The organism is Lactobacillus sp. wkB10 (genome assembly GCF_000760615.1).
In the GTDB taxonomy this organism is placed as follows: domain Bacteria; phylum Bacillota; class Bacilli; order Lactobacillales; family Lactobacillaceae; genus Lactobacillus; species Lactobacillus huangpiensis.
This window is the reverse complement of the sequence record NZ_JRJB01000010.1, coordinates 1-57,671: the sequence shown is the minus strand read 5'-3', so window position 1 is coordinate 57,671 and position 57,671 is coordinate 1. Positions and strand designations below refer to the sequence as shown.

Genomic DNA, 57,671 nt, shown 5'->3' with positions numbered 1-57,671 from the left:
GGTTGCTACTTTCTGTTTCTGCTCAGCTGCTAATGAAGTGTTTACAGGAGAAAGTTTTATGCCCCAGCTAAATTTCACATCACTTGCTTTGACGAAACTGTTAGCTGCTATTATTTTTTCACTGGTGGTTAGAGTGATTGGACCATATTTTTTGTCAGTCGCTGGAGCCTTTAGTTGTGTGCCATCATTGTTGATAAGGGCTTTTCTGTCTAAATTGTTACTCAGAAGGTGATAATACAACTCCGCTTTGTTTGTAGCCGCATTCCAAATATAGAATAAGCCGTCAACATTAAAATCAGACTGCTTTGCAGTATTAAAACTAATCCCAACGGATTTTCCTGTGGCGTCATAGAGCTTAACGTTTGCAGTAGTCTTTGCAGTAACAAAACTATAGGTTAAATCAGAGTAGTCGGTCGTTGGTAAGTAATTTCTCAGGTTGATACAGTTTTCATCTATGTATTCATCATGATGATTATGCAGGCGGAAAATATAGCCTTCAAAATCTTCTGCCCAAGGTTCAACAGCTAAGTCAACTTTTATTTTCTGACCCTTTTTTAAAATATGTTTGGTTTTCATTTCGTTTAAAGTCTGAGTAGCTGTCTTTTTGAGAACGATGGCCGTTGTAACCCCATTGTAAGTTAGAGGATAACCATCTAAACTTGCAACATTATAGGCTTTGACATAGCGATTTTTACCAATGGCATAATAATTTTTCCCTTTGATTTTTGTGAGTGGAAGATAGAAAAAGTGCTCATCGTTATCTGATTTAAAGTATTTACTATAATAGTATTTTGGTCTTGACTTAACTTGTTTAACTTTGCCCTGATACTTAACAATAGCGCGCTTAGGTAAAGTATAACCACTCTTGTTACCGGCTTTAGTATATACAGCTGATTTCTGTAATAAAACCAATTTGCCCTTTTTGCTGTTCTTACCATTGACTTCTTTAATATCCGCCGTACTAATGTAGCAGCCATCACCAATATTATAGAATTTTTGTCCATTAATTATTTTGGTGCCGTAATATTGCATAACATCTGCATTGAATCCTGGAATGTACTTATAGCCACTGGCATCATCTTCAGCATAAGGCAGATATTTGTTCTTGTTTTTAATTTTATGACCATATTTATTATAAAGATGGGCATCATAGATTAACGTGATTTTACCCTTTGCGGTCTTTTTACTGCTTTTGGCAGCTGCAACTGTATGTATTTGATTGCAATTTGCTAAAAAAGGTGTGACGACCAATGCCAAAGCCGTAATCGCCAAACAGATTTTTTTGGTAAGTTTCATGATTTACCTCCTTACTAATTCTTTCTACTAAATTTATTATAACCTAATATAGGTGCAGCAATACATGTCTTACAGTAAAAGAATAACAGTCTGGCAAAGTTTAACTTAAGTTTTAAATCATTAATAAGTTTTAAGCAAAAAACCCGTATAATTAGGGTAAGAGAAAAGAGGTATCAAGATGAAGCTTCCAAATTTAATCAAGTTTGAAAAAACTGGGATAGGTATTGCAACAATGGCATTAGGTTTAGTCGTAACGGTGCAAACAAACGTAAATGTTGCTGCTGCAACAGAAACTCCTGCTGTTGTCCCAATTAGTGCGACAGGTTTGCCATCTGATGCCGGTCTGTGGACTGGCACTGATGGCAGCTGCACATGGCAATACGACGTTATTAGTAGAACTCTGCGGATTAGTGGCGCGCAAAAGAGCAGTCAATTATCCAGCACACCATTTTTAAAGCAGTTTAAATGGTCTGGCAATATTGAGCATATTGTGTTTGAAACACCAGTTCAAATGGCTCCGAATTCGGCAGAAAAGTTTTCCGGTCTTGAGTATTTGGAGGATATTACAGGTCTCGACAAAGTTGATACTAGTCAAGTGACAAATATGGCTTTGCTTTTTACTAATGACAAAGCTCTAACTAAAGCTGATGTGAGTCACTTTGATACCAGCCAAGTGACTAGCATGGAACGAATGTTTGACAACACAGCATTAACAGAAGTAGATTTGAGCAGTTTTAATACAAGCAAAGTCACAAATATGAGCGGTATGTTTAGAAACAGCCCGATGAAACATCTTAATTTGAAAAGTTTTGCTACCAGCCAAGTGATCGATATGGCAGATATGTTTGCGGATAGCGATGTGGCAGAGCTTGATCTGGCTAATTTTGATACCGATAATGTCACTAACATGTCTGGTATGTTTGCTGGAATAAAAGTTCCTGAACTAAATCTTGAGCACTTTAACACTAGTAAAGTTAATAATATGTCAGGTATGTTTTCCGGTACCCAAAATCTGTCAAGTCTTGATTTGAGTAATTTTGATACTAGTCAAGTGACAGATATGGCGGAAATGTTTAGGGGTAGTAATGTTACTCACTTAAATTTGGCTAATTGGAACACCAAAAACGTCACTAGTATGAAAAATATGTTCCAAGGGTGTTCTGACTTAACTAAACTTGACTTAAGCGGCTTTAATACCGGTAATGTTACAGATATGTCTGGTATGTTTGCAAAATTCGCCCATTTGGATCAGCTAAACTTCAGTCACTTTGATACGAGTAAAGTTAAAGATATGAAAGAAATGTTCGCAGACAATCCAGCTGTTACTAGTTTGGATTTAAGCAGTTTTGATACCAGCAACGTTACTAATATGATCTCGCTGTTTTCTGGAGACAGCTCTTTGGCTAAGCTCAATTTAACGGGCTGGAATACCAAGAACGTACGCTGGATGAATTCAATGTTCAGTGGTGACAGCAGTCTAAAAGACATTGACTTGAGATACTTTAATACTGCCCAAGTTACTGATATGCTTAGGATGTTTAAAGGTGCAAAAAGTCTTGAACAGCTTGACCTGCATACTTGGGATACACGTCAGGTTACCAGGGTCAGCCAAATGTTTATGGACTGTGATAATCTTGTTTTTGTTGATTTGCGTGGCTGGCGGTTACCAAAAATGTATGATTCAACGGAAATGTTTACTAATGATCAGAAGCTAGCTGGAGTTGATTTAAGCCATTTTAATATTCATAATAGTCAGATTTTGAAAAATGCTGGTAATCCTAAAGGATTTGTTGTCAAGCTCGGTCATTACCGCTTACGTAAGAGTTCAGGAGTAGGCCAAGGCTTTAAACATATCCAAGCTGTTGGCAAAGGCACAATTGCCAAGCCTCGGGGCAAGAAGTATACTGAAAAGCAATTGCTAAAACTGTATAACCATTCGGCTAAAAAGAGTCCTAAAGAAACTTATGTTATGTATAATGGCAAAAAGCCCCAGCTGCCTAAAGGATTCAATCTCAAATAGATAAGACAAAAAAGGCTAGTTCGTTTTAAGTACGAATTAGCCTTTTGTATTAGTCTAAAAAATTTAATCGCCCTGAGGAACAGACATAGTTGTCAGTTGCTCTTTAGCAGTTTTAACATACCAGACAGCTTCATCAACTTGGGCGATAGTTGCCTTATCAGATCTTATTATGGCAGAGGCATTACTTAAGGAGCTATCATAATTATTCATTAGATCCGTATCATATTTAGCATTTTGATCTAAATCTTTGCCCTCATTAAAAAGTGCCAGTAATTCTTGCTTGTCAGCAGTCGTTGCAACTCTTTGATCATTTTTTGCCTGCTCAACCGTATTAAGTGCTTTCAGCTTTAACCCGCTGACGTATTTAACATCGCTAACTTTGATAAAGTTATTGCCATAGTTTAATTTTGGATTATTACTGTGGGTTACTGAGTCTTGATCTGATACCGGATCTGGTTGACTGTCATCAATTACATTAGTGTCGCTGTAATTTAGACAGTGATAAAACAGTTCCGCCTTGTTTTTCTCAGGAATCCACAAGTACATTAAGCCATCAACCGTCAGATTACTATGTGTCGGCTTCATGATATGCTTACCAGTTGCCTTGCCAGAAGTATCATAAAGTTCAACGCTGTTGCCTGCTAATGGGGTGACATAAGTGTAGACTAAGTCGCTATAGTCAATGATAGGCAGGTTCCTTTTCAGTTTAACTTCGTATTCTGAAACATATTCATCTGGGTGATCGTGCAATCTGTATATATAACCCTCAAAGCCATCAATTTCGTATGGAATAACAGTTAAATCAAGTTTAATCTTTTGTCCTTTTTTCAGTTTCCGCTTTGCAGCAGAATAATTTACCGTTGTGCTGGAGGTGTTCCTAAGGACAGTCGCTGACGAAACACCATTGTAGCGAGCAATGTGACCATTAATGTAGCCGACATTAGCTGCCTTAATGTAGCGATTATGTCCTAAAGAGTAATAATATTTCCCTTTAATTTTATGAGTAGGTATATATCTGGGCTTGAAGTATCTGTCTAAATCATTAAGATAATAAAAGTATTTGGGTGTTTTGGTAGCAGTCTTAGCTTTTCCTTGATACTTGACAATTGCATCAGTTCTTAATTTCTTACCAGTTGCTTTGCCAGTCTTGGTGTAAATCAATGAATTGTGACTTAATACTAGTTTGCCTTTTTTAATATCATGGCCTTTTACTTCTAAAATATCGGCATTTTTAACGTAATAGTTATGACCAAGGTTGTAAAATTTTTGCCCGTTAATTTTTTTAGTGCCGTAGTAGGAATAACTGGTTCTGCCATCGCTGTATTCATCAATTTCCATGTCAGTAATCACGTAGCCCTTGGAATCAGCGCTAAAACCTTCAGGAACGGTAAAGCCGTGAGAAATATTCAATTTTATTTTATGACCTGCTTGAGTATAAACATAATCATTTTTAAGCAGCGTAACTTCTCCTTTGGCTTTCTGAGTAGCTTCTACTGTTTGGGAATTGGTGATATTTGGCAATAATGGACCAGCAGTTAGTAATAAGGCTGTTAGTCCAATATAAATTTTCTTAAAACGTTTCATATTATGACCTCACAAATTATGACCTTACAAAGATGAGCTTATAATTTAATGTTATCGTAACCTAAAATGAAACTCAAATTTATTTTATCTGGTGAATTTAATGGATTTGCCTGGCTTTCATTATTTTTAGCAACTAGGAAAATTATATTTTGCAATATTTGGGGTTTGAAACGGCTTATAATTAAGTTAATGAAAAGGAGGTCATGATAATGAATCACAACCATTCAAAACAAATTTTAGGTTTAGTTAAAAAAGTTGGTGTTAGCAGCAGTCTTGCTTTTTGTGGACTGAACTTAATGGCAACTGCTGTTAAGCCGGTTTCTGCTGCAACTAATAAACCTGCTGCTAGCGACCAAGTGAATAATGATATTCAAGAAATACCAGGTATTTGGTCGGGCAAAGATGGTGACTGCAACTGGAATTATGATATTGTTACCAGAACTCTGACAATTAAAGGAACTCAGAAAAATAGCACTCTTTCGAGTCGCCCGTTTAATGAAGAATGGAGTTGGGGGAAAAATATTACCCATATTGTTTTTGCCTCCCCCGTAAAACTTCCTGCAGATTCAAAATATAAGTTTAGCGAGCTAAATAATTTGAGAGACATTAAGGGACTGGACTTAGTTGACACCAGTGAAGTCATTGACATGAGTGGCTTGTTTGATATGGATCAGGCTCTGACTGAGCTTGATTTAAGTCACTTTCAAACTGATAAAGTAACTGATATGAATAGAATGTTTGAGTCCACAGGACTTTCAACGCTAGATTTGAGCAGTTTTAATACTAGCAATGTCACTAACATGAATTATATGTTTAGTAATTGCACTGCTGAAAACATTAACTTGACCAGTTTTAATACTAGTAATGTCACTAAAATGGATTATATGTTTAATGGTTGCACTGCCAAAAGCATTAACTTGAGTAGTTTTAACACCAGTCGCGTTACTGAAATGAGTAATATGTTTAGTCTAACCAAACTTCAAAATCTTAATTTTGCTGACCTTGATACAAGTAATGTGACTGATATGTCAGGAATGTTTGAGCGGGCTGATATTTCTAATTTAGATTTTGCCAAACTCAATACTAGTAAAGTTACAGACATGGAAAACATGTTCTCAGGAACAACTGGGGTAAAGACCCTGGACCTTAGTTCATTAGATACCAGTAATGTTATTAAGATGTCAAATATGTTTGCTTCAAGCAAAATAACAAAATTAGTTTTAGACAATTGGGACACCAATAAGGTAACAGATATGTCGTATATGTTTGTTGAATGTCCTAATTTAACGGATGTTGACTTGAGCAAATTGCATACGGCAAATGTCACAAACATGTCATACATGTTCGAAGGCTTTTCACAGTTAGAGCAATTAAATCTAGCCAAACTTGATACTCATAATGTTAAAAACATGAGAGGAATGTTTGCGAAAAATCCTAATCTAAAGAGTATAAATTTGAATCATTTAGATACGTCAAATGCAACTAATATGCGGGAAATGTTTGCGAAAAATCCTAATTTAAAAAGCATAAATTTGAATCATTTAGATACATCAAATGTAACCAATATGCGGGAAATGTTTGCGGAAGATCCTACTATAGAAAGTCTAGATTTAAGTCATTTAAATACTGCCAAAGTTACCACCATGTGGGGGATGTTTACTGGAGATTATTCTTTAACCAATTTGAACTTGGATGGCTGGAACACTGAGAATGTTAAAGACATGACTTATATGTTTGCTGATAATAAGAGTTTGGTTAGCATAGATCTTTCGCATTTCAGAATGACTAATGTTACTAGTACAACTGGGATGTTTAATGATTGTACTAATCTGATGTATGTGAATTTAAGTGGCTGGCATTTACCGAAACTAAAATCTTCAACAATAATGTTTGAAAACGATAAAAAATTAGTTGGAGTTGATTTAAGCAATTTTAACATTCATAACAGTCAAATTTTGCTCAACGCCGGTAATCCCAAAGGCTTTGTTGTCAAGCTCGGGCATTACCGCTTACGTAAAAGTTCGGGAGTAGGCAAGGGCTTTAAACATATCCAAGCAGTGGGTAAAGGGACAATTAGAAAGCCGAAAGGCAAGAAATATACAGAAAAACAATTGCTAAAACTGTATAACCATTCGGCTAAAAAGAGTCCCAAAGAAACTTATGTTATGTATAATGGCAAAAAACCCCGGCTGCCTAAAGGGTTCAAGCTTAAATAGATAAGACAAAAAAGGCTAGTTCGTTTTAAGTACGAATTAGCCTTTTTGTTTTATTAGTTAGGGCACTGAAAATTATTTTAATTTGCCTTCATTAATAAGTTTATCTTCACAGGTTACCCTCACGTTTTGCCAGTTTCTTGTTATGTTCTTTATAACTCTTATCGGATAAGTCAGCGTTAAACTTGTAACCCCGTTTCTTCAAAGCTTTAATATCTTTTTTTACATAAGGTATATTGTATTTATTTGGACCCTTTTTATAATAGCTATAATCATTTAAATAATCCTCATATGCTATTACATCACTCCAACCATAATGTTTCTTAACCTTATTCTTCTTAGGAGGATTTACAGGTTGTGGCTTCAAATCACCCGATGGTTTAGTAGTAGGAACATTTTCCAATTTAATTTGTCTGTTTAACCACTTAATTTCAGCGTTAAGATAATTCTTGAAAGTCTTGGCATACTTAGTCTTATAATTTTTAAAATGCTTCAAGATCTTCTTGTATAGGGCTAATTTTTTAGTCTTATTCGTTAACTTTTGCCCCTTCTTGACGTTCTTATTGAAATAATTATTTGCTTTCTGATGGCGTTTTGACCAGGTCTTCTTAGTCTTGTGGATATTGGTCTTAGGCTCGGGATCATTATCTTGGATAGGTTGGGAAATTGGTTCAGCTACAGGAGTTTCAGTTTTATCTGTTGCACTTGTATCTGGATTATTTGTATTAGTGTTGGTATTAGTATTTGTTTCGTTAGTTGCAGCTACATCTGCTAAAACAGCTGAAGTTTGACTAATAACTGGCGCTAAAACGGTAATACCCGCAACAGCTGCAACAATAATATTTTTATGTAATTTCACTTTGATTTACTCCTTTAAATTTGATTTCAATATCCTTTATCGCTAGGCTTGTCGCAACTTTTTATCAGTTGATAGCTGTTTTTTAATAATTAGTAGCTAATGAACCAGCATTAAACTGATAGTATCGTTTTTGCCATGCTCTACATATTGTCTATTATATTTGCTTGGACTATTTTTGTAAAACTAATATTGCTCCGGCCAGTAGCCATTTAATCACCGGGAGGGGTAGACATAGTTGTCAGCTGCTTTTTAGCGGTTTTAACGTACCAGACAGCTTCATCTACTTGCGTGACAGTTGCCTTATCAGACCTTAAAATAGCAGAAGCGTTTCTTAAGGCACAATCATAATTAGACATGAGATTATCATAAGAGCTATTTTGTGCTATATCTTTTCCTTCGTTAAAAAGTGTGAGCAGTTCCTGCTTGTCAGCTCCTGTCGCAATCTTTTGCCCATTTTCAGCCTGCTCAATCGTATTCAGTGCTTTTAGCTTTAACCCGCTGACGTATTTCACATCATTCACCTTAATAAAGCTATTGCCATAGATTAATGCTTGCTTTTTTGCAGGGTAAGTTGGTTCTGAATTTGGCACCGAGTTTGGTTGGTTGGCATCAATCACACTAGCGTCACTGTAATTTAAACAATGATAAAACAGTTCCGCCTTATTTTCCTCAGGTACCCAGAGATACATTAAGCCATCAACTGTTAGATTACTGTATTGCGGCTTTATAATACGTTTACCAATTGTCTTGCCAGATGTGTCATAAAGTTCAACGCTGTTGTCTGTCACTGGCGTAACGTAAGTATAAACTAAGTCGCGATAGTCAATGATAGGCAAATTCTTTTTCAATTTAACATTGTCCTCATCAACGTATTCATCCGGATAGTCATGCAGTCTGTAAAGATAACCCTCAAAGCCGTCATTTTGGTAAGGAATAACAGTTAAATCAAGTTTAATCTTCTGTCCTTTTTTCAGTTTACGTTTAACGGCAGAATAATTTACCGTTATGCTGGATGTGTTCTTAAGAACAGTCGCTGACGAAACGCCGTTGTAGCGAGCAATGTGACCGTTAATGTAGCCGACGTTAGCTGCTTTAATATAACTATTATGTCCTAAAGAGTAAAAATATTTTCCTTTTATTTTGTGGGTAGGTACGTATTTGGGCTGGAAGTACCTTGCGACATCATTAAGGTAGTAAAAATATTTGGGTGTTTTAGTAGCAGACTTAGCTTTTCCTTGGTACTTAACAACTGTATTAGTTCTTAGTTTCTTTCCCATTGTTTTGCCAGTCTTGGTGTAAATCAGTGCATCGTGTTTGATGGTCAATTTACCTTGTGTGATATTGCGCCCATTGACTTTTAAAACATTAGCACTATTAATGTAATAGTTATGTCCCAAGTGGTAAAATTTTTGTCCGTTAATTTTTTTAGTGCCGTAGTAGGGATAACTGGTTCTACTGTCATCATCATAAACTATCATTTCTGTAATCAAATAGCCTTTGGGATCAGCACTAAAGCCGTTAGGAATGTTATAGCTATGTGTACCCCGATTTTGCTTCAATTTTATTTTATGGCCTGACGGGTTGTAAACATAATCACTCTCAAGCAGTGTGACTTTTCCTTTGGCTTTCTGAGCTGCTTCTACGGTTTGGGAGTTAGCAGTATATGGCAAAAATAGAGTGGTGGATAAAGCCAAGGCTGTTAAGCCAATGCCAACTTTCTTGAAAAATTTCATTTTATGACCTCACAAAAAACGCTTATGTTAATATCATTGTACCCTAAACTGATGTCTAAAATTGTTTTATTATATAAATTACCTAAACTTTTGCGTGGCTTTCAATATTTTTGAAAAGTAAACTGCAATTTTTTGAACTATTTTAGGTGTAAAACAGCATATAATGAACTTAAAAAGTAGTCTTAGTTTGAAGTGAATCTTAATATCATTAGATTCTACCTGCAAAATAATTTTAAGATATATTAGTCCAGTTTTTATTTTGCATTAGACTTTATAAATTTTGGACTAAAAAGTAATGTTATTGGGACCATTAGTAAAATGAAGTTTTTAGTGAGAGGTAGCATGGATCAAGATTGGAAAATAGATAAAATTAACACTACTAATGTTGCTAAAGCTTTTGCAAAGGAGCTTGAAGAAGGGCAACCTAAAACTTTTTTTCTTAATGGTACTTGGGGAAGCGGAAAAACCGAGTACTTGAAAGAAGTTGAGAATGTAAGTAATAACAATTTTAAATTTGTTTATTTGGAATTATGGAAACCTAAAAATAAAGCTTCACTTGCTCAAAATATATTCGAAGCTATTCATCCAAGATTCTATTGGCTAAAGATAATTCTATATATTGCACTGCTCTTTATAACAGTTGTAGCTAGTACATACTTATCAACAATTACTATTATTCAAAGGCAACTTAGTAATCATGAAAAAAGTTGGTTAGTAGTTGTAGCGTGCTTAATCACAACTTTAATTACATATTATCAAAATAAATTTTTTGATATGGATAGGTTATTATTGTGGATAGATAAAAGAAACTTGCAACGTAAAAAGCACCCCAGGATTTTGATAGTTGATGATTTTGACAGACTACATAAGGATGTACAAAACGAACTTTACTTGTTCTTCAACCAACTTAACGGAAAGACAAGAATCATTTTTGTAGGTGATTTTGATAAAATAAGTAAAAATGAAGATAACTATTTAAGTAAGATAATTGATCGTCAAATCGGATTACCTGTGCAATTACAATCGGAGAATATTACAAAATTAATTAATACGAAAATTAGAAATAATCTACAAAACTATAAAAATCCTGACAAAAAGTCTTATCTTTATAAATATACTAGGGATTTTGAATTTAATGATATAGCCGAAATTTTTATTAATGAAAGAAAAAATGCCAGAGATGCTAATAAATATTTGAATTATGTACAGAATCAATTAATAGGTAGGAATAAACTTGATAAGGTTTACTTAACGCAAGAATTGCTTATTATTTATTTGTATTTGTTTCACCGAAATTATTATAATGATTTGTTAAATAATCATTCAGTTGTGCAAGCAGGAAAAAGTAAAACAGAAATTGAAAATTTAATTAATAGAATTTTATTCACAAATAACTCGTTACGAATAAGTTTTAAAAAGAACCCTACTTCTTATTTTATTGATGACCTAGCAACAAATCATAGTATGGCAGAATTAATTGAAACTTCAAAGAATAAAGAGGAACTAAAATCTATATTTTATATAAAAAATAAGAAAGATTATCTAGAATTTTATTATTTTATCACTAAGGATGTAGCAAAAAAAGACTATTCATTTATGGCAGAAGTAGCTATTGAAGTAGTGGGGTCTTCAGAATATGAGATGCCAAATGACTTAATCAGATTTGTATTACAAAAATATGCTAGTCAGCTTTATGATGGAAGAAAAACGAAGATAAACAGCCAATTGTCAGAGCAAGAAAAATTAAAATATAAAGCAAGTGCTGATGAATATGTTATTTCTAAATTTGAAAAGATTCAAAAAGAAGCAGATCATGTAGTTACTAATGGTAAAAAACTTCATATCTATAGAGAATTGGTAGATTTATTTAATTTAGAGCAATTTTCATATGATGATTATGCGCAAAAATATTTCAAACAAATAATAATAAGTTCGGAAAAAGAGAAAGATTTTGGAAGAAAACCGTATGATGCAGAAACATTGCTTTATGTACTAAACTTTAATTATGATCATATAAATTTTTCTAAATTTTATACAAAAATTTCACCTACGGTTGAATCTCAAGTAGAAATTATTGAGAATTTATGTGATACAGAATATTTATACTTTTGGAATATTTATTTGATGTACCCACGCGAGTTTCTTCCAGTTGTGTCAGATGGTAACTTATTATATTTTGATCAACTGCGCTTTTCATATAAAGGAGAAACCTATGCTAATCATGTTCTTGCTCGATGCAGAACTATTAGATTAGCTATGCGTTAACCAAATTATTAACATAAAAATAGAGTTAAACCACTCTTGTTTAAGTGGACTAACTCTATTTTTTAATTTAACTCCATTCGGCGAAGTTTAAAGTACTTAATTGAATTTTGGTTGTGTCAAGTAACCAAATTGCCTGTTTTACTTGTGCAATCGTTGCTTTTGGAGATTGTAAAATAGAAGAAGCAATCATCAAAGCGTTATTATAATTACTTACTGCACTTTGTTGCTCACACTTAACATTCTTGTTATTCTTATTTTCCTCAAATTTTCTTTGCAATTCTTGCTTATCCTTATCTGTTGCTACTTTCTGATCGTTCTCAGCGTCTTTAGCAGTATTGAGAGGGGTAAGCTTAATTCCACTGGCGAAAGTAACATCACTAGCTTTGACAAAGCTGTTAGTATAATGGATCTTATCTTCTGTCGATTCAATTAGTTTATTGTTTTTGTCAAACTCTGGTTTTTTAAGGTCAGTACCATCGTTATTAACAAAATAGTTTCTGTCTATTCTGTAGGTTAAATAGTGATAAAACAGTTCTGCTTTCTTTTCACTAGGTACCCATAAGTAATAAAGACCATCAACGGTCAAGGGGTTTTGCTTACGGTTCCTGTAACTGATACCTGTTGGAGTACCGTCAAAATTATAGAATTTAGTATTTGTCGTAGTATTAGGCCTTACATAGGTGAATGTAAGTTCATCGTAACTTGATGTTGGCAAATAGTTTCTCAATTTAATGTAACTTTGACCAACATATTCGTTAGGATAATCGTGCAGGCGATAGATATAGCCTTCAAAGTCTTCTGCCCAAGGCTGGACCGCTAAATCAACTTTAATTTTTTGACCCTTTTTTAGAACGTGCTTAGTAGAATCATTGGTTAATGTTTGAGTTGTCGTCTTTTTGAGAACAGTGGCATAGGTAACGCCATTATACATAAGAGGATACCCATCTATACTGTCAACGTTATTTGCTCTAATATAACGATTTTTCCCTATTGCATAACAGTCTTTACCATTAACTGTTTCTGTCGGCAAATAATAAAAGGTTGCCTTTTGCTCAGAAACGTTAAATTTTGCAAAATAATATTTTTGCTTGGATTGAGATTGAGATTGCTTAACCTGACCCTGATAGTTAACGACTGATTTAACTGGTAGAGTCTTGCCTTTTAGCTTACCGGTTTTAGTATAGATTGCAGATCTGTGATTCAAAACCAGCTTACCGGTCTTAGAGCTTTTGCCGTTAACGTTATTGACATCACCGTCATTAATATATTCTCCTTGACCAATTTTATAGTATTTTTGCCCATTAATCATTATTGTGCCGTAATAATCTAAGGAGTCGATATCAAAAGAAGAAACATAACAGAATCCATTCACATCTGCTTCAATTTTAGATAGATCTCCGTTTTTTCTTGCTTTAAGTCTTTGACCATATTGATTATATACGGGTGCGTCATTGACTAAAGTAATTCTGTTTTTAGCTAGTTTTTGTGTTTTTGGCGCAGCTTGCACTGTTTGAATATGATTTAGACTTGGCAGCAGCGGACTAATTGTCAACATTGTTGCGGCTAAGCCAAGACCAATTTTCTTAAAAAATTCCATATCTTCACCTCATTATGTGTAACTTAATACCTAATATAATTATAACGCAAACTAGTTAGTAAAATCAGAGCAAACAGATGTTCATTTGTTTTTGCTAGCGTACAAATACTTGTATAATTAGGTTAGTAAGTGTCTAGAAGTAAACAAAGAAGATGTAATGATGAAGCAAGAATCATTATTTGCAAATAATGGGCAAAATGAACCATTGGCTAACCGTGTACGTCCCCAAAATCTAGATCAGTTTGTAGGACAAGAACAGTTGCTGGGACCGGGAAAAATTTTGCGAGAAATCATTGATAATGACCAGGTTTCCTCAATGATTTTTTGGGGGCCACCGGGAGTCGGCAAAACGACTTTGGCTGAAATAATTGCCCGGCAGAGTCAAGCGAGCTTTTTTAATTTTAGTGCGGTTGACAGCAGCATTACTAAAATTCGTAAAATTATGAAGCAGGCTGAAGCAGAACACGAAGTGGGGCAAAAAACGCTGGTATTTGTAGATGAAATCCATCGCTTTAATAAAGCACAACAAGATGCTTTTTTACCCTATGTTGAACGTGGCAGTATCACGTTAATTGGCGCCACGACCGAAAATCCTTCCTTTGAAGTTAATTCGGCACTGCTTTCACGCTGCAAGGTTTTTGTCTTAAAACCGCTTGAAGTCAAAGATATTATCAAGTTATTGCAAAATGCTTTGCGCAACCCTAACGGTTTTGGCAAATTTACCGTCAAAATCAGTGAGCAGGAGGTTAAAGCCATTGCCAAATTTGCCAACGGTGATGCCAGAACTGCTTTAAACACGCTGGAGATGGCGGTTTTAAATGGCAACAAAAGTGGTAATACGATCGCCGTGACTATGGATAGTCTGGGGCAATTAATCACACAAAAGTCAGTCTTGTATGATAAAGACGGGGAAGAACACTACAATATTATCTCAGCTTTGCATAAATCAATGCGTAACAGCGATGTAAACGCGGCAATTTATTGGCTGTCGCGCATGCTTGAAGGTGGAGAAGATCCGCTTTATATTGCACGAAGACTAGTGCGCTTTGCCAGTGAAGATATTGGCTTGGCTGATACTAATGCACTGAATGTAGCGGTCAACGTCTTTCAGGCTTGCCAATTTATAGGGATGCCGGAATGTGATGTGCATTTGACGGAAGCTGTGATTTATCTGTCACTTGCTCCGAAATCAAACGCAGTTTATAAGGCTAGACTAGCTGCTGAAGAAGATGTTAAGAAGACTATTGATGAACCAGTACCTTTGCAGATTCGCAATGCCCCAACTAAGTTAATGAAAGATTTGGGCTATGGTAAAGGTTACCAGCTGGCGCATTATGCTAAAGACAAGTTAACGACAATGAAAACTATGCCACCAAGTTTAGAGGGACATGAATATTATTTGCCAACCTCGCAGGGTCATGAAGACCGCTTTAAAAAGAGGCTGGAGCAGATTAAAGAATGGCACAAAGAACACGATAAATAGCGCGCAGCTTTTAAAGTCTAACTTCATTAGTTTTAATTACCGGGATACTAAAAGAATAATATAATAGATCGATTAGCTGGATGATGAATTAAGCGGACACTGCTATTTGAGCATCAACTAAAAAGCAGGCAAACCACAAATTAAGTGGTTTGCCTGTTTTCGTGTTCTTTCTTTTCTGTGGCAATATTTATTTAAATTCATTATTTGACAAAAAGCATGTTGCCCGAAGCCCACATAATGTAAAAAAACAGAATAACACAAATTATTAGAGCTAATAGCCAACCTAAAACCAAACTTATAATAAAGGTAATATGTTTGTGTTGAAAAAATGTTGTCAATACTTCCGCCAAAGCTGATAGTAGAAGACCTAAGGCGCCAACGCTTAAATCAACAGATTTGAAAAACGGTAAGATTAAAACTAATAAGAATGCGCCTAATACAATAAACCATAAATATTTATAGCCATGATCTATTAGCAGTTGTTCTTTCATCGTAGTCTGGTTTTTGATCATTATTAATAGCTCCAATCATGATATTGCCAAGATTTATTATGCACAAAGCAATATTAAATTTTTCACAGATATCAACTTTTCTATGTCTCTCTGAATTTTTTTCAGATACAAAAAAGCAGTTTTAATTTAACTTAAAATCTCAGTTATATTTATGATAATAATAACTTATAGGTTAGTACATAACTGTTAAGATGTAAAGTGAGTAATTAAAAATAAATTAAATTAAATTTAGTGCTAAATATCATGAAATAAGTGCAGCATTTTTTATGATTTAACTGCAATTACTGATTAGACTGTTGATTAACATTATATTTCATTTATAATTATAAATTATATAATAATTAAAAAATCAAAAAGAAAGGTTATAGGAAATGAGATGAAAATGAAATTAGCAAGAGCCGCCTTACTATTGTTGTGTACATTTGGAATGGCGCTTTTTTTCTCCAATAAGCTGAATTTTAACTTAATATGGTCAATTAGTGCGTTCATCATGACAATAATTGCTACAGCTTGGTTTGAAGTAAAAGAAGATACATTTATTGACCAAGTCGAAAATGATTTAATTTACTGTTTGGCATTACAAGGCGTACCTATTAGTTTTGAAACTTTATATTTGTTAAATATGACAGATGAGCAAGAAGACCACCCGTTATTGATACTCTTTATTATTGTCTTTAATTTAATCTGTGTGTTCTTATTTGACTACTTAATTAATCGAGTTAAATTTTACAAAGTTGAAGATAAAAATGATTAGAATTTAACATAATTTGAGTACTAAGCTATTAAAATGCTTGGTACTTTTTTTCTAGCATAAAGTTCGTCAGACTATTTGATATATACTGGTTTATCATTTTTACAGCAATACTAAATTTTTATAGAAGTTAATATTCCTGAATCTACTTGACATCCTTATCAATATAAGTGTTGGACATAGGAAATAATGAATTGATTACGCAACTGATTATACTGTTACATTAAAACAAATAGTTTTCTGTCCCTGAATCGAGATTTAAAGAAGTGAAAGCCTGAAAAATTATAATTTTGACTTTTATTAGTGAGTTATTAAATCCAATTTTCTAAATTTTGTAATACTTTTTGTACTTGAGGATTGTCTACCTCTTTTAAAAAATCGTGATCTAAGTAATAAAGCGGGTAAAAAACATTATTTGGGGAGAGGTCTTTTAATGATTTGCTGTACTTAAAGGGAACTTCTTTGTCTGATATACTGGCAGCGGAAAAGATAGGAGGAAATTTTTTTAACTCCGCTTTAGTAATTGAATATCTGCTAACTTCGTTTTCTTTGATATCATAAGCTTTTTGCAACTCGCCTTTTTCTACTAAATATAAGTATAGGGGATATCTGGACAAAGCCGAGTCATCATGAATAAAGTTAGTTATATTTATTGAGAGAATTAAATCTTTTGAAATAGGTTTATCTGTTAGTTTTTTACTCCGATTGCTATCTTTGAGATCATAATAGCCATAAAAATTAATAATCTTAGTGGGGTTTTTAATAGTGCTTAGTTTGATAATCTGGTTAACTAACCAGAACATAATGAAGCCCCCAGCTGAACGACCACATAACATGTAATTGAAATTTTGTGGCTTAATTATAGTTTGATATAATTCTAAGAATGATTGTAAAGAAGTTTCTAAAATTGTATTTAAGGATGAATTTGGAGCTAATGGGTAATCTAGAGTAATAACTTCAACCCCCTTTTTTAAGAAAGTACTAGTTAAAGCGTATGGAATATCGTTTCGTGTTCCATATATTAAACCACCTCCGTGAAAATAAATTAAGATGTTAGAAACTGGGGTTTCAGGCATCCATATAGTGTATTGCATTGAATTTGATAATTTTTGAATATTAGGTTTCATTATTTTTCTCCATACTAAGTAAATAAGTTGAAATTTGATAATTGATCAAGTCGATCTGATTTTCAAAATCAATGTGTAATAAATTTTGAATCTTTTTTATCCTATAACGCACTGTTTTTTCATGTACAAATAGTATTTCAGATGCTTTTTTGTAATTTTTGTTGCTATCAAAAAACACTTTTAGCGTTCTAAATAAATCATTATTTTTCTTCTTTAAATCTATCAGGTTTTGCGGGATAAATTTATTTAAAGCATTAGGATTTTTAACTGATAAAAAGTATCTAAATATTCCTAAGTGTTCTATTGAAAAAGCGTGACCAATGAAAATTTTTGAATTGAAACTCAAGGCTTTTAAGCATTCATCTAAAATAGTTTGCATGTTGCGTCTTGTTTTGACTGAGCTAATAACAACTGAAAGATTTGCGTGAAGGTTAAAATATTTAGACAATTTCTTTTCAATTATTTCTGAGTTTAGCTGATTGGAGAGGGCTTCAATATTAAAAAGTATGATTATATAATCACGATGTTCAGAATAAATACTATATCTTTCACAATTTTGAAGTATTGTTCTGATATTATAAAGCTCTATTTTGCTCAAATCTGAAGTAAAAAAAGCACAGGCTTGATAATATTTATAATGGTTTAAATTAACTTCGTCTAATAAAGTTTCGAGTTCTCTGTCGTCTAAAACAGGATATTGCAATATAGTGTCTGCAATATTGTTAAAATGAGCATATTCTTTTTGCTTTAGGGCATACTCTGTTTGTAATTTATTTTGAATAATATCAATAAAATTTTCGAAAATCATTGTGTCTGATTCACTTAATTTTTGAGAATCATGAATTACTAACAATGAATTATTTTCAGTTGTATTGTTATTTGTAAATTCAATTTTTGTAGCATTATATGTTTGATAATTATCAAATGATTCAAGTCTAAATAAATAATATTTATTTTTGACAAATTCAGAATCTTCTTCCGTATAAGGTCTCCCTTCATCAATCACTACATTTTTAGGCATGTCTTTGCTTCTATAATAGGTCGAGTTTGATGCTAAATATAACAAGCAGGGATAGTGAGTTATATTATTAAACTCTCTTAGTAGAACTTCGTAAGAGACAAAACTATCAGCTAAAGGTATCAACCTCTGTCTTGTTTTGTAGTAGTTTTCCAAAACTAGTGATTGATTATTTAAAATTGGTTGATATATCGCTAATAAAATTTTTTCATAATTTAACTCAGTACCAACTTTGATTAACGGAATTCTATATTTATAGCACAAGTTTATAAACCAACGTGGTACCAATTTAATAAGTCTATCAACTTTTACTATAATGCCGCTAATTCCGATCTTCACCATCTTTTTAAAAAAAGTATTCACTTCGTCATATGACAATTTCTGTAAAGCATAAAAAGATGTTAAAATCATTTGATTTTTACGTGACCATTTTTCTATGTCTAAAGCTTCTAATACCATTACTGAATTAATCTCAGTATTTTTTTTCAAATTTGGTGTTAGAAGCTTGCTTTCTTTAAAAATGGGTAATTCTAACAGATCGTATAGTTTCATACTAAATCTCCTTAAATTATTTTTCTTTATCCATTTGGATAAAAAAAGACTAAATAGTTTTACTTTTTTACCATTGTAAGCGCTTATTAGCTTACATACAATGTGAATTGTAAAACTTAATAAATAAATTGGAGGTATGAAAATGCTTAAGACGGTGATCTTAAAAGATAACTATCAAGATTCAATTAATCTTATGTTATTGACAAATAAGATTAATGATTTGTCTGAAGTTCAGATGAGTCAAATAATGATGGGTACAGAAGCCAACAAGGATATTTTAAATAATACTAATTTATTGACTGAAGAAGCTGAAGCTGCATCACCTAATGACTTAATGATAGTTGTTAGAAGTGATGATGATAAAGTTATGGATAAGGTTTTACCAGCAGTCCATTCATTTCTTGAAGATCTTTCTACTAAAAAAGATGATTCAGGTAATGAAATTGAATCAGTAGATAATTGGGATGATGCTCTAAAGGCAATGCCTGATGCAAATTTAGCCCTATTTAGTATTCCTGGAGAATATGGTGCTCCGGAAATGGAAAAGGCTTTAAGACATGATTTAAATGTGTTCTCTTTCACAGATAATGTCTCTATAGAAGATGAAGTCAAACTAAAAAAGCTGGCTCATAAAAAGGGACTTTTAATGATGGGTCCCGATTGTGGCACAGGAATTATTTCAAGTATTCCATTAGCATTTACTAATGTTGTATCACCAGGCAATATTGGTATTGTCGGAGCATCAGGTACTGGAATTCAAGAAGTAACTACTATTATAGACAGACTGGGCAATGGTGTTATCCACGCTATTGGTACTGGTGGACGCGATTTGAGCGACAAAGTAGATGCAATTACTGTTAAGGATGCTATTGCAGCTTTAGAAGATCACGAACCTACAGACGTTATTTGTGTCATATCTAAGCCACCTGCAAAGGAAGTTAGAGATGAAGTTATGGAAATCCTTGAAAGCTGTAATAAACCGGTTGTTGCAGACTTTCTAGGTGAAAGACCTACCCATTATGAGGGTAATGTGTACTTAGCACATACATTGGAAGAGACAGCAAAAATAGCAGTTGACTTAGCAGCAGGTCAAAAAGTTAAAGAGAATTATTTTGAAAAAGTTGAATTACCAGCTAATGTAAAAACTTTATCAAAAGATAAAACTATTAAGGGATTATATTCTGGCGGTACTTTAGCTAATGAAGCCGGCATGTTAATTTCTGAAGCACTTGACTTAGGTCATTTGACTAAAGAAGAAGGTTATATTCTAAAAACAGATGGATATGATGTCATTGACTTGGGAGATGATGTTTATACCCAAGGTAAGCCACACCCAATGATTGATCCTGAGGTTCGCATTAATAAGATGCGCGAATATTGTCAAGATCCACATACAGGTGTTATTTTGCTTGATGTTGTTTTGGGTTATGGTGCAAGTGATGACATGGCAGGTGCTTTAATTCCTGTAATTGATGAAGAAAAAGCCAAGGCTCAGAAAGAAGGCAGACCACTTTACTTTGTGGCTACAGTTGTAGGAACTAATAAAGATCCACAAAACTATGACGAAACAGTTGAACGCTTAAAAAATCATGGAGTTTTGGTTCAAAAGAGTAATGCAAAAGCTGTTCAATTAGCTTTGAAATTAAAGGGAATACAGATATCTGAACCAGATAAGAAAGTCGTACCTTATACTGGTAAAAAGGTTGCTTTACCAAAAGTTAATGATAATGTAAAAGAATTATTAACCACAAAACCAAGAGTAATTAATGTAGGTATTAGTAGTTTTAATGAATCAATCGTCAAATATGGTGGCAAAACTGTTCAATTTAATTGGAAACCACGTGCTAATGGCAATAAGCGAATGATCAGGTTGCTCGATGCCTTAGAAAAATATGATGATGAAATTGATAGAGATAATGATAAAGTAATCCAAAGATTTAAGGATGCCAAGCCTTTCTTAGTTGACGTGGTTCCAGCTAAAACAGTTATCCCAGAATTGAATACAGAAAATAAAACGCTGTTACATGCAGGCCCACCAATTACCTATAAGGAAATGACAGGTCCAATGCAAGGTTCATGTGTTGGTGCGGCTATATTTGAAGGCTGGGCAGAAAATGAATCTGAGGCTCGAAAGTTACTGGAAAATGGAGAAGTAAAATTAATGCCTTGTCATTCTGTTCATGCAGTAGGACCAATGGGAGGCATTACCTCAGGTAATATGCCTGTAGTTATTGTTGAAAACAGATTGGATAATACAAGAGCATATTGTACCTTGAACGAAGGTATTGGGAAGGTATTAAGATTTGGTGCATATTCTCAAGAGGTTATTGATCGTTTAGTTTGGATGAGGGATGTTCTAGGCCCAGTTTTATCAAAAGCTTTGAAGAAAACTGATGATGGTCTTAACTTAAATGTCTTAATTGCTCGCTCAATTACAATGGGTGATGAATTTCATCAAAGGAATATTGCTGCTTCGGCCAACTTCTTGTGTGCAATGGCACCACTTATTACTGAATTGGATATTAGTAAAAAAGACAGGTATGACGTAATTAAGTTTTTGGCAGATACTGACCAGTTTTTCCTTAACATTATGATGGCTACTGGTAAGTCAATTGCTGATGCCGCCAGAAAGTACCAAAAAGGAACTATCGTAACTGCCATGGCTAGAAATGGACGTGACTTTGGTATCAGAATTGCCGGTATGGGAGACCAATGGTTTAAGGCACCTGTAAATACTCCTAAAGGTCTTTACTTTGCAGGATTTTCTGAAGATGATGCGAATCCGGATATTGGTGACTCTTCAATTACGGAAACTGTTGGTGTCGGTGGCATGGCTATGGTAGCAGCTCCTGGTGTAACCAGATTTGTGGGCGCTGGCGGTTTTGAAGACGCATTAAGAATTTCTAACTCAATGGAAAAAATTAACACAACTCATAATCCTAATTGGACCATCCCAACTTGGGATTTTAAGGGTACAAATTTAGGTATTGATATTAGAAAAGTTGTGGAAACTGGGATTGAACCAATTATTAATACCGGTATTGCACATAAAAAGCCAGGCGTCGGTCAAATTGGTGCTGGTACGGTTAAAGCTCCGTTGACTTGCTTTGAAAAAGCTCTGGAAGCTTATGCTAAAACTCTAGGTATTACAGTTGACTGATTCATGTGTTGATCAAATTAGTAGTTATATCTATCCTGTTGACAAATTTGGTCAAATTGGCAGAGTACATTCAATTTTTGCACATTCACTTAATATTCAAGTTGGTTTGCGACTAATAAATATAAGTTGCTTTGATAATTACCTGTCTTGTTTTGGCATAAATATTTCTGAAAAAAATTTAAAGTCAGTTATCCAAAGTGTAACCGAAAACAATATAGTTAAATTTTTGGATAATAATATAGTTTTTTACACGCAAGACGGGATTAAAAGAATCGATGTTAAAAACTTTAATATAGTCGAATTAAAAATTAAGCCTCTAAATTATTTTCCAGAAAAAGGATTAAAGAAAACTTTAGAAGTCTTAAACAATTGCAAAGTCGATCAAAGAATAGGTATTCCTAATAATACTTTATTAAAAAAATTCTCTGATGAAATGATTACATTCAAGAATTTTAATGCAGAGCAAATTGTTACTTGGCTACTTGGTAGAGGAAAGGGATTAACGCCAAGTGGTGATGATATTCTTTGTGGATATATTTTTGTGCTATTGCTTGTCGATAAAGCAAATACTTATTTATCTAGTTTGGTTAAACAAATAAGAAATAATTTAAAGCTTACTACAGACGTTAGTAAAGCTTATCTAATCTGTGCAACGCAAGGGTATGTTAATTCCAAAGTTTATCAATTATATAAATCCTTTAAAAACCATAATTTTAAAGATATAGACAGTGAGCTAAATTCCATTCTTGAAATTGGTCATACATCGGGCAAAGATTTGAGTTATGGAATTAAACTAGGAATTTTAGCTAGTTTAAACACTCCTTAGTCTATGAAAGGAGCGAATAATGAAAAAAGATGAAGAGGGCGTAAAAGTTTCCAAAAATTATTGGATAAGAGTTGTCATTATATTTTTCCTAGGCTGGATATTGATGTATGGTACACGAACCATTTTCAATCCTATTATGGGCATCGTTGGCAAGCAATTTGGTTTAAACAATACGCAATTAGGATTAGCAAATAGTATTTTCTTTTTAACTTATGCCATTTTCCAGGTACCATTTGGTGCTTTGGATGATAAGTATGGAAGAAAATTAGTGATTACAATAGGTTTTATTGTATTAGCTGTAATGAGTTGGCTATCAGGAATTGCTGCAAGTTTTACTTTGTTTTTAATTATTAGAGCCCTTGCGGGTGTGGGACAAGCCTCTTATTATGGTCCGCAGTACGCTTTGTCATCAGAAGCTATTCCACAAGATAAACTTACTTTAGGTACCGCTATTATCAATTCTGGGATGGCCTTTGGTACTTCTGGCGGATACTTGCTTTCAAGCTATTTAGTTTTACAAAACCATCAAAGTTGGAAAGTACCATTCTTTGTGGTAGCAATTCCAACATTTATCCTGGCGATAGTGTTCTTTACATGTTTAAAGGAAAAAGTTTATAGACCTAAAGAAAATGAAAAGCAGGAGAAACAACCAGAAGAAAAAGTTTCCCTTAAAAAAATTTTTACAGATAAGAATCTAGTCGCAGCCTTTATTCTTTGCTTCTGCAGTATTTACGCTAACTTTGTGATTATTACTTGGCTACCATCTTTCTTAATTTCCAATAGAGGATTTCAAGGTGGCAGTGTAGGCTTTATTTCTTCCTTGGTACCTTGGGCTTCAATACCAGGAGCATTAATTTTTGCAAAATTAGCTGATAAAACTGGTAGCACTAAGAAATGGATATATATTTTAGTTCCACTTTCAATCATTTCAGTATTTGCAATTGCCTTCGTTTCTAATAAAACTTTGCTGATTGCAGTGTTGATCTTATACGGCTTGACGGGTAAATTAGCGATTGATCCTATCATAGTGGCTTATGTAACTAAAAAGGCACCTTATGGTTCTTTGTCAACTACATTAAGTGCCTACAATTTTATAGGTATGTCTGGCTCTATTTTGGCACCATATATTACTGGCTGGTTAGCAGATGTAACAGGACAAATGGAAATTGGCTTTTACTTAGGTTGTGGTTTGCTAATAATTGGCTTGATTGTCTTTGCTGTAATGGCAACTGACTCAGAGAAAGGGGAGACAGCTGTATAATGGCAACTAGTGTAATCGCCCTTGGTGGAAATGCGATCTTAGAAAAGGATCCCACAGACATTGGGCAAAAAGAAACGGTTAATAGAGCTACACGTTATATTGTTGAATATATTATGGCTGGAAATAAGGTAGCGATTTGTCACGGTAATGGACCTCAAGTAGGTAATTTGTTACTACAACAAAGTGCTGCTAATTCAAAAAAGAATCCAGCATTCAAGCTAGATACTTGTGGAGCAATGACTGAAGGTAGTATTGGCTACTGGATTCAACAGGGCTTGGACAATGCGTCTCAAGAGCTGGGTGAAAATGTTAAGTCCCTGACTGTTATTACTCAATCTGAAGTTGATAAAAATGATCCTTCATTTAAATCTCCGAGCAAGCCTATAGGTCCTTTTTATACTAAAGAAGAAGTGGTTGAGCTTCAAAGAAACAGTAATGATACATTTATTGAAGACGCGGGTCGTGGCTATAGAAAAGTTGTACCTTCTCCTAAGCCAGTAAAAATAGTTGAAGGGGATATTATTAAGGATACTGTTAACGCTGGCATTGTACCAATCGTTGCCGGTGGTGGCGGTATACCAGTTATTATAGAAGAAAATAAAATTAAAGGCGTAGAGGCTGTTATTGATAAAGATTTTGGCTCTGAAAAAGTTGCAGAAGGAATCTCAGCTGATAATTTAATAATTTTAACAGCCGTAGATAATGTTTACATCAATTTTGGAAAAAAAGATCAAAAAGCTTTGAATCATATTACAGTTTCTGAAGCTGAAATATATATAAAACAGGGACAATTTGCGAAAGGAAGTATGTTACCTAAGATTCAAGCAGCTATTTTGTTTGTTAAAAATCACCCAGATAGAAAAGCAATTATAACTTCAATTTCTAATTTACCAAATATTTCAGAAAATGTTGGAACCTTAATTACTGACAAATAAGGAAACGTAGGTGCTACCATGAGAAAAAAAGTAAAGTTGTCAATGGTTAATCAGATTTTGATAGCCGTTATTCTTGGTGTTATATTTGGGTTTGCATTACCTAGTTTTTCAGTTCAATTAAAGATAATTGGTGATATTTTTTTAAAATTAATGCAGATGTCCATACCAATTTTGGTACTGGGTCAAATAATTCAAGCAGTAGGAGGTATTAAACCTAATGAATTGAGCAAATTAGGAATTAAAACTATTGTCATTTTTGCAATCTCCTCATTACTTGCTGCTGCTTTCGGTGTATTAGTTGGAATATTATTTAAACCTGGAATTGGTGTGCAACTCACCAAGGTTGCTGAAAAAGCAATACATGTTAAGTCCGTTTCGTTAAGTGAAACAATTTTAAGCTTTTTTACTAGCAACATCTTCGAATCTTTATCTAATGGAACAATTATTCAGATTATTATTTTTGCGATATTTTTTGGTATTGGATTAAGCAAATTTATGGAGAAAAAGCCTAAATCAAAATTGCTTGACTTAATAATCGACTTTAATGATGTCATTATTCAATTAGTAACCTGTGTAATGTTCTTTGCACCAATAGGCATCTTTGCACTGATTGCTTCTACCATTAGCAATTTGGGTATTAAAATAATTTTGCCGCTGATAAAATACTTATTCTCCTATGGGTTTGCAACATTCGCTTATTTGTTAATTTGGATTGTAATTATATCTCTATATCTTAAAGTTAACCCAATTAAATTAATCAGCAATATGTCAGAAATGTCACTTATGGCCTTAGCTACTACTTCTTCGGCAATTACTTTACCGATTGAAATGAATGAAGCTAAAAACAAACTGGGCTTAAAAGACAGAATTACTAACTTGGTTTTACCATTAGGCATGTCATTAAATTCTAATGGTTCTGCCATGCATATGGCCATAACGGTGATTACAATTGCGCAATTATATAATATTAACTTTACTTTAGATAAGGTGTTTTATCTTATTGTAATATCAACATTTGTGTCACTTGCTAATGCTGTTGTTCCAGGAGCAGGTTTGGTTTCACTAGCAATAATTGTTCCTCAAATGGGATTACCAGTTGAAAGTATAGCAATTTTTGCAGGAGTCGAATGGTTCGTAGGGATGCTCAGAACTATTTTAAATGTTAATTCTGACGTTTATTCTGCACTAATGGTTGGAAAGTCAGCTGATGCCATTGATTATGAAGTATTTAATAAATAGGTGTAAGAAAGAAGTGATTTACTAAGTAAAAATACTGTCTATTCTTCTACAAATTCTCACTTATTCTAACTAAGGACTGAGTCCGAAATAATATCGGTCTCAGTCCTTTTAATTATTACTGTTTTCTCAGCTGGCTATTCCAATAGTTTTTTTAGTTTAGAGTAGTAAAAGTTACGAGCTTTTATTTGATAAAAATTGTGTCAGTCTTGTAAATATAATTTGCAATTTACAAAGCAGAGACATTAATAATATACTTAAATAAAGTAGTAGTGTATGCATAATAATAATCGATTGTATGAATATAGGCAAAAAATGAGTAGCACACCAGTAATAGAAAACGTAGAAATTAACGGCACTAAACTTTATTTTTCAATTAGTTCAAAACAAGGCCGGAAACCAATCATTTTATATTTACACGGTGGACCAGGAGATGCCTGCATCCCCTTGACCAAAAAATTTAATAGCGAACTAGAAGATCATTTTATCTTTGTCAATCTGGAACAAAGGGGCAGTGGACTATCGTATTACAAATTCTCGCCTGAAGAAAACTTGTCTATTGACACCATCTTGGCAGATATTCATCAGTTTGTGCTTTATTTATTAAAACGGTTAAAACAGGATAAATTGATTATCATGGGTCATTCTTGGGGTACGGTTTTAGGACTCTATTTTATTCAAATGTATCCAGACCTGGTTACGCAATATATCGGAATTGGTCAAGTGGTTAATATGAAAAGGAATATTGACTTACAAAAAGCTTTTTTACGAACAAAAATGAAAAATACTGCCAAACTTGATCAACTTGATTTTGTACATGAACCAACTAAAGCCAGCCTCAAATTAACTAAAATGATTGTGGCTTATGGCGGTTCAATCTATGGCGCTAAAAACTACCGTAAATTAATTTGGCCGTTTATATCGGCTAAAGATTATTCTTTTAAAGACTTAATTCATCGTTTGCAAGGCTCGAAGCAGTCAATTCAATATTTTTGGGAAGAACTCATGGACGTTAATTTTGAAAATATTCTGCATTTTGCCATTCCCATCACTTTTTGTGAAGGCAGACATGACTATCATGTGTCCTCACAATTTACTGCAGAATATGCTGCTAAAATTACTAGTCCGTGCAAATTGATTTGGTTTGACCGTTCTGGTCATTTCCCGCAGTGGGAGGAGCCAACTAAATTTAATCAGGAAATTATTGGACTTTTAGAGCCACAAGCAAACTAAAAAACTGGCTAATCACGTTATGCATCACGTAGATTTACCAGTTTTTTGTATTCAATTAGACCTTATTAATTATTCTGAAAATTACTCAAAAACTTGACGGTTTTTTCATTTTGCGGGTGATTGAATAATTGATCTGGCGTGCCTTGTTCAGTAATTACGCCATCGCTAATGAAAAACATTTGGTCGGAAATCTCCTTCGCAAACGCCATTTCGTGGGTTACGATAATCATCGTTAAACCAGTAGTAGCCAGATTCTTCATGACGCTTAAAACTTCACCGACCATTTCTGGATCCAAAGCACTAGTAGGCTCATCAAATAACAGAATTTCAGGATCCATGCAGATAGCGCGGGCAATCGCAACCCGTTGTTGTTGTCCACCTGAAAGTTGGTTGGGACGAGCATTAACGTATTGCTCCATACCTACTTTTTTCAGATTAGCAAGTGCAATTTTACGAGCCTCGTCTTTTGACCGTTTTAATACTAACTCTTGACCTACCATACAATTAGCTAAAACATTCTTGTTTTCAAACAAGTCAAATTGTTGGAAAACCATGCCGACTTTAGCACGATAAATATTGCGATCGTAGTTTGGTGCCAAAACATTTTTGCCGTGAAAATCAACTTCACCAGCAGTTGGTTCCTCAAGCAAATTGATGCAGCGCAAAGTTGTTGATTTACCGCCACCTGACGGGCCAATAATGGTGGCAATTTCACCTTTATTAATGTCAAAAGAGATATCTTTCAAAACCTGGTGTTCACCGAATGTTTTCTTGATGTGCTTTAAACTTAAAATAGTTTCGTTTGTTTCAGTCATTAGTTCTTAGCCTCCATGTCTTTAGGTGTGCCCACTTGAACTTGGTTTGCCATTAAGTTGTAATTCTTACTTCCTTGGAGGTGTTTTTCAATTAAGTTGAAAATTCTCGTGATGGTAAAGGTCAAGATGAGGTAGATAGCAGAAATTGTCAGGTAAGTTGGGAAGAACTTGAATGTCTGACTAGCAACAGTTGAACCAACGAAGAACAACTCTGATACGGAGATGATGCTCAAAACTGAAGTATCCTTGATATTAACGATAAATTCGTTAGTAATTGAAGGTAGGCAATTCTTGATCGCTTGTGGCAAAATAATGTGCCACATTCTTTGATTATGAGTCATTCCTAGCGCACTGGCTGCCTCAAACTGACCTTCAGGTGTAGAAATAATTCCTCCCCGAATGATTTCGGCTAAATATGCTCCAGTATTGATGGAAACAATGATTAGTGCGGCAACGGTTCTGTCAATGTTCAGGTGCCAGAATTGGGCAATACCATAGTAGATCACAGCAGCTTGAACCATCATTGGCGTACCCCGGAAGACCTCAATGTAGACCGAAAGCAGCCAGTTGACAAACTTAAGCAGCCATCTTTTACCACCGGTTGTTGGTGTAGGAATAGTTCTCACAATGCCCACTGCCAGGCCGATAAAGAAACCTGCAACAGTACCAACTGAGGCTAAAAGCAGCGTCATACCAATACCGTTTAAAATCATGCCGCCATATTGGCGCCACATTGATACTAACCATGGTTCTGCCTTAGCCTTTTTGCCTTTTTTATCATTATCAGTTTTAGGCTGCTCCTTAACAGCTTCAGTCATTAACCTAACCCTTTTTGCTTGAGGAATAGTAGCTAAAATTTGGTTGACACTCTTTAGCAGCGCCTTGTTAGGCTTGGCAATTCCGATTGAGGTAACAGATTCTTCCTTAGTAGCGTGGAAACCAGCCATTTTGCTGACAGGAATTGACTTAATGTCAGGGTCAACCATCTTAAAGGAAGTTGATTCAGTATCTTCGGCAACATAGCCGTCAATGGTGCCAGAGATTAAACTTTGTCGCATAGCCGCAAAATCGCGCATAGCAGGTTGTCTCTTAGCACCTTTTAACTGCTTGATTAAATCATAGTGGAAAGTACCTTGCTGCGCTGTTAATTTGGCACCCTTAAAGTCGGTCAGCTTTTTAGCATTAGCATATCTGCTGTTAATCTTGGTAATTACCACAAAAGTACTGTTTCTATATGGCTTAGAGAAATTAATGGCTTTTTCACGTTCAGCTGTTGGACTCATCCCAGCGATAATCAAATCAGCTTTGCCACTGGTCAAAGCGGGGAGTAAACCATCCCATTCAGTCTTAACAACTTCTACTTTTCTATGTAATTTTTGACCAATAATTTTGGCAATTTTAACGTCATAACCATTGGCGTATTCTTTTGAACCCTCAATTGGCACAGCACCATTGGCATTATTAGTCTGTGTCCAATTGTACGGCTGATAATTAGCTTCCATGGCAACTTTTAGCGTACCATCGTCCTTTTTGGCGTTAACTTCATTCAGACTAAAATTAGCCCCAATGCCCAAACAGGTGAATAAGGCAACTAAGGTAGCCAGCCACTTAAATCTTGACTTCATTTTGAAAACCTCCACAAAATATGTTTCAAATAAAGCCAATACAATAAAAGCGTAAACAAAAACCTCGCTGTTAGTCAAAAACAACGAGGTTATAATCTATTTTTTAAACAAATCATATAGCGCTCCCTGGAGATGAACCAGGACAGTCTGCAAAATATTCTCTTGCAGCCCAACAAAAAGATTGAAACGAACAATATTTTTGTTTCGGCAGTAATTCTTACGCTAATCTTCAAAGTGTTCGCTCACTCAGATTAGTTTCGTAACAACCGCGACCTCTATTGCATTGGAAATTATTTAACTTAGAAAAATAATAGGCTATTAAGAGTGACTTGTCAATAATTTTATTTAAAAAATATTTTATAATTATCTCATTTATTATCTTTTACTATTTTAAAAGGCCACTGGGATCCTGCTCTCACTGCCAGCCATTATCCTTTTGATAGGCACTTTTTTTCATTCTGGAAACATACGGATTACCTGCTACATAGTAACGTAATTTTTTATTGGCCCATTCTAATTCGGATTGACTAACGCCAATTCTGGCACTGGTTTTAATTTCCTTAGCCCACTTTTTATGATTATCATCTAAATCAATTTTAAATGGGGAATCAGACAAGAAGTGTAAATTCCACTTTTTACTGTGAATACCAAAAGCCTGCATCATTTTCGCAGGACCATTAGTTAAAAGCACCCTATTTTTGCCGGCACGATTTTTAATCATCTGCTCTATGCATCAGACTGGTTCGATGGCTCTAATTAAAACTCCTTGCGGCTCATTATATTCTTGTGTTGCGACATCGAAAAAGAAATACTGTCTTTGGGCGTAAATGTAGATAGTTCCACCTTTACGATAAAGACCCTCATTAGCAGGACTGCGATGACCGCTATAAGAATGTGCTGCCCGGTCTTTAACGCCTAAGTAAGCTTCAGCCTCTACAATATAGCCCCCCATTATATTCTGGCCATCATTATATGTTAATGGTCTGCCAATCAAATCTTTAGTAATGGCAGCAGTTGATTTATTAGAGAAATAAGTTGAATAATTCATTTTTTCTTCCGTGTAGTAAACTTAAACTAAAAGGAGATATTACAATGACAAAGATAAAATTAGTACGCATTTACGAACATGAGCAGCCTGCTGGCTACCGCATTTTAGTTGATCGTCTGTGGCCACGAGGCAAAAGCAAAAAAGATGCTAATTTGGATGAGTGGGTCAAAGAAATTGGTCCCAGCACCGAATTGCGTAAGTGGTTCAATCACGATGATACTAAATATCCTGAGTTTAGGCAAAAGTACATTGCTGAATTAGAACATAATCCTGTGACTGTTAGTTTTGTCACCCGAGTGAAAGACGAACTTGCAAAACAAGATGTTCTTTTTCTTTATGGTGCAAAGAATAAAGAGCACAACCAGGCAGTTGTGCTCAAAGAATACGTTGAACAAAGATTATAGTTTCCGTCTTTTCTTTTTTGCTCGTATAAAATGAAAAGCAATAGTTAAGAGAAGAATACCGAACACAATAAAGGCAAAAGTTGTATTAGGCAGTTCGTAATGTAACGGTGGTAAAGACAATAAAAGTTTAAGAGCAATGATAGCAATTAAAACGTAAGCCATCGGTTGCAGTTCAGGAATAATGTCCATCAATTTGATTATGATTTCGGCAACACCGCGCATACATAAGATACCAATCATGCCACCAATTAATACTACTACCGGATTATTGGAAACTGCTAGGGCAGCTAAAACTGAATCAATTGAAAATACGATATCCATTGCTTCAATTGAAATAACGGTCCGCCAGAAAAGTGACAAAAAATGTTTGCCCTTTTTGGAAGCATGGTTGGGACTTTTTTCAGTTGTAATTTTTGTGTTGGCTGCTCTTTTTTGGGGATGCTTTTGCTCGTAAAAAAACTTGAACGATAAATAGAAAAGATAGAGACTTCCTGCTAATTTAATTTCCCAAAAATTGATCAGATAAGTACCAATGCCAATCACAATGAAACGAAAAATATATGCGCCCCAAAGACCATAGAATAATGACTTTTCCTGTTGTTTCTTGTCAGGCAAAACCTTGGTTTGAGCTGCCAAAACGACTGCATTATCAACAGAAAGCAAGCATTCCATTAGAATCAGGGTTAAGATGACGAGCCAATCTTTGCCACTGGTCAGTACGTGAATCCAATTACTTCCACTGAAAAAGGGAGCATACATTTTAAAAATTGCCATTTAAAAGCTCTTTTCTAGTTCAGAATTATTTTTAATTACTGTGTCGTATTTTAGCACAAGTAATTTATAGCATCCGGGTAAAAAAGCAATTCTGATGGTTTAAAGGGCTTTCTTTTTAAAAACTAGTTAAAGCTGTTTAAAAACATCTAGTGCATCCGCAATAATGGAGGAAATTCCTTCTGCTGGAATGGCAGTTTTATTAATTGCCCAAACTTTAGCTCCAGACTGCCTGTAAGATAAAAGCTGGGCAAAAGGGTACACGACGAAACTGGTGCCTGAAATAATTACGAGGTCAGAACTTTGCATTGCATTGACAGATTTGGCTAAACTGTCTCCGTTAATGGCTTCACCGTATAAAACAATTCCCGGTCTGATAATACCGCCACAATTTTCATGCTGGTAAGATTTGGCGTATTCAGCGTATGAAACTGGTTTATGGCACTTAGTGCAGTAAATATTATAAAGACAGCCATGAAATTCGGTCACGTGTTTATTGCCGGCTTTGGTATCCAAGCCATCAACATTTTGTGTAATTAGATCGCCTTTTTCGTTGCAAATCTCGGCAATTTTCTGGTGTATTTCATTTGGCTTGGCTTCAGGGAAATACATATTATCCATCACAAATTTGTAGAAGAATTCTGGTCGCTGATAAAGTGTTTCCTCACTTAAAATCGTTTCCGGACTTTCAGAGACGCCATCATAAATACCGTTTTTAGAGCGATAATCAGGAATACCAGAATGAGTTGAAACTCCGGCACCAGTCAGAAAAGTAATGTGGCGTGCCTGATCAATATCATTTTTTAACTCAGCTATTTCATTTGCATCAATCATAATTTTGCCTTTCTTAAAACTAATTCTGCTACTGCTAGTTTACTACAAGATTTTGTCTAACATATAGGGTTATTGCAATAAAAAACCATGCAGTTTCTTTTTAACTGTATGGCTTTTCTTCATTTATTATAGAATTTGAATGTCATGTTCTTCGCATTTGGCAATCATATCATGAGGCCAAACACTAGCTTGAACTTCACCGATGTGAGCTTTGCCAAGCAAAAGCATACATAAGCGAGATTGACCAATTCCACCACCGATGGTATAAGGTAATTCTCCATCAAGTAACATCCGGTGAAATTCTAGTTTTTCACGATCAAGGCAATCAGCCTTCTTTAGCTGTTCGTGCAAGCTTTCAGGACTAACACGGATACCCATAGAAGAAATTTCAATTTTTTGTTTTAAAGGTTCATACCAAAAAATTAGGTCACCGTTTAATTCCCAGTCATCATAATCGGGTGCACGACCATCATGTGGCTTGCCGCTTCTCTTCAGCTTGTCACCGACTTTCATAATAAAGACAGCTTTTTCTTCCTCAGTAATTTTGTTTTCTCTTTCTTCAGGACTAATATCCGGCCAGCGATCTTCTAATTCTTGTGTAGTAATAAAGTAAAGTTTTTCTGGCAAACGGTAAGTAGAAGCAGGATAACGGAAAGCACAGCCAGCTTCAATTTCTTTAATTGCAGCAAAAATCTTGGTAACGGTACTTTTAAGAGTTTCTATCGTTCTCTCCTCTTTGGCAATGATTTTTTCCCAATCCCATTGGTCAACATAAATTGAATGAAAGTTATCTAAATCTTCATCGCGGCGAATGGCGTTCATGTTAGTAAAAAGTCCTTCATGCATGCTAAAGCCATATTTCTTCAGTGCCATTCTTTTCCATTTGGCAAGTGAATGCACTATTTCGAGTGTGTCATCTGTTGGTAAATCCTTAGCATCAAAAGCAACTGGACGCTCAACGCCATTTAAGTTATCATTAAGCCCAGTATGCTTTTCGACGAACAGGGGGGCAGACATTCGTTGTAAATGTAATTTTTTAGCTAAAACCTTTTGAAATTCTTCACGAATATAAACAATTGCTGCTTCGGTATCGCGAATTGTGAGAGTTGGATGATAACCTGCGGGTAAAATTAAAGTCATTGTTTTGACCTCCTGTAAATTTAAGGAAAAGAAAAAGCCCTTTATCCCGTTTTTAATAAAAACAAGGACGAAAGGCTTTTTCCGCGGTACCACCTTAATTGCCCAAATATAGGGCCAACTCATGAAGCACTATCATGCTTCACCAGCGTGGTAACGTACTGGAGACGACACAACCTACTTTTACAAAAATTTCAGCGTGCTGCTAAAAGTGTTTTTCAATAACCCAGGGTCTAACGGTTTTCCACTATCACCGATTCACTTAAAGAGGTAAGTTATCTACTCGTCTTTTTCATTGCATTTAATTTGATAATAATTTAATCATGATTTTAATAAAATTGCAAGTAAAATATCATTAATGTTGAATAAAATATCTAAAGACTGTCAATCTGTTATAATAGATGAAAATACAATTGAGGAGAGTAATATGGTAGTTTTTTATCTAATTTTGGATGCCTTGCTTCTAGGCTACACTTGTTATAGTTGGTACTGGCAGGCAAATATTGACTTAAAGGGACATTATCGCTCGTCTTCAGTTATTTGGGCCGTAATTTTTATTTGGATCGGTTTTGCCTGGCAATTAATTGAAAAGGGCGATCCAGGTCTCAGTATTTTCTTGGCAATATTTTTGTTGATTGGTATTATTGACGGTTTTACGGGTCTCGCACCTAAAAGGGCTGTTGTTTCAGGTTACTTTCGGCGGACAGTCTCATATTCAGAGATTGCGATGGTCACTTTAATTAAAGTGCCTAATCCGAAGAAAAAGCAGGTAATTTGTATTTTAACAACCCAAAAGAACAGACAATATTACCTTCGTTTTTCATACGGCGTAGCACAAATTGTCGAAGCACTTAAAAATCATATACACCATGATATTCGGATTGAAATTCAAGATATTTTTTAAGCCACACATTAACGTGGCTTTTTTAATGAACTTATTTTTCTTCCCAATTCATTTCTAGATACTTGGTAAAGCCACCCTTAAGGGCGCGCTTTTCTTTTACTTGTTTTAAAAAAGTCGCTTGATCAACGTTTTTAAATTTAAGATAGGCTAAGATAACTTCATAAACGTCACCTAACTCTTCAATTAAATTAGTTTCAGTTTTAGCAGCAAGAACTTCATTAGTTTCTTCAATTAATTTTTTCTTTAAAGCTGGCTCAATTTCTGCGTGACTAAGTTCACGATAAGTAGCATAGTGCGCAAATTCCGGTATTTTGTCTCTAACTAATTTTTTCATTTTTATGACCTTCCTTACTTATAATATTTAAATTTTATTATACTGCTAATTTTTCAAAAAATTATGTGAAGAAGATAACAAAATGTAGTAAAATTAGAAAGTAGAGATATATTTATATTAGAAAGTGTGAAAATATGCGTAATAACGATTTTAATGACGTTGTACAAAACCGTCATTCTGTACGTCACTTTGATAAAAGTGTTAAAATTCCGCGTTCAGAATTTAAAGAAATGTTTGAAGAAACAGTAACTGCTCCTTCCGGCTGCAATTTACAAGGTTGGCACTTTGAAGTAGCAGATACCCCGGAAACTATTGCTAAAGTTAAGAAATACATGCTTAGATTTAACGATCCCCAGATGGACAGCTGTGCTGCGGTAGTGCAAGTCTTCGCCGATGTTTATGCTTATAAGAAGTATCGTGAAAATTGGACCAAGGAATATGAGACAGGCAACATCACTAAGGAAAAATTAGACGAAGTCTTAAGAACCTTTTTGCCATCATATGAAAATGGTACATATTATTCTTGTGCAATTGATTCCATTAGGTCTTGCTCCCTTGCTGCTATGCAGTTTATGCTAGTTGCCCGCAATCATGGTTACGACACTAACCCAATTGCTGGCTATGACGAATCTAAAATTGCCAGGACCTTTAACTTGGAGCCAAAACGCTACTTACCAGTAATGGCAATAGTAATTGGCAAGAGCAATGAAACCGAAGAAACTATGGCTAAAACAACTCGCTACCCAGCTGAAACTGTTTATCACTTTGCGGAATAAATAATAAGAGCCCATTTTAAAAGCCTTCCGTCTTGGAAGGCTTTTTGTTATTTATAAAATTGGCGAAAGCATCCGTGAAAAACTTTGCAAAATCTTAAGCCAACGTCCCTGTTTGGCAATATCCTCAGGAGTCAATAATGAAGAAACTTTCATATCGTCTTCAAATGATTTGGCAACTTCTCGAGTGAAATTTTTATCATAAAAAACTGCAACATCTTCAAAATTAAGATCATATGAGCGGTAATCCTGATTCATTGACCCCACTGTAGAAAAAGTATCGTCTACTACAATTGTTTTGGCATGAATAAAACCTTTGTTGTAAATATAAATTTTAATGCCATAACGGGATAATTCATTGGCATACCATTGGGTAGCGCGGTAAATAAATGGGTGGTCTGGTTTACACGGTATCATAATTCGTAAATCTACTCCTGACTGGGCAATTGTTTGCAAAGTGGCAAACATTGCATCATCAGGAATTAAATATGGTGTCTGAATCCAGAGCCGTTTTTTTGCTAGAGACATCAGCCGCATAATACCATTACGCATATTAGCATTATAGCGGTCAGGTCCGTCTGAAACTATTTGTGTTGCTACATCACCGGGGTGAATCTCATTTTCATCCAAGTTGGGGAAAAGGATAGTATTGAAAGCAATGACTTGGCTTTCTTTTTGAATTGAGGCGTTCCAATCCATGACAAACCGCTCTTGCAATAATAAAGAAGCAGATCCGACAATCCGCACCTGACTGTCACGCCAATAACCAAATTTTTTCTTGCGACTCAGATACTGGTCACCGATATTAAAGCCGCCAGTCCAAGATGTTTTGCCATCAACTACTACAATTTTACGGTGCAGGTGGTAGTTAATCCGGTACCGCGTAATCATGTTGCGTGAGGTAATAAAGGGCAGGACTACGCCGCCGGCTTTTCTTAACTGATCAAACCAGGCTTTAGTTGCGCCCATAGAACCCCAGGCATCATATAACAAACGAACTGTTACGCCTTCTTGCGCCTTTTTAATCAGTAAATTTAGAAAATCGTTGCCGATTTCATCATTATAAAAGGTATAAAATTCAACATTTACTGATTGCTTAGCGTTATTAATGTCAGCCATCATATCATGAAACATTATTTTACCATCGGTATAGAGCTTAACATGATTGTTTTTGCTCAATGGAGATTCGCCATCATGATCAAAAAAGTGTACCACCATTTTAGCTCTATTTGAGGTGTCAGATGTACTAATTTTTTTAGGTGCAGCAGTAATAGACTTTTGCACATTGCGCAGACCGATATGATGCTGCTTGTTAATGGCAAAAATGTTTTCCTGTGAAATTCCCCGACCAAAAAAGCCGTAAATGATCATCCCTAAAACTGGAAAAACCAGCAGAATAATCAGCCAGGCCCAAGTAGTTGAGACAGAGCGTCTTCTATGAAAGACGATATAAAAGGCTAGTATAGTATTAGTAATAATGATGATACGTCCTATGTCGCGGAGCAGAATCACACGTATTTCCTCCAAAAATCAAATTACTTCTTAATGCCAATAAACTTATCAATAATGTCGATTACAAATGGGTTATCGTGCATCCAGCTGTGTTCAGCGTATTTTTTACCGCGAATTTCAACTTCATGATAAGATTTAGCATAAGGAGCCAAAATATAGCGTATGCTTTTAGCAGAAGTGACGGAAATAAATCTGTCACTATTAGTGTTATCCAAAACATTACCATAAATATTTAATACTGAAATATTAGGATTAAACCGTTTGCGTCTGAGCAACAGATACAGATAGTGCAGATTAACTACAGCTGGACGACCTTTTTGGTTAAAAGCATTTACATTGGGAATATCTCCTAAATAAAGAACACCGTCAAAAGGACCTGCGATAAATGCACATTTGACTAAATGAGGGAAATTTTTTTTCCGACATTCACGCATTTCAGTCCTTACTATACAGGGACAAGCCAATGAATGTGCAATTGCTGAATAATGTGAAAAGTGGTACCTTTGAGCTAAAAAAGGCAGTGTAAAACGAAGATAGTAGTCAATTGCATATACGCCAACGAGTCTCTGGCGAAAAGCAACTTGTACTATTGGATTTGGGTCACCAGTCCAAGTCCCTTCTAACTTAAAGTTTCCCAGTAAGTCAACAGTAACTTTGAGATATTTGGGATTGCCTTTATCAGCAAGTGCCTGCTTGATCATCACCTTTGTGGTGTAGTCACCGCCTCGAAAGCCATGAAAATAAATTATAGGTATCTGGTCAAAGTTGCCTTTTTTTGGCTCAATAGTGGCATCATCTTCGATCCTTTTTTTGTGCAAACGCAAGAAAATACGTGTAGGTGCAAAAGTTGCCAAGACAGCTAAGAAAAGCATGCTTAGTCTACTAGGTTCCTTTGCCAGGTCGCGTTTGTGGTTTTTCTCCACTTCTTCCTTGTATTTTTTAGTATTGAAGAACATAATACCACCTTAAAAATAGAACTACTTATATTTTAGCATTGACTGGGAATTTTAGTGATGGGGGAACATATGAAATTTTATGCAGTAAAAAAAGGCCGCAAGCCAGGCGTTTATCGCACCTGGGAAGAGGCTCGGAAACAGGTTGAGGGCTATTCTGGCGCCGAATATAAATCCTTCACCAAAATAACTGACGCTACTGAATATTTAGATTGGGACAGCAAAACAGTTCATCAAGTTTTTCAAAAAGACGAGAATTTATTACAAAAAGCCATTGCCAAGATTCAAAAAGGAAGTCGCAAAATCAAGCAAAATTCTGCCATTGACAATACACAAAAAGTGACAAAAGCAACTGATCAATTACTTCCAGCAGATTACGGCAATTATTTTGCCACTATTTATACTGACGGCGGTACCCGCAATACCGGTAATTTTAAGGGTGGTCATGTGCGAGAAACCGATAAAGCTGCATGGGCTTATCTAATTGAATGGCAAGATCAGGGTCATAAAAGATCTGTTTTTGATTCAAACGGTGAATTTGGTGCTACTAATAATAAGATGGAACTAACAGCTTTAATAGAAGCGCTCAAAAAATTGCTCGAGTTGGGCTTTAATGAAAGACCATTATTATTTGTGCTGGATTCACAATACGTTTTAAATCCAATTACTAAAGGTTGGCTTAAAAATTGGAAAAAACGGGGATGGGCAAAAAGTACGAAAGGTGCAATTGCAAACCTTGAGTGTTGGCAGGAGCTTGATCAGCTTTTAAGTAAATTTTCTCAATCTAAATTCGAATGGACTAAGGGACACGCTAATAATCGCGGCAATGAATTTGTTGATCATACATTAAACAAATTTATGGACCAAATGTAATTAATTAAAATTAACAACAATCAAGCCACTAAAAAGATTGCTGAAAAATGAAGTAATATTATGCCAAATTTGTTCAAACCAGTTACGATTTTCTGGAGTGTTTATTTTATCGAAGATTCCTTTGGCGTTTTTCTTGATGTTTTTGGACAAGGCATCAGCCTGGTCCTTAAATTTGTGATTTTTTAAAGCACCGGAATTACGGACTTCAATTAAGACATTAATAATCTGTTGTTTTTGATTATTATTAATCACGTCACCAAGATGATTAATATTGATCTGATTGTTTACAATATCATGAATTTGACTATCTGACACATTGTTGCCGATTTTACCCATCTCCTGTTTAGCGCCGGCAACTGCATTATTTAATTGTGCATCGCTATAGCCGCTTTTATCCTTATTTTCCTTGGTAATTTTACTTAAGGTATTCATTTCATCTTGTGCCGCATTCACTTGATTTTGATTTAAATTTTCTCCAGTTTTGTTGTAGGCAGCATAAACACCTGCTAAAGCACCAGAGCCATCGATTGGAACAGCGCTGGTAACATAAATATTGGCATCAGAAATACCGGCAGTTAAAGCAGCATTTTTATATTGATCAGCTGTAATTGTTGTGATATTATTACTCCCTTGATAATCAAGGATGTGGACATTAATGCCATTACCTTGTCCTGCTTTTTCAATCATGGCACTGGACCAGACACCAGAGTGGGTGGTAAAGTTTGCACCTGAAGGATTAAGATATTTGACTAAATCCTCACCAGTAATAGTAATTGTTTGGTAACTACTGCCGTTTAGCGGTTCGCTGAGTGTTTTCAGTGTACCGCTTCTTTGAGAATCGGTTAAAGAAGTCCCAAGGCAAACAACTGGTAATTCATCTGCTTTAACAGTTTGTGTAACAGTGCTGCACATGAACATACCAAAAAATAACAGTGTAATAAAAGTTGAAATTGTTTTTGCTTTTTTCATAAAAAATTACCTCCTCTTGATTGTTCTTAATTATACTAAATGATAAATACAAAGGGTTAAATTATAGTTATGTATTACTTATTTAACGTTATTTTTAATATTTAAAATGTTATAATAACAAATTAAAGGAGGAAGCTATGATTCAACAACCTGAATTAACTGTCATTATGCCAATTTACAATGTTGAAAGATATTTAGAGCGGGCACTTGATCATTTAGCTAAGCAAGATGATCCCAATTTTAAGTTGTTAATTGTCAATGATGGTTCAACGGATAATACGCGAAAAATAGCAGAAAGCTATCGTGAAAGATTCCGTTACTTTAAAATAATAAACAAGCACAATGGTGGTCTATCTGATGCACGTAATGTCGGTATTGCTAATGTCGATACGCCATATTTTACATTTCATGATGGTGATGACTGGGTAGATTCCGATTATACAGCATTTTTTGTAAATGCTTTTCATAACCATCCTGATGCAGCAATGGTTTCCTGTGGCTTTTGGCTTGATTATGAAAACAAATCAGGCTCGATTCCTGTTACCAAAAAAATTGTTCAGGGCATGAAGGACAAGGCTAGAACTTACCAGTTAATCAGCAACCCATTAGGCTCTATGTGTGACAATCATTTTCTAGCTAGCCCAGTTAAAGGCTATACCTGGAACAAGGGCTATAAATTATCTGTTGTGCGGCGGAATCATCTTCACTTCATGGAAAATTTAGCTTTTATGGAAGATCAGATATTTAATGTACAATATTTGTCTCTAACTGAAGGCTTTTATTGTGATAGTAAACCTATATACCATTATTGGCAGCGTAAGGATAGCATGGTTCATCACTTTAACGCAAAAATGATACCTGATAATTTTAAGGCTAACTACATTATTGCTAAAACCATTGTTCACAGTTTTTGGTGTGAGCATAAGAAAGAAAAAAATTCTAGTCAAGATTTGGTAGAAGCTAACGAAAGAGACCAAAGATGAGAGAAAAAGTTAATGGTAACGAGCTTTATTACAGTAAGTTAGGCAAGGGTGCTCCACTACTCTTATTACACGGTCACCATTTAGATGGTGGCATGTTTGATCAAATTGTTGCTCCGCTTTCTCTTTGCTATACGGTTTATGTTCTGGATATGAGAGGTCATGGTCTCAGCCAGGGAGAAGCAGCCGAGCACTATCAAACTGAAGTTGAAGACCTGGCCGCTTTTATTAAGCAGGTGAATATCAGAGGCTGCTATTGTTTTGGCTTTGATGCTGGCGGTTTGGTGGCAATGATGCTTGCAAGTCAGGATCAAAATATCTTTAAAAAGCTCATGGTGGCTGGTGTCTTTGTGAACGGTAATGGTATCAAATCATATCATTATTTGACTGAAGGCTTTTTGCGTTTCTTGCGTTTGAACCGTGATAGTAAAGTGGAATTGTCAGAAAGTTTCATGTCAGTTGACAGCTTAAAGGCAATCAAGATACCGACTTATTGTGTCGTAGGAGAAAAAGACTGGGTTAAAGTAGAACATGTTCGCTGGTATAGTCAAATTATTCCTCAAGGGCAACTTTTGATTATGCCTAGACAAAAGCATGAAAGTTATGCAGTTAAGAGTTTTAAACTGCTAAATTTAATGGAAGACTTTTTTAAATAGCTTATTTAGTTCGAGAATATTTTTGTTTCAAACTTAATATTTAAAAGCCGATAATAGTTTCGGCTTTTTTGAATTTTTACTTTTCTAGGCACTGGGGAATTTTTTGGTTATAATAGACTTGCAAAGATTGTAATTTTTAAAAAACGAGGTAGTCATGAACAAGGAAGAACTTCTTCAAATATTGCACCCGATGAAGCTGATTGGGTTGGGCGGAAATCCCGCTTTAAATGAAAAAATTGCGCAAATTTTGAAAAAACCGTTAATTGAAACAGCTGTACAACATTTCAGTGACGGAGAAATTCAAGTTAACATTGGTGAAAGTGTCAGAGGATGTGATGTTTTCGTTATTCAGTCAATTCAGGATCCTGTAAATGAAAACTTTATGGAACTGGAAATTGTTTTAGACGCATTACATCGCGCTTCAGCACACAGAATCAATGTGGTAGTGCCATACTTGGCTTATTCACGTTCAGATACCAAAACTCGTTCGCGAGAACCAATAACTGCTAAATTAATAGCTAATTTATTACAAATTACTGGTCTGGATCACATAATTGCTCTTGATTTACATGCTTCGCAAATTCAAGGCTTTTATAATGTACCAGTTGATCATTTGCATGCTATGCCACTTTTAGCACAATATTTTATAGATAACGGTATTGCTACTAAAGAGGAAGACGATATTGTAGTTGTTTCTCCGGACCACTCTGGTGCTAAACTCGCTCGTAATTTTGGTCAATGCTTTGATGCCCCGATTGCGATTGTTGATCAGCGCCGTGCACGTTATGACGCAGATGTGCACGATATGATTGGTGATGTTAAAGACAAAAAGTGTATTATTGTAGATGATTTGATTGATACTGGTTCACGTATTTCTTCTTCAACTAAGTCTGTTTTAGCAGCAGGTGCAAAGAAAGTTTATGTGGCGTCAACGCACGCATTATTATCACAAAATGCAACTGAAGTTCTGAATGAATTGCCAATTGAACAGATAGTGGTAACTGATACAATTAAACACAGTCATTATCCAGACAGAATGGTTCGTATTTCAGTAGATTTGCTTTTAGCACGGGGAATTAATTATGTATATAATGACCGCTCAATGCATTTGTTAAGTGAAAGTAAACTAAAGTAATTACATACTAAACGGCTTATTTTTAGCTTGTGTTTCTTTAGTAAAAACTATCAACCAATAATATACCAGTGCCTTTTTGTTTATTTATTCTATATCATTGGTATAATTAAGGCAAAATGTATAGGAGCTGAGAAAACATTATGGCACGACGTAAAAATTACAAAAGAAGACGTATAATTTTAAGTAATACTTTTCACTTAATTAGAGAAAATGGTATGGACAATGTTTCATTTCAAATGATTGCAGAAAAGTCCGGCATTTCTAAGTCATTACTGCAGTCGTATTATCCACATAAATCAAGCTTGATTGCTGATGTAGTTCGGAACATTCTCAATACATTAGACAAGCAAGTGCAGAAGTTTAGTGTTAATAAAGAAGACGAAGTATGTGCTCGCACCAAAGCCTTTATTTATGCAATTGAAATGCTGGGAATTTATGATGAAGGTCTTAAACGTATTATTACTGAGGTGTTTAAGAGTAACGAATCGCTGGACTTTTGGAGTAAAACTATCAACGACTGGTTAAAAGAAAAGCAGTTGTTTAATCATTTTGACTTTGAACCAAAAGAAGTTCGGATGGGGATTGCCTTTGCCGTAACTGGTGTGAGTCGTCTTTATTATGATAATAGAGAATATGAAGTTTCTCCTGAAGAAATAGCTGATTATGGTACCAAAGCATTTATGTATTGTTTTTTACATTCTTCAAAACCAACTATTGAAAAGGCGCTTAAAGAAGGTCATGAGATAATTGAATCTACTGATATTAAGACCATTCATCATGCGGTAGATACAATGTTTGATGAAGACAAGGAGATTGTCTGTTAGGAAGGAAAAATATGGCAAATGGCGCGCGAGAAGGTTTGCACAGAATAAATCAGGAACAGAACAACCAATACAAACAGGTTCTGTCCTTTATTATCTTTCTGATTGTATCGCTAACCATGATTACCGCGACTTTCCTTAATCCCTTTTTTATGAAGGGACAAATTAGAAACAGTAGTAATGAAGCTGTAGTAGTCAGACAAATAAACAAGCATTTTGATGCATTAGCAGAAACAATTGGAGCTAATAAAAATGGGAATGCCAATCTGCTGACTACTAAGCAAACACAACCAATTGCTGACCATATTATTGACTATACTTTGGGAACCCCTTGGTTCAAGTTTAGTAATATGAAATTGGCCAAGCAAATTTTACATGACATTGATTTGAACATCGATCAAGGTGCATCCAGTGATGCCCAGTTAGTACAAGAAAAATTAAAGGAGCAGAAAAACAATGCTCCATTTGATGTAATCGATACGTTTAATCTGAACACAATCACTCTTGGAGGCAATATTGCTTTTATCTTATTAATTGTTAACGTAATTATACTGATAATGGCTATTATTAGTTTACGTTCATTAATAAGTGATATGGAGTTATTTTTTAATTCAAAAATGCTGACTCACGAAGTTACCGCATGTGGTATGTGGGCAGGTTTTTGGTTAATATTAATTGCGGGCATAATGGCTATTATTCCGGTAATTTTTAATGTTGAAGGTTTAGCTGTATTAGGTTTTGTGTTAGAAATAAGCAGCAGTATCTTTCTGGACTTTGTTATTGTAGGAGTTGTTCTTTATATTTTAAGTGCAATTCCGTGGGAAATTAGTTCTCCAAACAATTAGGCTCTCTGTTTTAAAATAATTAATCGCTTTTTAAAGGAAACATATATGAAAATTTATTTTGCAAATGCTCTGTTTTCACAAGCAGAAATTAATTACAACGCGCAATTGGCGAACAAAATACGTCAAATAGATAATTCAATTGATTTATATTTGCCCCAGGAAAACGCGTCAATTAATGATAAACAGGCTTATGCTGATTCTAAAATGATTGCTCAAGCTGATACTGAAAAATTGCTTAATAGTGATTTGATGATTGCTGTTCTTGACGGTCTCAGTATTGACAATGGTGTAGCGAGTGAAATAGGCGTAGCTTATGCAAAAGAAATTCCGATAATTGGGTTATATACAGATACTCGTCAGCAGGGAGCTACTAACCAAAAGAAGCTACAAGCTTTAACCCAAATTGCCGAAAACCAATTCCATTATGTTAACTTGTATACTACTGGGCTGATCAAACTTAATGGCACCATAGTTAATAATGAAAAAGATTTATTAGCTGCCGTAGCCAACTATATTTAAAATTAACTCAGTTCACATAATAAAACATACGAAACCTCGAAGGAAAATAATTCTTCGAGGTTTTTATTATTCTATTGTCTTGTTTTGAAGTTGAAACAGCTTGAAGGTGTAACTAGTTAAACCCGTGATTTTTACTTCATATTCGTGACCGAGAACTAGTGGAATTGATCCTGGATAGTAGGTAATAATAGTTTCAAAATTGCCATAGCCTGTATGACTGTAATTACGTACATTTTCTGCTTGATAAGTTTCACCAGTGTCTTTATCAGTAATGGTTATTTTTGGTGTGCCTGTATAAGTTTTATTAGAGAGATAAATTGACCAGGCGATATTATCACCTTGTAAAAGCTCAATTGGAAAGACGCCACTATTGGGATAAGTTACTGTTTCTCGACTGGGAGTACGAAAGACATCAGCGGGGTTAAAAACTTTTTGCACAGAATAGCGATACCCGTTTTTGCCATAAGCTGCACCTGCGCCTGTTGTAGTTAAGCGCGTTGATAACAGCCATGCACGGTGACCGGTGTCAGCACCGGTCAAGTTGTACCGATCAGTAATTAAGTCAGTGATAACTTCACCTGCAGTCTGGTCACTGATATTAAAATTAAGATTGGCCTTGCTGGAAATGTTGCGGGCTAGTTGCCAGGTAGTTTTATTAATTGTTTTCGGTCTTTTTTCGTAAGGCAAATTATGCTGATTAACCATTGGATTAGCATCGAGAGCGGCTAAAACGGCAGCAGTTTTTTGGGCAGCAATATTATCTTGAAAATTTTCTTTAACGGGAGTCAACTTGAATAATTTCCTATAAAAGTTGGTATATGCCAATTGACTGTTAAGATAGTCGGGTACAAGTGTGCCCGACTTAAATTTAGTTTTAAACTGCGGCTTGTTTAAATAAAGGTTATTAAGATTATAAATAGTGTTATCAAGTTGTGCATATTCCTGCTGCAAACGACTCACTTCGTTCGTTTCATTTGGAGTGAGTTCTGCAGCGAAAACTTGTGTATTGCTAAAAGGAAAAGTGAAAAGCAAACAGAAGAGGGCAGAATAAAGTTTTTTTATCATTTAAGATGCTCTCCTTTCTTTAGCATAAATTATAAGGCAAAATAAAACCGAGTAGAATTTTATTTTTAAAATAATAATTATATTTAATAAATTGATTGAGTTTTTGGGAAAATTTAGTGAGGAAATGAAGATCTTGGCTAATAATGAAAAGATGCAGGCAGCACAAAACGTCAAAATTGTTCTGTTAAGCAAGTTGGACGATTGGGATGGGGTAACTGGACCAATAGATAAGGACTTGCGCCAAGTGGTAGTCCAGAAAACCAGCATTATTGACGGTTATACTTATGTTTTGCAACACGTAGCAGGAGACAACTTTGTTTATCGCGGCAAAAATGGCAATAATGTTTCTTTTAATAAGCAAATTCCAGTTTTGCATTTAACCGGCATGGCTGCAGGTCATACTCAAACACTGGAGACAGCTGGAAGACCAGGGCAGTGGTTCGTTGGCACAAAGCCAAACGACTTAAATCCCACCTGGTCGACTTGGTCTAAACAAATTGCGCGCATAAAAATTCCACATTATTTTAAGATTGCGACTAATACCAAAATGCAACCAAGATTATCAAATTTAAATTATGCGGGAGCTGATTTAGGCATAGGCTGTGCAGGCAATCAATTTTCCCGCGTAGAAGCTGCAGTTTCACCAGATTTGCGTTATTTTCTGCTTGCATACGGTGATATCGACTATACCGGTTATTTTGCGCTCTATTATTTAGCTGAAATTAATAAGGCGCTTGATGAAGCTGCAACTGCAAGCAAATACGTTGATATCAGAACAATAAAAAGTATAGCCGCTTTTAAAATACCACAATTTTCTGGACGAGCTGGGTTAGTTGGTTCGCTGCAAGGCTTTGCTATTGACAACAACCGCACAATCTATGTTTCCAGTCAATTTGCGGACGACAGGCTCGGTCAAAATAGAAAAATTGTTAAAATTCCTTGGGGAGAAGCTGATCCTGCATTTTGGGAGTTGGTAAATTTAGCCAATGAAAGTAAACTCGAAATTCCAGGCTATTATACTGAGCTTGAGGGCATTCAACTGGCTACCGTTAATGATCTTTACTTAACCGTAGCCTATCATCAGTCTTTTGATCCCACCGCTTTGGGCAAATATCCAACCAAAATCAATCAACTTTATGAAATAACTTGGGATTCGAATAGCAATTTTTAATATAGTGTAAATTTTTGCTTTATGATTTTGCTTTATACAAGACTTTTTGCTTATAATAAAAAATATTCCTAAAAAATTGTCTAATTTACAGCTCTTCGGGTTTTTCTTGCCGTATAATTAAAAGTTAGAAACAATGACTAAGAGGTAAAAATAATGACTAAGAAAACACAAGTTGGTTTAATTTTTGGCGGTAATTCATCTGAATACGAAGTCTCAATTATGTCTGGCCACAACATTTATAATGCGATCGATCAAGATAAGTTTGACGTCCACCCAATTTGGATTACCAATGACGGCTATTTGGCCAGTGAAGAAGACTCTTTTAAAGTCTTAAAGGATCCAAGATATACTATTGAGAATCCGCATGAAGTAGCCAACATTTCAAATTTAATTCAACTAAAGAATTTACCGGAAATTGATGTTTTCTTTCCGATTGTGCACGGCAATTTAGGTGAAGACGGTTGTCTGCAAGGACTGTTCAGAATCTTAAACAAGCCCTTTGTTGGTGACGATGTCCTGGCTTCTGCCGTGACCATGGATAAGGAATTTACCAAGATTTTAGCACAGCGAGTTGGTGTTCCTGTAGCTGACTGGATCGCAATTAAGCGTTTTGAATATGAAGATGCTAATAATGCTAAACGTGATTATGACAAAGTGAGCGCTAAACTGGGCAGTGATCTTTTTGTTAAGCCCTCAAATCAAGGCTCTTCAGTTGGTGTTCATCATGTTACTAATAAAAAAGAATTTGCTGAGGCTCTGGCTGATGCTTTTAGATACGATGATAAGGTCTTAATTGAAGAAACCATTCACGGTACAGAAGTTGAAACTGCTGTTTTAGGTAATGACAAGCCGATTGTTTCCGGTGTAGGACAAATCATTAATGCGGCAGGTACTTTTTACAGTTATGAAAATAAATATGATGATGATTCAACTACTACTTTGCAAATTCCTGCTAAATTACCTCAAGAAATTGTAGATAAGGTTAGAGCGAACGCCTTAAAAGTTTATCAAGTCACAGAATGCAGTGGTTTAGCTCGTGTAGATTCTACTTTGCGTGAAAGTGATCATAAAGTAATCTTAACGGAAGTTAATGCCTTGCCCGGGTTTACTAATATTAGTATGTATCCCAAACTTTTTGAAGAGGCCGGAATTTCTTATTCGGAATTAATTACCCGTTTGATTGTCAAAGCGCAGGAGCGTTTTGATCATAAGAAAAACTTGTTACACAAAATTGGTTAATTTGATTGTGCTGGGGAGTATATCTAATGAGTGAAGATAAGCATAATTTTGAAGAATTAACCGCGCCTTCTGCGACGGCTAAGAAATTGCACATTAGTGTTGCAACTTTACGTAAATATTCTTTAATTGTAGAAAAAGTTACTGGTAAACCGGATTACTATGCACGGACTAAGCAAAATGCGCGCTTATACAGTAAGCAGGATGTGCAGGATCTCGAAGATTTTCACCAATTAGCCCGGGATAATGGCTTAACTTTGCAAGAAGCCGCACAGCAGGTTTTTGCTGTTACTGACAAAAAAGACAAGCCTCAGCATATGGATAATGGTAAAAAGCAGGAGGTAATGTCTACTTCCCAGATGGTGAAATTACTGAATGCTTTGCAACAAACTATTGGTCAGCAAAATATAGCGCTGAGCAACTTGCAAAAGCAATTGAACCATATTGAAAAGCAGAATAAAGAGCTGCTCAAAAAACAAAAGCAATTACAGCAGCCTGCAGCTAAAAAAACTAGTGCTGAAGAAGATTTTAGCGTGTTACCGGATATTTCAGGAATTGTTACCGATAACGGTGATGACATAACTGATGTGCAGGAAATGCCAGAGACGAAGCCTCTAACCGCAGCCGAAAAACGGGCTCAGGTGGCGCAGGATGAAGGAAAATCAAGTGAACAGATGCATGAAGAGATTTTGGCTAAAGCTAAGGAAAATGCTGAAAAAAGTGCAAACGCCAATGCCCACCGCACGTTAGCAGATATGCAGATCGAACCGGAAAAAACTCACTGGTGGCAGCGATTCTTAGATATGTAGGCACATAAAGAACGACTTTTGGTTAAAAGTCGTTTTTATAATATTTAAATTTTACAAATTTAGCTTAAAATTAATGTCTGATAACTGTTTTTAAGTTACAGTAGGTAAGTATAAATCGATGGGAATGATTTGGTTGAAAAAAATTAAAAAGCGCTACTTATTTGCGGTATTAATAGCAGTTGTGGGGTTGATTTTAACCACCTATACCTATTTTGCGACAGATATTTACTCTAAAAATGATGTAGCTGTGGTCACTGACAGTAAAATCAAGGATACTTTGGAAGAGAAAAGTACAGATGTTTACGGCAACAAGGATGAAACCAGAAAGCAGGTTCTTCATTTAAAAGTCTTGTCTGGCAAATTTAAGGGCAAAACCTATCAGACTATCAATATGTATTATCCATCACAGTTAGTTACCCAAAAGTTTCGTGCAGGTCAGCGCCTGTTTGTCAGTGTCAAACACGGTGAACCGGTTATTCAGGATCCTAAACGAGACTGGGTTTTGGTTTTGGCAATGACAGTAATGTCCACGCTGATGGTGGCAGTCTCAGGTAAAAAGTCGTTTAGTTTAATTGCATCGATGATACTCAGCTGGGTAATTTTCTACCTTGTGATTATGCTGGATATTAAACTAAATGGCTCTTATATCGTTTTATTATTTGGCTTAGCCGATATTGTTTTTTCATTCTTTAGTTTATTAGTTGTCCAAGGCTTTAACCGCAAGATGCTGGCAACATGGTTGGCAACAATTCTAGGCACTTTCGTTTCGTTTGCATTGTGCTACTTAATTATGCGTTTGACTGGAGAATCGGAAATTAAATATGAAACAGGAGATTATGCGACACAGGATCCTCGTGGCATCTTTTTAGCACAAACATTACTGGGAATTTTAGGAGCCGTGATGGACGAAGCCACCGATATTATTTCCAGTCTTTACGAATTGATTCAGACTAAAGTCGATTTAACTGCCAAGCAGTTAATTCAAAGTGGACGCACAATGGGACAAGAAATAATGGGACCACTGATTAACGTTTTGGTATTAATCTTTATGTCAGAAGAATTGCCAATGACGATTATCTATTTACGGGATAACAACAGCTTGCGATCCACTTTCGGCTTCACCCTTTCCCTCGGTGTCACACAAAGTATCATTTCCGCAATTGGGATTGTTTTGACGGTGGTCTTTGCCACGGGTTGCAGCCTGCTGTTTTTAGAAGAAAAAAAGCGGAAAGCGGGGATTAAAAAATGAGTACCTTAACTGCCTTACTAATTGTGCTTGCAATCTTGATGACTGCTGTTGGCGGTGAAACAGGGATTCGCAGTTTTTTTAGTGTTTTAATCAATACTTTCTTATTAATTTTAGTTGCTATTCTGATTTCCTGGGGGATTAATATTCCACTTCTGATTTTAATTTTTGTCCCGTTAAAACTGGTAACCATTATTTTCTTAGGAACGCATGATTATCAAGTTGCTAAAAACTCTTTTTATTCTTCACTAATTGTGTGCCTGGCAACTAGTGTAATAATTATGGGTTTTGAATGGTTGGCGCAAGCTGCTGGTCTTGGACCTGAAGCAGGTGAAATTTTGGTAGGATTGTCCCAGATGCCGGGGTTAAGCTATCCTTTAATTGCAGTTGCGGTAGCTATCTTTTCAACGCTGGGTGCTGTAGCCGAATCCGCTGTTGCTATGAGTTCAGGAGTTTTAGAAATCAAAAAGCATAATCCAGAAATTTCGTATGAAGAGCTCAAGGCCAGTGGTGCTAAAATCGGTAATGACGTACTGGGGACAGCTATGAATACAATTTTATTTGGGATGTTCGGCAGCTTTCTTTCGTTATTCTTATGGTACATTCGTTTGAATTATACGTTAGGAGAGGTATTAAACGAAAAAATGTTTGTCAATGAGGCTTTAATTATAATGTACTCTCTAATTGGTGTATTATTAACAGTACCATTAGCAACAACATTTTTAGCAAAAAATATGGTAAAAGTGGGGGAAGAAAATGAAAGTAAATGATTTAACGTTAACTAATTTTAACCAGCGCAAATTCAACCTGCACACATACACCTTGGGTTCAATTGGTGAATTGGTAACTCCAAAGCACCCTTTGGCAATAGTAGTTCCAGGTGGCAGTTTTGACCATTTGTCTAAAAGAGAGGGAGAGCCGGTTGCCTTGGCTTTCAATAATTGCGGCTTTAACAGCGTGGTCATGGAATACAACCTCGTGCAAGACGAAGGTGACATTTATCCAGATGCCGGGCTTGATGTCTTAAGCACTGTTAAATACTTTCGTGAGCATGCGCAAGACTATCAGATTGATCCAGATAAAATAGTCACAATCGGCTTTTCTGCTGGTGGTCACGTTGCCAGTTTTGCCAACAGTATGGCTAACTCTGCAAAATATCAAAAAGAATTTGGTTTTAAGAGTGCGGAAGTTCTGCCTAATAAGACTATTTTGGGTTATCCCTTAATTAATCTGACTAAAATTGGCTTTGATATTCCAGAAGATGAACAAGATAAAGTACCCCAAGATGGATTTATTAAGGATAGTTCATTAGGTGTAACTGCAAATACTCCGGCAACTTTTATCTTCCATGCCTGGGATGATCCAGTTGTACTTGTAACCAATACGTTTGAATATGTGGAAGCCTTGCATAACAAGAAGGTTCCCTGTGAAGCCCATATATTCAATCGTGGTGGTCACGGCTTTTCTTTAGCCCGCAAGGACATGGTGGTTAAGGGTAGAGAATGGCAGGAGAATCCACACGCTGCCCACTGGTTTGAACTGGCACAGGAATGGCTGGCAAGTGAATGGCAATAAAAGGGGTACAGATGCTGTACCCCCTTTTGTTCGGATTTTAGAAGATTTGATTATAAAATTATAATAATATTCATATTAGAAACAAAAAATTTAAATTATTTTAAGCAAAGGCCTTGCATTTATTTTTAAAGGGTATATAATGCTGGTATTTAAATCGAAAGAAAGGACATGATTTTTTGAAGTTAACGAAAATGAAAATTTTAACGGCAGTTAATGGCTTACTAACTCTAAGCAGTCTAATCATGTTATTCTTTGGATTATGCAATCAAGTTAATGAGTCAAAGAATCTGCTAGAAGAGGAACAGACAATTTCGCTGAACGATAATAATATGATTATTTTGGCAGCTGTAGTTGCTTTGATGGTCTTCGGCTGTGCATTCTTTGCTACTTGGTTAAAAGGTGACCCCGCAAAGGCTCATTTATTAAGACACAGAGCGTAAGATGATTAGAAAAGCTGGGCTGTACTTCAATGGTTGAAGTGCAGCTCAGTTTTTTTTGTCTAAAATAATTCAGTTTTGCTAATCTGATACTTTAAATATTCAGTTGCTTGTTTAAGCGAAGATATTTATGATAAACATAAGTATTTGCACAATTAAGAACAAAGAAAAGGATAATAATTAATGTGTAAGATAGAAGATGAAGTTTATGATCCGTTTTTACCTACTTTACTAATTTCTCTTCATGAGGAGTATGTCAAAGAAATTTTAACGGGTCAAAAAATAATTGAATACCGCAAGAGATTTTTTAAAGATAGTTTTCAAGCCTTTGTTTATACAACAGGCAATAATGGCGGAATTCAGTTATTTATCAAATGCGCACCTTTGATTCGCAACAATGCGAAGGCATTAGCTCAGATAGGCCGGGAAATTCAAAATGATGATTATGACGAAATTTATGACTATTTTATGCCTAAAGATGATGGTTGTATTATTCCAATTTTAAAATCTTGTGCTGTTAAAAAGATTTCACTTAACCAGTTGCGCACTGTTTTGCCCCAGATTGTTATTCCGCAAAGCTACCTGTTTTTAGACCGGTCTGATAAAAAAGACTTGCTCGACTTTTTATTAAAGCAGGAATATGATAATTTAATTGTTAACGAGTGGGATGAGCGCTTTGCAAAAATTAAAAAAATAGTGGCAAGTAACAAATAGTTGCTGGAAATTTTTCTTATTGGGTTACAGTGTGGCAAATAAAATGAAAAATAAAGAGATTTCACTAAATACAAAAAGAGAATTTGCGCAGGCATTAAAGAAGTTGCTCCAAAAAGAGTCTTTAAATAAAATTACTGTTTGTGAATTACTTACTTTAACTAATAAAAGCAGACCTACTTTTTATTATCACTTTAGGGATGTACCTGATTTAATCAAATGGACTGTCCAGGATGAGATAATCAATTTATTAGAGCAGTCAAAAGGATATGAAAAATGGTACGAGCATTTATATCAAATTTTTCAATATTTTGTGGTTAATTCAACCTTGGGCAGAGCAATTTATGAAAATCTAGATATTAAACAATTTAATGCAATTTTTAGGGAACCACAAAATCGTATACTTCTTGGCTATATTGATGAAGTAATAAGCAAAGAAAAATTACATGTAAGTCAGAAAGACCGTGACTTTATAGCCCATTTCTTTACTGGTGGATTTACAGAAATAATTATTGACTGGCTTAATAATGGACAAAAAGAGACTCCAGAGGAAATGAGAGATATGTTTCGCAGAACGCAAAAAGATGTAATAGTTCATTGTTTAAAGATGGCTGGTCAAAGTCATAAAAGCTGATTTGCCTAATAGATATGCGAAATTGTTAAATATCTAACAAACTGTGAATATTATATATTTTTATTTATACAGTAAGCGCTTAATATTGATGATGTAAGTAAGTTAGTTCAGTATTGAACAATTAAATAGAAAGGCTTGCACATGAAAGAATTTAAAGATAAAGTTGCACTAATTACTGGTGCAGCACACGGATTTGGACGAGCACTGTCATTAGAAGCAGCAAAAAGAGGGATGAAACTTGCTATTGCTGATATAGATGATGAAGCGTTGAGCAAGACAGAAACTGATATTAAAGATTTAGGCGCGGAAGTTATTAGCATTCCTACTGATGTAACCGATGAAGATGAAGTTGACGCCATGGTCAAAAAGACAGTAGCTGAATATCATGAAATTGATTTATTGATTAATTCAGCCGGGATTGCGGTACCTGGTGGTATTTGTGAACTTCCTACTCGTGATTGGGAATGGATTTTGCATGCTGACTTAATGAGTCAGGTTTGGGCATTAAAGCGTGTAATACCAATTATGCGTAAACAAAAAGATCATTGTGACATTATAAACGTTGCATCAATTGCTGGACTGGTTGCCAGTCCTTCAATGCCATCATACTTTGCTTCTAAGTTTGCGTCTGTGGGACTGACTGAGGCAGTCGAATATGATATGCAGGTTGCAAAAGCCAACATTAGCATGCACGTCTTTTGTCCTGCGTTTGTCCAGACAGACTTATATCATACGGAAAATCATAGGCCAGCTAAATACACTGACAAGAATGATCCTTATTATTCAAGTGAAGCATTTAAGGAAGGTCAAGAACGTGCTAAGCAAGATATTGTAACAGGCATGCCAATAGATAAAATACCTGGAATTGTGTTCAAGGCATTAGAAGAAAATAAATTCTATATCTTGACTCACACAGGGCTTAATCCAATTATTGTTTCTCGTGCAGAAAATATTCCCAGCGGTAAAGGTCCAGATTTGAAGACCTTGGCACCATTCTTGTCAAAGACTCATAATGAAGAAAATTAAATCTTTTTATTTTCACATCTAAATTCATATAAAAAATAGCCTAACAATTAGTTAGGCTATTTTTTATAATGGGATATTTGTATTAAAGAGATATTTATTAATACCAGTGGTGGGCTAACCAAAAGTTCTTGGCGTTAACCCATGAACCATAACGACCGTAAACGTATGTGTCAGCCGTTCTTTCTTGGTTCTTTTTAGAGTAATTACCGTTTAGGTAAGCAATATTTAGTTGGTATTTACCATAACAAACACCGTTGCGCGCGTAATAATTACCACCTGATTCACGCATGGCAATCCATCTTTTAGCTGCGCGTTCAGCTTTTGACTTTTTACGAGCAGCTTGTACTGTTTGTGTACACGAGTTATTATTGTTTGTTTCTATATTTATAGCAGTGACAAAACTAAATGAAAGCGCCAGTGCTGTAATTAACTTAAGTATTAAACTTTTACTGTTCTTCAATATATTTCAATCCCCACAATTAACTATATTAATTCTATGGATAATCATACACAGTCAATATGTCATTGTTGTTACAGAAAGAACACGCAACTCTTACAATATTTTTTAGAAATTTAATAATTCTGCCACTATTGAAAAAAGTAGAGCAAATATCTACTGCTATGAAAAATCATGTTATTTCCATATATGTCTGTTAAAATTGATAATAACTATTATTTTAGGAGGTAAATATGGCTGCTAAACATTTTTATGAAACTTTTCACCCTGAACACTATGACTTGTTCATAGACATTAATCGGGCACAGAAAACTATTAACGGTACTTCAACAATTACAGGTGAGGCACTCGAAAATACTATTTTAATTAATCAGAAGTATATGAAAATTGCTTCTGTCACCAGTGCGGGCAAGGATGTGCCATTCACTGTCAATGAGGACAAAGAAGCTATTGCTATTGAACTGGGTCAAACTGGCAAAGTCACAGTTGAGATTAAGTATTCGGCACCACTGACTGATTCTATGATGGGAATTTATCCGTCATACTATCAAGTTGATGGTGTTCAAAAACAGATTATCGGTACTCAATTTGAAACAACTGCTGCACGTCAGGCTTTCCCATGTGTTGATGAGCCGGAAGCCAAGGCCACTTTTTCTTTAGCACTTAAGTATGATGAGCATGAAGGTGAAACTACGATTGCCAACATGCCAGAAGTTAAAGTTGAAGATGGTGTGCACTACTTCGAGCAAACCGTTAGAATGTCCAGCTACTTGATTGCCTTTGCTTTTGGTGAATTACAATCAAAGATCACCGAAACCAAAGACGGTGTTCAAGTGGGAGTTTTTGCGACTAAAGCACATCAAGCTAAGGAATTAGACTTTGCTTTGGATATCGCAAAAAGGGCAATTGAATTTTACGAAGAATTTTACCAAACCAAGTACCCGCTGCCACATTCTTGGCAATTGGCGCTGCCTGACTTTTCTGCCGGAGCAATGGAAAACTGGGGCTTAGTCACATACCGTGAAGTCGCAATTTTGCTTGATCCTGATAATGCTACTCCTTATCAAAAAGCGTATGTGGCAACGGTTATCGCTCACGAATTGGCGCACCAATGGTTTGGCGACTTAGTTACCATGAAGTGGTGGGATGACTTATGGCTCAATGAAAGTTTTGCCAACATGATGGAATATGTTTCAGTTGATGCTTTGGAGCCGAGTTGGCATGTTTGGGATAATCTTTACCAAATTTCTGAGGTGCCAGCAGCTTTAAAGCGTGATGCCACTGATGGTGTCCAATCCGTTCACGTTAATGTAGAGCATCCAGCTGATATTGATTCGATTTTTGATAGTGCGATTGTTTACGCTAAAGGTTCAAGGATGCTGGTTATGGTACGGGCACTCTTAGGAGATGATGCTTTGCGTAAGGGACTTAAATATTACTTTGAGCAGCACCAATATGGCAATGCTACGGGTGACGACTTGTGGAATGCTCTTTCGACTGCCACCGATTTAGATATTGGTAAGATCATGCATACTTGGCTTGATCAACCGGGTTACCCTGTTGTTTCCGCTAAAGTAAACTCAGCTGGTCACTTAATTTTGAGCCAAAAGCAGTTCTTCGTTGGTGAAGGCAAAGAAGTTGGGCGCAAGTGGGCTATTCCTTTGAACGCAAACTTTGAGGCACCGCAGATTATGTCTGAACGAGAACTGGATCTGGGAGATTACCAAGAATTACG

51 protein-coding genes, 1 pseudogene and 1 other annotated feature (1 of these 53 running past the window's edge) are annotated in these 57,671 nt (G+C 35.4%); of the genes and pseudogenes, 32 read left to right on the top strand and 20 right to left on the bottom strand.

Annotated features, from left to right (window positions below; all coding sequences use genetic code 11):
• Positions 1 to 1,296, bottom strand: partial view of an SLAP domain-containing protein gene (locus tag LACWKB10_RS07855; RefSeq protein ID WP_034980884.1) — the 5' portion only. It extends 228 nt beyond the left edge of the window; only the first 1,296 of its 1,524 coding nucleotides appear in the window; it begins with the start codon at positions 1,294 to 1,296; its stop codon lies beyond the left edge, outside the window.
• A gap of 178 nt (positions 1,297 to 1,474) precedes the next feature.
• Between LACWKB10_RS07855 and LACWKB10_RS07850 the strand changes: the two genes are divergently transcribed.
• On the top strand, positions 1,475 to 3,316 hold the full coding sequence (locus tag LACWKB10_RS07850) for a BspA family leucine-rich repeat surface protein (RefSeq protein ID WP_052060342.1): 1,842 nt from the start codon (positions 1,475 to 1,477) through the stop codon (positions 3,314 to 3,316).
• A gap of 63 nt (positions 3,317 to 3,379) precedes the next feature.
• Here the strand turns inward: LACWKB10_RS07850 and LACWKB10_RS07845 are convergent, their stop codons facing one another.
• Positions 3,380 to 4,900 (bottom strand): SLAP domain-containing protein, encoded by a 1,521-nt coding sequence (locus tag LACWKB10_RS07845; protein ID WP_034980881.1) that lies wholly within the window; start codon positions 4,898 to 4,900, stop codon positions 3,380 to 3,382.
• Positions 4,901 to 5,109: 209 nt separating this feature from the next.
• On the opposite strand from LACWKB10_RS07845, the gene LACWKB10_RS07840 reads away from it, so the two are divergent.
• Positions 5,110 to 7,116, top strand: coding sequence for a BspA family leucine-rich repeat surface protein (locus tag LACWKB10_RS07840; RefSeq protein ID WP_052060341.1), 2,007 nt, complete (start codon positions 5,110 to 5,112; stop codon positions 7,114 to 7,116).
• A 106-nt stretch (positions 7,117 to 7,222) separates the two neighbouring features.
• Here the strand turns inward: LACWKB10_RS07840 and LACWKB10_RS07835 are convergent, their stop codons facing one another.
• Entirely contained in the window at positions 7,223 to 7,972 is a 750-nt protein-coding gene (locus tag LACWKB10_RS07835) for a hypothetical protein (RefSeq protein ID WP_034980878.1), read from the bottom strand.
• Between the two features lie 209 nt (positions 7,973 to 8,181).
• Complete coding sequence (locus tag LACWKB10_RS07830) at positions 8,182 to 9,705, bottom strand: SLAP domain-containing protein (protein ID WP_034980876.1); 1,524 nt, start codon at positions 9,703 to 9,705, stop codon at positions 8,182 to 8,184.
• A gap of 342 nt (positions 9,706 to 10,047) precedes the next feature.
• Here LACWKB10_RS07830 and LACWKB10_RS07825 point away from each other — a divergent pair, with 342 nt between their 5' ends.
• The gene (locus tag LACWKB10_RS07825) at positions 10,048 to 11,970 is read left to right on the top strand and encodes a P-loop NTPase fold protein (protein ID WP_034980874.1); all 1,923 of its coding nucleotides are present in this window, start codon (positions 10,048 to 10,050) and stop codon (positions 11,968 to 11,970) included.
• Between the two features lie 67 nt (positions 11,971 to 12,037).
• Here the strand turns inward: LACWKB10_RS07825 and LACWKB10_RS07820 are convergent, their stop codons facing one another.
• A complete protein-coding gene (locus tag LACWKB10_RS07820; RefSeq protein WP_034980872.1) occupies positions 12,038 to 13,567 on the bottom strand; it encodes an SLAP domain-containing protein in 1,530 nt (509 codons plus the stop codon).
• Between the two features lie 160 nt (positions 13,568 to 13,727).
• On the opposite strand from LACWKB10_RS07820, the gene LACWKB10_RS07815 reads away from it, so the two are divergent.
• Entirely contained in the window at positions 13,728 to 15,050 is a 1,323-nt protein-coding gene (locus LACWKB10_RS07815) for a replication-associated recombination protein A (protein ID WP_034980870.1), read from the top strand.
• 200 nt (positions 15,051 to 15,250) lie between these two features.
• Here LACWKB10_RS07815 and LACWKB10_RS07810 read toward each other — a convergent pair whose 3' ends face one another.
• Positions 15,251 to 15,562: a hypothetical protein gene (locus LACWKB10_RS07810; RefSeq protein ID WP_034980868.1), complete on the bottom strand. Its 312-nt coding sequence runs from the start codon at positions 15,560 to 15,562 to the stop codon at positions 15,251 to 15,253.
• A gap of 382 nt (positions 15,563 to 15,944) precedes the next feature.
• On the opposite strand from LACWKB10_RS07810, the gene LACWKB10_RS07805 reads away from it, so the two are divergent.
• Complete coding sequence (locus tag LACWKB10_RS07805) at positions 15,945 to 16,316, top strand: hypothetical protein (RefSeq protein WP_152560580.1); 372 nt, start codon at positions 15,945 to 15,947, stop codon at positions 16,314 to 16,316.
• A 308-nt stretch (positions 16,317 to 16,624) separates the two neighbouring features.
• Here the strand turns inward: LACWKB10_RS07805 and LACWKB10_RS07800 are convergent, their stop codons facing one another.
• Together LACWKB10_RS07800 and LACWKB10_RS07795 are read right to left on the bottom strand one after the other, a co-directional pair.
• Positions 16,625 to 17,440 (bottom strand): alpha/beta hydrolase, encoded by an 816-nt coding sequence (locus LACWKB10_RS07800; protein WP_034980863.1) that lies wholly within the window; start codon positions 17,438 to 17,440, stop codon positions 16,625 to 16,627.
• Positions 17,430 to 19,010: a PucR family transcriptional regulator gene (locus LACWKB10_RS07795; protein ID WP_034980861.1), complete on the bottom strand. Its 1,581-nt coding sequence runs from the start codon at positions 19,008 to 19,010 to the stop codon at positions 17,430 to 17,432. Before LACWKB10_RS07795 ends, LACWKB10_RS07800 begins: the two co-directional genes overlap by 11 nt.
• A gap of 142 nt (positions 19,011 to 19,152) precedes the next feature.
• Between LACWKB10_RS07795 and fdrA the strand changes: the two genes are divergently transcribed.
• The 6 genes from fdrA to LACWKB10_RS07765 all read left to right on the top strand — a co-directional run bounded on the left by fdrA (position 19,153) and on the right by LACWKB10_RS07765 (position 27,661).
• Entirely contained in the window at positions 19,153 to 22,170 is a 3,018-nt protein-coding gene (fdrA, locus tag LACWKB10_RS10040) for a DUF1116 domain-containing protein (protein ID WP_034980858.1), read from the top strand.
• Positions 22,163 to 22,996 carry a DUF2877 domain-containing protein gene (locus LACWKB10_RS07785; RefSeq protein WP_034980856.1) on the top strand — a complete coding sequence of 278 codons (834 nt, stop codon included), beginning with the start codon at positions 22,163 to 22,165 and terminating at the stop codon, positions 22,994 to 22,996. The genes fdrA and LACWKB10_RS07785 overlap by 8 nt, the downstream gene beginning before the upstream one ends.
• Before the next feature lie 19 nt (positions 22,997 to 23,015).
• A complete protein-coding gene (locus LACWKB10_RS07780) occupies positions 23,016 to 24,257 on the top strand; it encodes an MFS transporter (RefSeq protein ID WP_034980853.1) in 1,242 nt (413 codons plus the stop codon).
• The gene (gene arcC / locus LACWKB10_RS07775) at positions 24,257 to 25,192 is read left to right on the top strand and encodes a carbamate kinase (protein ID WP_034980851.1); all 936 of its coding nucleotides are present in this window, start codon (positions 24,257 to 24,259) and stop codon (positions 25,190 to 25,192) included. Before LACWKB10_RS07780 ends, arcC begins: the two co-directional genes overlap by 1 nt.
• Before the next feature lie 18 nt (positions 25,193 to 25,210).
• The gene (locus LACWKB10_RS07770; protein WP_034980848.1) at positions 25,211 to 26,431 is read left to right on the top strand and encodes a dicarboxylate/amino acid:cation symporter; all 1,221 of its coding nucleotides are present in this window, start codon (positions 25,211 to 25,213) and stop codon (positions 26,429 to 26,431) included.
• 312 nt (positions 26,432 to 26,743) lie between these two features.
• A complete protein-coding gene (locus LACWKB10_RS07765) occupies positions 26,744 to 27,661 on the top strand; it encodes an alpha/beta fold hydrolase (protein WP_034980960.1) in 918 nt (305 codons plus the stop codon).
• 65 nt (positions 27,662 to 27,726) lie between these two features.
• On the opposite strand, the gene LACWKB10_RS07760 is transcribed toward LACWKB10_RS07765, so the two are convergent.
• The 3 genes and pseudogenes from LACWKB10_RS07760 to LACWKB10_RS07750 form a co-directional block, all read right to left on the bottom strand.
• Entirely contained in the window at positions 27,727 to 28,476 is a 750-nt protein-coding gene (locus tag LACWKB10_RS07760) for an amino acid ABC transporter ATP-binding protein (protein WP_034980846.1), read from the bottom strand.
• Positions 28,476 to 30,101 carry an ABC transporter substrate-binding protein/permease gene (locus LACWKB10_RS07755; RefSeq protein WP_034980843.1) on the bottom strand — a complete coding sequence of 542 codons (1,626 nt, stop codon included), beginning with the start codon at positions 30,099 to 30,101 and terminating at the stop codon, positions 28,476 to 28,478. The genes LACWKB10_RS07760 and LACWKB10_RS07755 overlap by 1 nt, the downstream gene beginning before the upstream one ends.
• 415 nt (positions 30,102 to 30,516) lie before the next feature.
• Positions 30,517 to 31,149 (bottom strand): annotated as a pseudogene (locus LACWKB10_RS07750) (DNA-3-methyladenine glycosylase).
• 44 nt (positions 31,150 to 31,193) lie between these two features.
• On the opposite strand from LACWKB10_RS07750, the gene LACWKB10_RS07745 reads away from it, so the two are divergent.
• A complete protein-coding gene (locus LACWKB10_RS07745) occupies positions 31,194 to 31,553 on the top strand; it encodes a DUF488 domain-containing protein (RefSeq protein ID WP_034980841.1) in 360 nt (119 codons plus the stop codon).
• On the opposite strand, the gene LACWKB10_RS07740 is transcribed toward LACWKB10_RS07745, so the two are convergent.
• The 3 genes from LACWKB10_RS07740 to asnA form a co-directional block, all read right to left on the bottom strand.
• Positions 31,548 to 32,327, bottom strand: coding sequence for a TerC family protein (locus tag LACWKB10_RS07740; RefSeq protein WP_034980839.1), 780 nt, complete (start codon positions 32,325 to 32,327; stop codon positions 31,548 to 31,550). The genes LACWKB10_RS07745 and LACWKB10_RS07740 overlap by 6 nt on opposite strands.
• A 126-nt stretch (positions 32,328 to 32,453) precedes the next feature.
• On the bottom strand, positions 32,454 to 33,158 hold the full coding sequence (locus LACWKB10_RS07735) for an NAD-dependent protein deacylase (RefSeq protein WP_152560579.1): 705 nt from the start codon (positions 33,156 to 33,158) through the stop codon (positions 32,454 to 32,456).
• Between the two features lie 126 nt (positions 33,159 to 33,284).
• On the bottom strand, positions 33,285 to 34,298 hold the full coding sequence (gene asnA, locus LACWKB10_RS07730; protein ID WP_034980837.1) for an aspartate--ammonia ligase: 1,014 nt from the start codon (positions 34,296 to 34,298) through the stop codon (positions 33,285 to 33,287).
• A gap of 60 nt (positions 34,299 to 34,358) precedes the next feature.
• Positions 34,359 to 34,600, bottom strand: a binding site (T-box leader).
• Between the two features lie 122 nt (positions 34,601 to 34,722).
• Here asnA and LACWKB10_RS07725 point away from each other — a divergent pair.
• A complete protein-coding gene (locus LACWKB10_RS07725) occupies positions 34,723 to 35,199 on the top strand; it encodes a hypothetical protein (protein ID WP_034980835.1) in 477 nt (158 codons plus the stop codon).
• Between the two features lie 31 nt (positions 35,200 to 35,230).
• Here the strand turns inward: LACWKB10_RS07725 and LACWKB10_RS07720 are convergent, their stop codons facing one another.
• The gene (locus LACWKB10_RS07720) at positions 35,231 to 35,533 is read right to left on the bottom strand and encodes a nucleoside triphosphate pyrophosphohydrolase (protein ID WP_034980833.1); all 303 of its coding nucleotides are present in this window, start codon (positions 35,531 to 35,533) and stop codon (positions 35,231 to 35,233) included.
• Between the two features lie 134 nt (positions 35,534 to 35,667).
• Between LACWKB10_RS07720 and LACWKB10_RS07715 the strand changes: the two genes are divergently transcribed.
• Positions 35,668 to 36,309 (top strand): nitroreductase family protein, encoded by a 642-nt coding sequence (locus tag LACWKB10_RS07715; protein WP_034980832.1) that lies wholly within the window; start codon positions 35,668 to 35,670, stop codon positions 36,307 to 36,309.
• Between the two features lie 51 nt (positions 36,310 to 36,360).
• Here LACWKB10_RS07715 and cls read toward each other — a convergent pair whose 3' ends face one another.
• Entirely contained in the window at positions 36,361 to 37,824 is a 1,464-nt protein-coding gene (cls, locus tag LACWKB10_RS07710; protein WP_369792491.1) for a cardiolipin synthase, read from the bottom strand.
• A 17-nt stretch (positions 37,825 to 37,841) separates the two neighbouring features.
• Positions 37,842 to 38,774 carry an alpha/beta hydrolase gene (locus LACWKB10_RS07705; RefSeq protein WP_034980830.1) on the bottom strand — a complete coding sequence of 311 codons (933 nt, stop codon included), beginning with the start codon at positions 38,772 to 38,774 and terminating at the stop codon, positions 37,842 to 37,844.
• A gap of 69 nt (positions 38,775 to 38,843) precedes the next feature.
• Between LACWKB10_RS07705 and LACWKB10_RS07700 the strand changes: the two genes are divergently transcribed.
• Entirely contained in the window at positions 38,844 to 39,644 is an 801-nt protein-coding gene (locus LACWKB10_RS07700; protein WP_034980828.1) for a ribonuclease H family protein, read from the top strand.
• Here the strand turns inward: LACWKB10_RS07700 and LACWKB10_RS07695 are convergent, their stop codons facing one another.
• Positions 39,645 to 40,613: a DUF1002 domain-containing protein gene (locus LACWKB10_RS07695; protein WP_034980827.1), complete on the bottom strand. Its 969-nt coding sequence runs from the start codon at positions 40,611 to 40,613 to the stop codon at positions 39,645 to 39,647.
• A 137-nt stretch (positions 40,614 to 40,750) separates the two neighbouring features.
• On the opposite strand from LACWKB10_RS07695, the gene LACWKB10_RS07690 reads away from it, so the two are divergent.
• The 6 genes from LACWKB10_RS07690 (at position 40,751) to LACWKB10_RS07665 (ending at position 45,569) form a co-directional block, all read left to right on the top strand.
• Positions 40,751 to 41,596 (top strand): glycosyltransferase family A protein, encoded by an 846-nt coding sequence (locus LACWKB10_RS07690; protein ID WP_034980825.1) that lies wholly within the window; start codon positions 40,751 to 40,753, stop codon positions 41,594 to 41,596.
• Positions 41,593 to 42,249 carry an alpha/beta fold hydrolase gene (locus LACWKB10_RS07685; protein ID WP_034980823.1) on the top strand — a complete coding sequence of 219 codons (657 nt, stop codon included), beginning with the start codon at positions 41,593 to 41,595 and terminating at the stop codon, positions 42,247 to 42,249. The genes LACWKB10_RS07690 and LACWKB10_RS07685 overlap by 4 nt, the downstream gene beginning before the upstream one ends.
• Positions 42,250 to 42,403: 154 nt before the next feature.
• On the top strand, positions 42,404 to 43,384 hold the full coding sequence (locus LACWKB10_RS07680) for a ribose-phosphate pyrophosphokinase (protein WP_034980821.1): 981 nt from the start codon (positions 42,404 to 42,406) through the stop codon (positions 43,382 to 43,384).
• A gap of 140 nt (positions 43,385 to 43,524) precedes the next feature.
• On the top strand, positions 43,525 to 44,208 hold the full coding sequence (locus tag LACWKB10_RS07675) for a TetR/AcrR family transcriptional regulator (protein WP_034980819.1): 684 nt from the start codon (positions 43,525 to 43,527) through the stop codon (positions 44,206 to 44,208).
• 11 nt (positions 44,209 to 44,219) lie between these two features.
• Positions 44,220 to 45,050 carry a hypothetical protein gene (locus LACWKB10_RS07670; RefSeq protein ID WP_034980817.1) on the top strand — a complete coding sequence of 277 codons (831 nt, stop codon included), beginning with the start codon at positions 44,220 to 44,222 and terminating at the stop codon, positions 45,048 to 45,050.
• Positions 45,051 to 45,095: 45 nt separating this feature from the next.
• Positions 45,096 to 45,569 (top strand): nucleoside 2-deoxyribosyltransferase, encoded by a 474-nt coding sequence (locus LACWKB10_RS07665; RefSeq protein WP_034980816.1) that lies wholly within the window; start codon positions 45,096 to 45,098, stop codon positions 45,567 to 45,569.
• A gap of 66 nt (positions 45,570 to 45,635) precedes the next feature.
• Here LACWKB10_RS07665 and LACWKB10_RS07660 read toward each other — a convergent pair whose 3' ends face one another.
• Entirely contained in the window at positions 45,636 to 46,634 is a 999-nt protein-coding gene (locus LACWKB10_RS07660) for a CAP domain-containing protein (RefSeq protein WP_052060339.1), read from the bottom strand.
• Positions 46,635 to 46,767: 133 nt separating this feature from the next.
• Here LACWKB10_RS07660 and LACWKB10_RS07655 point away from each other — a divergent pair, with 133 nt between their 5' ends.
• The 10 genes from LACWKB10_RS07655 (at position 46,768) to LACWKB10_RS07610 (ending at position 55,479) form a co-directional block, all read left to right on the top strand.
• The gene (locus tag LACWKB10_RS07655; RefSeq protein WP_034980814.1) at positions 46,768 to 47,805 is read left to right on the top strand and encodes a helveticin J family class III bacteriocin; all 1,038 of its coding nucleotides are present in this window, start codon (positions 46,768 to 46,770) and stop codon (positions 47,803 to 47,805) included.
• 153 nt (positions 47,806 to 47,958) lie between these two features.
• Positions 47,959 to 49,044: a D-alanine--D-alanine ligase family protein gene (locus LACWKB10_RS07650; protein WP_034980811.1), complete on the top strand. Its 1,086-nt coding sequence runs from the start codon at positions 47,959 to 47,961 to the stop codon at positions 49,042 to 49,044.
• A 26-nt stretch (positions 49,045 to 49,070) separates the two neighbouring features.
• Positions 49,071 to 49,850 (top strand): helix-turn-helix domain-containing protein, encoded by a 780-nt coding sequence (locus LACWKB10_RS07645; RefSeq protein ID WP_034980808.1) that lies wholly within the window; start codon positions 49,071 to 49,073, stop codon positions 49,848 to 49,850.
• Positions 49,851 to 49,974: 124 nt separating this feature from the next.
• Entirely contained in the window at positions 49,975 to 51,099 is a 1,125-nt protein-coding gene (locus LACWKB10_RS07640) for a YibE/F family protein (RefSeq protein WP_152560581.1), read from the top strand.
• Positions 51,096 to 51,866 carry a YibE/F family protein gene (locus LACWKB10_RS07635; protein ID WP_034980805.1) on the top strand — a complete coding sequence of 257 codons (771 nt, stop codon included), beginning with the start codon at positions 51,096 to 51,098 and terminating at the stop codon, positions 51,864 to 51,866. Before LACWKB10_RS07640 ends, LACWKB10_RS07635 begins: the two co-directional genes overlap by 4 nt.
• Positions 51,853 to 52,671 carry an alpha/beta hydrolase gene (locus LACWKB10_RS07630; protein WP_034980802.1) on the top strand — a complete coding sequence of 273 codons (819 nt, stop codon included), beginning with the start codon at positions 51,853 to 51,855 and terminating at the stop codon, positions 52,669 to 52,671. Before LACWKB10_RS07635 ends, LACWKB10_RS07630 begins: the two co-directional genes overlap by 14 nt.
• A 191-nt stretch (positions 52,672 to 52,862) precedes the next feature.
• Positions 52,863 to 53,111, top strand: a complete 249-nt coding sequence (locus LACWKB10_RS07625; protein WP_052060338.1) for a hypothetical protein — start codon at positions 52,863 to 52,865, stop codon at positions 53,109 to 53,111.
• Positions 53,112 to 53,291: 180 nt separating this feature from the next.
• Positions 53,292 to 53,822, top strand: a complete 531-nt coding sequence (locus LACWKB10_RS07620; protein WP_034980797.1) for a hypothetical protein — start codon at positions 53,292 to 53,294, stop codon at positions 53,820 to 53,822.
• Positions 53,823 to 53,865: 43 nt separating this feature from the next.
• On the top strand, positions 53,866 to 54,453 hold the full coding sequence (locus tag LACWKB10_RS07615; RefSeq protein WP_152560578.1) for a TetR-like C-terminal domain-containing protein: 588 nt from the start codon (positions 53,866 to 53,868) through the stop codon (positions 54,451 to 54,453).
• A 141-nt stretch (positions 54,454 to 54,594) separates the two neighbouring features.
• Entirely contained in the window at positions 54,595 to 55,479 is an 885-nt protein-coding gene (locus tag LACWKB10_RS07610; RefSeq protein ID WP_034980793.1) for an SDR family NAD(P)-dependent oxidoreductase, read from the top strand.
• A gap of 97 nt (positions 55,480 to 55,576) precedes the next feature.
• On the opposite strand, the gene LACWKB10_RS07605 is transcribed toward LACWKB10_RS07610, so the two are convergent.
• Positions 55,577 to 55,942, bottom strand: a complete 366-nt coding sequence (locus tag LACWKB10_RS07605) for a hypothetical protein (RefSeq protein ID WP_034980791.1) — start codon at positions 55,940 to 55,942, stop codon at positions 55,577 to 55,579.
• Between the two features lie 227 nt (positions 55,943 to 56,169).
• On the opposite strand from LACWKB10_RS07605, the gene LACWKB10_RS07600 reads away from it, so the two are divergent.
• The coding region (locus tag LACWKB10_RS07600) for a M1 family metallopeptidase (protein WP_034980789.1) at positions 56,170 to 57,671 on the top strand (1,502 nt) is incomplete at its 3' end.

Bases quoted from the DNA above. Each gene is read 5' to 3' on its own strand.
- LACWKB10_RS07610 (WP_034980793.1), top strand. From the start codon at position 54,595: ATGAAAGAATTTAAAGATAAAGTTGCACTAATTACTGGTGCAGCACAC.
- LACWKB10_RS07780 (WP_034980853.1), top strand. From the start codon at position 23,016: ATGAAAAAAGATGAAGAGGGCGTAAAAGTTTCCAAAAATTATTGGATA.
- LACWKB10_RS07690 (WP_034980825.1), top strand. From the start codon at position 40,751: ATGATTCAACAACCTGAATTAACTGTCATTATGCCAATTTACAATGTT.
- LACWKB10_RS07640 (WP_152560581.1), top strand. From the start codon at position 49,975: ATGATTTGGTTGAAAAAAATTAAAAAGCGCTACTTATTTGCGGTATTA.
- LACWKB10_RS07695 (WP_034980827.1), bottom strand. From the start codon at position 40,613: ATGAAAAAAGCAAAAACAATTTCAACTTTTATTACACTGTTATTTTTT.
- LACWKB10_RS07675 (WP_034980819.1), top strand. From the start codon at position 43,525: ATGGCACGACGTAAAAATTACAAAAGAAGACGTATAATTTTAAGTAAT.
- LACWKB10_RS07680 (WP_034980821.1), top strand. From the start codon at position 42,404: ATGAACAAGGAAGAACTTCTTCAAATATTGCACCCGATGAAGCTGATT.
- LACWKB10_RS07700 (WP_034980828.1), top strand. From the start codon at position 38,844: ATGAAATTTTATGCAGTAAAAAAAGGCCGCAAGCCAGGCGTTTATCGC.
- LACWKB10_RS07765 (WP_034980960.1), top strand. From the start codon at position 26,744: ATGAGTAGCACACCAGTAATAGAAAACGTAGAAATTAACGGCACTAAA.
- LACWKB10_RS07850 (WP_052060342.1), top strand. From the start codon at position 1,475: ATGAAGCTTCCAAATTTAATCAAGTTTGAAAAAACTGGGATAGGTATT.
- LACWKB10_RS07740 (WP_034980839.1), bottom strand. From the start codon at position 32,327: ATGGCAATTTTTAAAATGTATGCTCCCTTTTTCAGTGGAAGTAATTGG.
- LACWKB10_RS07725 (WP_034980835.1), top strand. From the start codon at position 34,723: ATGGTAGTTTTTTATCTAATTTTGGATGCCTTGCTTCTAGGCTACACT.
- LACWKB10_RS07660 (WP_052060339.1), bottom strand. From the start codon at position 46,634: ATGATAAAAAAACTTTATTCTGCCCTCTTCTGTTTGCTTTTCACTTTT.
- LACWKB10_RS07800 (WP_034980863.1), bottom strand. From the start codon at position 17,440: ATGAAACCTAATATTCAAAAATTATCAAATTCAATGCAATACACTATA.
- LACWKB10_RS07715 (WP_034980832.1), top strand. From the start codon at position 35,668: ATGCGTAATAACGATTTTAATGACGTTGTACAAAACCGTCATTCTGTA.
- LACWKB10_RS07670 (WP_034980817.1), top strand. From the start codon at position 44,220: ATGGCAAATGGCGCGCGAGAAGGTTTGCACAGAATAAATCAGGAACAG.
- LACWKB10_RS07825 (WP_034980874.1), top strand. From the start codon at position 10,048: ATGGATCAAGATTGGAAAATAGATAAAATTAACACTACTAATGTTGCT.
- LACWKB10_RS07795 (WP_034980861.1), bottom strand. From the start codon at position 19,010: ATGAAACTATACGATCTGTTAGAATTACCCATTTTTAAAGAAAGCAAG.
- LACWKB10_RS07830 (WP_034980876.1), bottom strand. From the start codon at position 9,705: ATGAAATTTTTCAAGAAAGTTGGCATTGGCTTAACAGCCTTGGCTTTA.
- LACWKB10_RS07840 (WP_052060341.1), top strand. From the start codon at position 5,110: ATGAATCACAACCATTCAAAACAAATTTTAGGTTTAGTTAAAAAAGTT.
- LACWKB10_RS07770 (WP_034980848.1), top strand. From the start codon at position 25,211: ATGAGAAAAAAAGTAAAGTTGTCAATGGTTAATCAGATTTTGATAGCC.
- LACWKB10_RS07820 (WP_034980872.1), bottom strand. From the start codon at position 13,567: ATGGAATTTTTTAAGAAAATTGGTCTTGGCTTAGCCGCAACAATGTTG.
- LACWKB10_RS07745 (WP_034980841.1), top strand. From the start codon at position 31,194: ATGACAAAGATAAAATTAGTACGCATTTACGAACATGAGCAGCCTGCT.
- LACWKB10_RS07635 (WP_034980805.1), top strand. From the start codon at position 51,096: ATGAGTACCTTAACTGCCTTACTAATTGTGCTTGCAATCTTGATGACT.
- LACWKB10_RS07630 (WP_034980802.1), top strand. From the start codon at position 51,853: ATGAAAGTAAATGATTTAACGTTAACTAATTTTAACCAGCGCAAATTC.
- arcC (WP_034980851.1), top strand. From the start codon at position 24,257: ATGGCAACTAGTGTAATCGCCCTTGGTGGAAATGCGATCTTAGAAAAG.
- fdrA (WP_034980858.1), top strand. From the start codon at position 19,153: ATGCTTAAGACGGTGATCTTAAAAGATAACTATCAAGATTCAATTAAT.
- LACWKB10_RS07810 (WP_034980868.1), bottom strand. From the start codon at position 15,562: ATGATCAAAAACCAGACTACGATGAAAGAACAACTGCTAATAGATCAT.
- LACWKB10_RS07720 (WP_034980833.1), bottom strand. From the start codon at position 35,533: ATGAAAAAATTAGTTAGAGACAAAATACCGGAATTTGCGCACTATGCT.
- LACWKB10_RS07685 (WP_034980823.1), top strand. From the start codon at position 41,593: ATGAGAGAAAAAGTTAATGGTAACGAGCTTTATTACAGTAAGTTAGGC.
- LACWKB10_RS07705 (WP_034980830.1), bottom strand. From the start codon at position 38,774: ATGTTCTTCAATACTAAAAAATACAAGGAAGAAGTGGAGAAAAACCAC.
- LACWKB10_RS07845 (WP_034980881.1), bottom strand. From the start codon at position 4,900: ATGAAACGTTTTAAGAAAATTTATATTGGACTAACAGCCTTATTACTA.
- LACWKB10_RS07735 (WP_152560579.1), bottom strand. From the start codon at position 33,158: ATGATTGATGCAAATGAAATAGCTGAGTTAAAAAATGATATTGATCAG.
- LACWKB10_RS07755 (WP_034980843.1), bottom strand. From the start codon at position 30,101: ATGAAGTCAAGATTTAAGTGGCTGGCTACCTTAGTTGCCTTATTCACC.
- LACWKB10_RS07760 (WP_034980846.1), bottom strand. From the start codon at position 28,476: ATGACTGAAACAAACGAAACTATTTTAAGTTTAAAGCACATCAAGAAA.
- LACWKB10_RS07620 (WP_034980797.1), top strand. From the start codon at position 53,292: ATGTGTAAGATAGAAGATGAAGTTTATGATCCGTTTTTACCTACTTTA.
- LACWKB10_RS07615 (WP_152560578.1), top strand. From the start codon at position 53,866: ATGAAAAATAAAGAGATTTCACTAAATACAAAAAGAGAATTTGCGCAG.
- LACWKB10_RS07625 (WP_052060338.1), top strand. From the start codon at position 52,863: ATGAAAATTTTAACGGCAGTTAATGGCTTACTAACTCTAAGCAGTCTA.
- LACWKB10_RS07650 (WP_034980811.1), top strand. From the start codon at position 47,959: ATGACTAAGAAAACACAAGTTGGTTTAATTTTTGGCGGTAATTCATCT.
- LACWKB10_RS07665 (WP_034980816.1), top strand. From the start codon at position 45,096: ATGAAAATTTATTTTGCAAATGCTCTGTTTTCACAAGCAGAAATTAAT.
- LACWKB10_RS07645 (WP_034980808.1), top strand. From the start codon at position 49,071: ATGAGTGAAGATAAGCATAATTTTGAAGAATTAACCGCGCCTTCTGCG.
- LACWKB10_RS07805 (WP_152560580.1), top strand. From the start codon at position 15,945: ATGAAATTAGCAAGAGCCGCCTTACTATTGTTGTGTACATTTGGAATG.
- LACWKB10_RS07815 (WP_034980870.1), top strand. From the start codon at position 13,728: ATGAAGCAAGAATCATTATTTGCAAATAATGGGCAAAATGAACCATTG.
- asnA (WP_034980837.1), bottom strand. From the start codon at position 34,298: ATGACTTTAATTTTACCCGCAGGTTATCATCCAACTCTCACAATTCGC.